Origin of the sequence: Neobacillus drentensis, assembly GCF_036965425.1 — a bacterium.
In the GTDB taxonomy this organism is placed as follows: domain Bacteria; phylum Bacillota; class Bacilli; order Bacillales; family Cytobacillaceae; genus Neobacillus; species Neobacillus drentensis_F.
In genome coordinates this window covers 1-57,671 of sequence record NZ_JBALPP010000008.1, presented here as the reverse complement: position 1 = coordinate 57,671, position 57,671 = coordinate 1, and the positions used below count along the sequence as shown (strand labels likewise).

Genomic DNA, 57,671 nt, shown 5'->3' with positions numbered 1-57,671 from the left:
TTAATTTAATTGTAAGAAAGACAGGATGAAAAGCTGGGTGAATACAAATGAAATTAAAAATGATGTATTCATTTTTGAATTCGGATATTAACATAATTGAAAAAACGCTAGAAGAGACTATCCAATCAGAGTCTATTCTTTTGAGACAAGCTTCTATGCATACATTACAAGCCGGAGGAAAAAGAATTCGTCCTGTTTTTGTTTTGCTTGCTGGTAAATTTGGTCATTACAATATAGAATTAATGAAAAATGTGGCCGTCGCTCTAGAGTTAATTCATATGGCATCACTTGTTCACGATGATGTCATAGATGACGCTGATCTTCGTCGAGGGAAGCCGACCGTTAAATCAAAATGGGATAACAAGACTGCTATGTATACGGGGGACTTTGTGTTTGCTCTCGCCCTTGAATTAATGACCAATATTAAAAGACCATTAGCTCATAAGATATTAGCAGAAACGATTGTTGAAGTAACAATCGGGGAAATTCAACAAATTAAAGATAAATACCGCTATAATCAAAATCTCCGGGATTACCTCCGAAGAATAAAGCGAAAAACTGCCTTGTTAATCGCTTCTAGCTGTCAGCTGGGTGCTATCGCAGCAGATGTTGAAGAATCCATCCATCAAAAACTATACAGATTTGGCTATTATGTAGGTATGTCCTTTCAGATAACCGATGATATTTTGGATTTCACGGCAACGGAAAAGGAATTGGGAAAGCCTGCAGGCAGTGACCTATTACAAGGGAATATTACTGCACCGGCCCTGTATGCAATGGAAAACCACAAGTTTCGCAGGGAAATAGAAAAGGTTAATGAACAAATGACTCCTTCAGACATTGCCCCAATTATTAATCTGATCAAGCAGTCTGGTGCAATTGAAAAATCTATTGCCTTAAGTGACCAATATTTAGATAAGGCATTAGCTATATTAGAAGAATTGCCAGAAAATAAAGCTAAAAAAACGCTCCGTGATATTGCAAAATTCATTGGGAGAAGGAAATTCTAGCTGGCAGGGAGCTTGCCAAATATTCGAAACAATGTTAATATTTTCGTGGATTGTTTTAAGTAACAATCATGATACATAACGAACTAGGAGTGGAATTCATGGAAAAGACATTTTTAATGGTTAAACCAGACGGCGTACAGCGTAATTTAATTGGTGAAATCGTTGCGCGTTTTGAAAAAAAGGGTTTCCAATTAGTTGGTGCAAAATTAATGAATATTCCCAACGAACTAGCTGAAGAACATTACGGTGAACACAAGGAACGTCCATTCTTTGGTGAATTAGTTGATTTCATTACATCTGGTCCTGTTTTTGCTATGGTATGGCAGGGAGAAAACGTAATTGCAACTGCCCGCCAAATGATGGGTTCTACAAATCCAAAGGATGCAGCACCTGGCACCATCCGCGGTGATTTTGGATTGACAGTTGGTAAAAATGTTATTCATGGCTCTGATTCACCTGCAAGCGCGGAGCGTGAAATCGGTTTATTCTTCAAAGAAGCTGGATTAGTTGAGTATACAAAATTAGTAAACGAATGGATTTATTAATTTAAATTTGATTGGGCACTTGTATTATTGATACAAGTGCTTTTTTGTATCCGCATACAAAAAATTTATCTCTATTTTCGGAATAGTTCCACTATGTTTATTTCGCTGTATATGTTATATTGATACATAAATCTTTAATGAGTTGAAGGGGGAAAGAGAATGGGAATGAGGTACTTAACCGCTGGAGAATCCCATGGACCACAATTAACGACAATATTAGAAGGTCTGCCTGCTGGGATGCCATTATTATCTGAAGACATTAATGATGAGCTTGCAAGAAGACAAAAAGGATATGGCCGTGGAAGAAGAATGCAGATCGAGAAAGATACCGCCGAAATCGTCTCAGGAGTTCGTCATGGACAAACCCTTGGATCACCAATTGCATTAGTCGTCAAAAACAATGACTGGAAGCATTGGACCAATATAATGGGGGCTGAACCGTTAGAAGAAGGTCAGGAAGACGAAATTAAACGAAAAGTAACTCGAGCTCGACCTGGACATGCGGATTTAAATGGTGCGATTAAATACGGTCATCGTGACATGAGGAATGTGCTGGAACGCTCATCTGCGCGCGAAACAACTGTTAGAGTTGCTGCTGGTGCTGTTGCCAAAAAACTACTATCTTTAGTTGGCGTAAATATCGTTGGACATGTAGTTGAAATTGGCGGAGTTAAAGCCCAAGCTGATGATTCCCTATCAATAGAGATGTTGAAGGAGCGGACTGAAAATTCACCTGTTCGGGTTGCCGACACAAATGTGGAGCAAAAAATGATGGATGCGATTGATGAAGCTAAGAAAAATGGCGACTCCATTGGCGGTGTGGTAGAAGTTATCGTAACAGGCATGCCTGCCGGAGTTGGCAGTTATGTTCATTATGATCGAAAATTAGATGCCAAACTAGCTGGTGCAATCGTAAGTATAAATGCTTTTAAGGGTGTCGAATTCGGTATTGGATTCGAAGCTGCCAGAAAGCCTGGAAGTGAAGTTCACGATGAGATTGGTTGGGAAGCAGGACTTGGGTATTACCGCAAAACAAATCGCCTTGGCGGCTTTGAGGGCGGGATGACAACTGGAATGCCAATTGTCGTCCGCGGAGTAATGAAGCCAATTCCAACTCTTTACAAACCGCTAATGAGTGTTGACATCGAAACGAAAGAACCGTTTGCTGCCAGCATTGAACGCTCTGACAGCTGCGCTGTCCCAGCTGCTGCAGTTGTTGCTGAGAGTGTCGTTGCATGGGAACTAGCTAATGCGCTTATTGAACAATTTTATAGTGATAGATTTGAAACCTTTGCTGAAGAAATTAAAAGGCAGCGTGAGTATGCGAGGGAATTTTAATGGAAAAGATACACATCCAAACAGAGTCTAAACAATATAATGTCTTTGTTGGAGAAGGTGTTCGAAAAGACCTGGAATCATTCATATCCAATCATTTTCCAAAATTGACAAGAATATTAATTATGACAGATGAAACTGTAGCCAAGCTTCATCTTGACAAGTTACTCACCATTCTATCATCGTGGGATCCTATTGTTTTTACCGCACCCAGCGGCGAAAAAGCCAAAACATTTGAAGTCTATTATAATGCATTGTCAGCTGCTCTTGAAAACCGACTTGACAGAAAGTCGCTTATTTTGTCATTTGGCGGCGGTGCAGTGGGGGATTTGTCAGGATTTGTGGCTGCTTCATTTATGAGAGGAATTCCTTTCATACAAATTCCGACAACTATTTTAGCCCATGATAGTGCAGTGGGCGGAAAAGTGGCCATCAATCATCCACTCGGGAAAAATATGATAGGTGCCTTTCATCAGCCAGAGGCTGTATTTTATGATTTAGAATTTCTTAAAACACTACCAGCACAGGAAATTCGCTCTGGGTTTGCTGAGGTTATTAAACATGCTTTAATTTTTGATGCGGAATTTTATGATTGGCTTCAAAGAAATGTTCATGATTTAAACTCGCTTTCGATTGAACAACTATCTGAATGTTTAATAAAAGGGATTAAAATTAAAAATGAATTTGTCAGTCAGGATGAACGTGAAACAGGGGTTCGTGCTTATTTGAATCTTGGGCACACTTTGGGACATGCTATTGAGTCCGAAATGGGTTATGGGAATTTTACTCATGGGGAATCCGTAATGATTGGGATGATTTTCGCAATTAAATTAAGCCAGCAACTGCTCGGATTTTCATTCAATTTAAAGGAATTTATTAATTGGGTAGAAAGGCTGGGGTATGAAACTAAAATCCCTAGTCATTTATCATACGATAAATTAATAAATAAGATGAAGCAGGATAAAAAATCTGTCGGCGAAACAATTCGTTTTGTTTTGCTCGAGCAATTAGGTACACCGATTCTTCGTGAGATTTCAGATAAATTATTATTACAAGAGCTTAAAAGCTTTTAAACAGGGAGGGTTTTTCATGTTCAGAGGGGTGAGAGGAGCAACGACGGTTACAGCTAATACTGAAGAGGTAATTGTTACAGCTACTGAAGAACTTTTGGCTAAAATCATTGAGGTGAATCAAATTCAACCTGATACCGTCGCATCCATATTTATTTCTACTACAGAAGACGTTACAGCAGCATTTCCTGCAAAGGCCTTGAGAAAATTTGAGGGGTGGACCTATGTACCTGTAATGTGTATGAGGGAAATCCCTGTTCCGAATTCATTAAAAATGTGCATCCGAATCATGATGCATGTCAATACAAATCAAAATCAGAAAGATATTTTCCATGTTTATTTAAATGAAGCAAAGGTTCTAAGACCTGATCTCGATAATAGTTTGGCATTATAAAAGAATAATCAATGGGGTGGATAATTATGAGATGGAAAGAGCATTTACTTACACTGACTCCTTATCAGCCTGGAAGACCAATTGAGTCAGTCAAGAAACAATACAAATTAGATAAAATTGTAAAGCTTGCATCAAATGAAAATCCGTTTGGCTGCTCTAAAAAGGTGCTTCCTGCAATGCAATCGATATCTGACAATTTAGCTATATATCCGGATGGTTATGCAGCAAATTTAAGAGCGGAACTTGCTGCATTTTTAGAAGTGGGCGAGGATGAACTGATTTTTGGAAATGGTTCAGATAATATCATTCAAATGATTTCAAGAGCCCTGCTACATCCAAATGCAAGTACGATAATGGCTACACCGACTTTTTCACAATATAAGCATAATGCAATTATAGAAGGAGCCATTATTAAAGAGATTCCTTTAAAAGATGGCGATCATGATTTAGAGGCAATGCTGGAAGCAATTGATGAACAAACAAATGTGATTTGGGTATGCAGTCCTAATAATCCAACAGGTACATATATTCCAGAAAATAAATTAATCTCGTTTTTAGATAGAGTGCCAGAGCATATTTTAGTGGTTGTTGATGAAGCTTATTTTGAATATGTTGCTGCTGATGACTATTATGAATCCATAAGTCTAACACGCAAGTATCAAAATGTTATCGTGCTTAGAACTTTTTCAAAAATTTACGGGCTTGCTGCCTTAAGGGTTGGATACGGTGTTGCACATTCATCTATAATTAAAGCACTAGAACCTGCGAGAGAGCCGTTTAACGTTAACTCTTTAGGCCAATTGGCAGCGGTAGCTTCAATCAAAGATCAAGAATTTGTTCTGGAATGTAAAGAAAAAAATAGACAAGGCCTTGCTCAATTTTATGCGTTTTGTGATGAAAATAAATTAAGTTATTATCCATCACAAACCAACTTTATATTAATCGATTTTAAAGTGGATGGTGACAAGGTTTTTCAATATTTACTGGAAAGAGGATTTATTACTCGTTCAGGCAAAGCGTTAGGGTTTCCAACCTCCGTTAGAATTACGGTGGGCCTTCCTGAACAAAATGAAGGGGTACTAAAAGCATTAAGTGATTTTCTGGCTGAGAATTAACGCTGAACGGCTTTTGGTCTAGGGGAGGAATTATTTTTGAATGGCCGTGTTTTCGTCATTGGATTGGGTCTAATAGGTGGTTCCTTGGCTCTTTGTATAAAAAAAGAGCATCCACAATCAACCATTATTGGCTTAGACATCAATAGTGAACAAGCAAGACTTGCCAAAATGCTCGGAGTAATTGATGAAATTGCTGCTGATATACAAGATGGGGCCAAAGATGCTAAATTAATTATAATTGCAGCCCCAGTTAATGATACCAAAACCATTATTCAATCACTTTCAAAGCTTCCATTAAACCCGGATGTGATAGTAACAGATACAGGAAGCACGAAAAGTAAAATTGTCGAAAACGCCTTCAGCTTAAAGGAACAAGGAATTACTTTTATTGGCGGACATCCCATGGCTGGTTCACATAAAAGTGGTGTGTCGGCAGCCAAAGAAATTTTATTTGAAAATGCTTTTTACCTATTAACACCCGGGGAGTATGTTGAAAATTCAAAGGTGATGTTACTTAAAGAGTGGTTAAAGGGGACTAATGCCAAGTTCTTAACCATTACGCCGCAAAATCACGATTACCTTACAGGGATTGTCAGTCATTTTCCACATATCATTGCTGCCTCAATCGTCCGCCAAACTGAAAAATTGTCGGAAGCAGACAGCCTGATCCCCCGCCTTGCTGCTGGAGGATTTAGAGATATCACCCGTATTGCATCAAGCAGTCCAGAGATGTGGAAAGACATCCTTTTACACAATCGTGAAAATTTAATTGAGCTGTTAAACCATTGGCAAGACGAAATGGAATGGGTTAAAACGCTATTAGAAAATGAAAATAGCACTGCTATTTATGATTATTTTTACCAAGCAAAGCAATTTCGTGATAGACTACCGATAAAAGAAAAGGGTGCAATTCCGGCCTTTTACGATTTATATGTTGACATACCGGATTACCCGGGTATCATTTCCGAAATAACAGGATTTTTAGCAAAAGAAAAGATTAGCATTACAAACATTCGAATCCTTGAAACGCGTGAAGATATAAATGGGGTTCTGGTGATTAGTTTTCAAACGGAAGAGGACCGGCATAGGGCTGAACGTTGTATTCGAGCCTATTCAAGCTACGCCACATCCATCGGTTCCTAATTTATATTAATTAAAAAGGTGATTTCATGAAATCAATAACACTTAATACGAAACTAAATCGGTTAATTGGTGAAATAACTATCCCTGGAGATAAATCTATCTCCCACCGTTCTGTTATGTTTGGTTCCATAGCTCACGGTGAGACAAAGATTACTAATTTCCTGCCTGGTGAGGATTGTTTAAGTACGATTTCTTGTTTTCGGAAGCTCGGGGTAACCATTGAGGAAGAAGACAACCAGATCCGAATCAGCGGAAATGGATTTGAGGGGTTAACAGAGCCATTAGATGTCTTAGACGTAGGGAACTCTGGTACAACCATTCGTTTATTGATGGGAATATTGGCCGGAAGACCATTTTTCTCATCGCTAGTGGGTGATTCTTCTATTGGGAAACGGCCGATGACAAGGGTTGCTGGTCCATTAGCGAAAATGGGGGCTGTGATTGATGGCCGTAAAAATGGTTCCTATACGCCATTATCCATTCGCGGAGGAAAGTTAAACCCAATTCAGTACGAACTTCCGGTTGCCAGTGCCCAGGTTAAATCTGCCCTTATTTTAGCTGGTTTACAGGCTGAAGGGATTACTAAAATAATCGAACCTTCTGAAACTAGAGATCATACTGAAAGAATGATTCGGCAATTTGGCGGAGTGATTGAAAAGGAGAATAAAATTATTACGGTTAAAGGCGATCAAAAGCTGACAGGAGCTACGATTCACGTTCCTGGAGATATTTCCTCTGCAGCGTTCTTCTTGGTCGCTGGGGCTATAGTACCAGGCAGTGAAATCATTCTGAAAAATGTGGGTTTAAACCCAACTAGAACCGGTATTATTGAGGTTCTTAAAAATATGGGTGCTGACTTAGAGATTATTTCAGATGAGAGCGATTCCTTTGAACCAGCCGGTGACCTCGTTATAAGAAGTTCAAGTTTAAAAGGAACGGTGATTGAAGGGGATTTAATTCCAAGGCTTATTGATGAAATTCCGATTATTGCCCTTTTGGCAACTCAAGCCGTAGGGAAAACCATCATAAAAGACGCGGAGGAACTTAAGGTAAAAGAGACAAATCGAATCGATACCGTTGTCAACGAACTCAAAAAATTAGGTGCATCAATAGAGGCGACAGATGATGGAATGATAATAAACGGTAATTCTAAGCTACATGGCGGAACCGTCTCCAGCCATGGTGACCACCGGATAGGTATGATGCTGGCAATTGCAGCACTAGTCAGTGATGGTGAGGTATTCCTTGAAAATCCAGAGGCTATCGCTGTTTCTTACCCTAATTTCTTTGAACATTTAAAAAGCCTGACAAACTAAAAGCTGCCATTACGGCAGTTTTTTTTTTCGTTTTTTCAACTAGTCTGTTGATTTGCGCTACAGGCGCTTCGCTTTCCGCGGGCGTGCCGGGGAGTCTCCTCGTCGCTTCGCGCCTGCGGGATATAGAGGTCACTGGAGACCCCGCAGGCGCCAAGGCGCCGAGGAGGCTACAGGACCTCCCCGCGGAAAGCGAGTGCACGGAGCGGAAATCAACAGTCCTGATAGCAGAGACAATCTGGATGCCTATCCGGCAGTTTTTTTGAATGTCATAGTTTTGTTAATTTTCGCATAGCTTGTCTTAAGAGAATATTAAAGGATGTGTGGACAATGTATATCATTGAAAATGCCAATATCCTTAAAGATAAGCAGTTAACAACCTGTTCACTCATCATTAGGGAAGACCGTATCGAATCAATTCAAAGCAGTTCCAAGCATTATCGTTTGATGAAAATGAATGCTGAACCGTATATCATGACCCCCTCTTATGTTCTGTTAAATTCTAAAATCTCACCTGATACTTCCTTCCGGGATTTGAAAACGATGTTTATCGACCAATTCTTATTAAAAGGATGCACGGCTCTAATTACATTTGTCCAAGTTAACTTTGAAAATGAATTAATTGAAAGAATCAATGAAATGAAGATGACACTACTCAGCAGCCCGCTTGACTTTGTCATTGCTGTAAAAATCCCTGTTCGCCTTTTAACCCCGTCATTTATCCGAAAATGCAAAAAAGAAAAAGTACCAGCCATTTTTGTTGAAATAAAATGTCCAGAGGAGTTAACCAATATGCCATGGGGATGGATCAGGGAAGCGTTGTTTCCATTTAATAGTCCATTAATTCCAATAATTTCTACAGTAAATAAGAAGGAAGCTGGCTTCACTTTGTCGAAATGGAAAAGTATCATGGAAAATGAAAAAATTTCAGCTTTTTACGAAGCTCTAGAAGAAGAACAACCACTTTCAATCAATGTGTTAAATCATTTAGGTCTCTATCCCCATATGGCGAGTCTTATGAATAGCACTGAATTAAGCTATAATTTATATGTAAAGGGAAGAGGAATCATGAATGTTGATGAACAGAAATTATTTCATTATCATGGTGATAGACTTGTAGTTACAGTTCACAAAGGAAAGGTTGTTCGGTCTGGGGAAGAGGTTTTATTTAAACCAGGATATGGAGAACATGTAAAAGTGCGAACCCCAGCTTATTTTTCTTTGTAAATTTAGGGGAAGAGGTAGAAGTCAATGGACAGAGTTAATAAAATTATTTCTATGTTAGAAAACGGCCAACATAATGAGGCCATAAATGAATATAATGTTTTATTACAAAGCGGAATGCCTGATGAAAAATATCTTCTAAGTGAAGAATTGTATCAGTATGGTTTTCTCGATGAAGCAAAGGCACTTGTTGAGAACCTTTTAGAAATGTACCCTGAGGAGGGTGAACTGCTTGTACTATTAGGTGAGATTCTAATTGAAGCGGGGGAAGAGGAAGAAGCCATTCTCATTTTGGAAAAAATTTCAGAACACGATGCTAATTTTGGGCAGTCATTACTTTTATTAGCGGACCTATACCAAGTTCAAGGTTTATATGAGGTCTGTGAAAATAAGCTTCTCAAGGCTAAGGAAATATTGCCTAATGAAATCATTATCGATTTTGCCCTGGGCGAGCTTTATAGTGAACAGGGTGAAATAAGGCAGGCCATGGCCGCTTATGAAAAAGTTTTAACAGAAGAAAGTGAGATTGCCGGAGTCAATATTCACCAGAGAATGGCAGACCTGTTAAGTGCTTCTGGCCTCTTTGAAGAAGCGTTAGTCTATTATGATAAAGCGCTGGATGAAAAGTTAGAAATTAACACATTATTTGGCTATGCTTTTACAGCGCTTCAGGCAGGTTATAACCGAACTGCCATTGAGAAGTTCAATGAATTAAAAGAACTTGACCCAGAGTATCATTCACTTTACCTCCATCTTGCCATGGCATATGAGCGGGAAGAAGAGCTAGAAAATAGCATACGTGCAATTAATGAAGGTATTAAACAAGACGAATTTAATAAAGAATTATTTTTCTATGGCGGCAAAATATCTATTAAGCTTGGAAAAATTGTGGAGGCAGAACAGCTTTTTCGGGAGGCAATAGCCTTAGATCCTGGCTTTACTGAGGCTGCTCTAACCTTAAATAAGCTATTATTCCAACAAGAGCGGCATGAGGATGTGCTGGATTTAATTTCAGCCCTTGATATTGCTGAGGATGAAGAACCCCAATTTTTATGGGATTCCGCCCTCGCTTTAGAGAAATTAGAGAAATTTTCATCCGCATTAGACAAATATGAAAGTGCATATACTTTTTTTAAGAACAATGAGGCATTTTTACAAGATTACGGATATTTTTTAGTTGAGGAAGGAAAATCAGACCTCGCTGCCGAAATTTTTAAACAGCTGCTAATTAAGGATCCTACCAATTTTGAATACCTTGACATGGTTGAACGTTTAACCGATTTTAAAGATTAAAAATGCTGATTTTGCAGAGGAGGGAAACTATCATGGCAACCCCTGTTTCTGTCAACGAGAAGAAGGACTTTATACGATGGTTTTTAAATCATTATCAACTTAAGAGAAGAGAATGTGTTTGGATTCTAAATTATTTAATGAGCCACGATCAACTTATGGAAAAGGTTCATTTTGTTGAGCAAGCACAGTATTGTCCAAGAGGTTTGATTATGTCTACCCATTGTGTAGATAAAGTACCATTTCGCTTTTATAAGGAAAATGTCATGACCACTGATGCTGAAAAATCCTTTCATGATATTCGGCTTAACCGGGACGAAGATATTTTTATTCAATTAAACTTCCATGCATCAAATCAAGCACACCAGTATGCAGCAGTCCTTGAAGAAAATCCATTTGTACCTAAACATCTGCAGGTTAACGAGAAAGATGGATTAATTGCTGAACAACTGCTGCAAAACAGTATTGAACGCTTTCAACGGGAAAAGCTGCTCCAATTGATTGATGAAGCACTTGATAAACAAGATCGCCAAGCGTTTAAAATGTTAACCGAAAAATTAAATAAACTAAATCAGTATGAACCAAAAGGAAGCCTGCGTTAAAGCAGGCTTCTTTTTTCTTTTGCGTCTTTATTATTTTATTGTTTTTGGAGAAAATGATAATATAGGAATAGTGAATTCTTAAAGGTTGGTGCACACTATGAAATGGATACCTCAAGAGGTAGAGACCTACTTGAATGCAAAAGAGTATGTCGATACCGCAGTTGTCCCTTTATATTCGGTTTCAGTTGGGGGGGAAATGAAGCAATCTGCTGCTGCTGCAGAATTTATCACCTTATTAACAAGTCATTTAGAAAGACAATTTACGGGAAGAATAGTCTTGTTTCCGCCATTTACATACTTAAAAGATGTTAGTACCGAAAAAGTTTTTAATGAACTGCTCAATTGGGAGTCCAGCATTTTTCAGAGTGAATTTAAACACGTATTTTATATTACCTCTGAAATTGAATGGAGAGAAAGCTCTGAAAAATTAAAAGGATCGTTAATTTGGCTTCCGGCCATCCCGCTTGAACAGATGAGTGATTCGCAAAAATTAACGATTATCGACAGTCAAGTCAAACAGCTATTAACTCTTTTTACGCAAAAATGGCATGAAAATATGTAAAACTATCCAGAATATATGTTTTTAAAATAGTATGATATTGACCTTGCATGCAGATTGATATATCATTGTTATGTCCTAGTTTTATATGTGTTTAATTTTTGTCCGCTGGACTTAAATTCGTTAATAGAGGGGGGATAAGCATGAGTAAAGAGCGCGTTTCAAGACGTCAATTCTTAAGCTATACTTTAACAGGTGTAGGCGGTTTCATGGCAGCTGGAATGTTGATGCCAATGGTAAGATTTGCAGTTGATCCAGTATTGAAGACTGAAGGTGCCGGAAATTTTATCGCAACAAAGCAAAAGGTTTCTGAAATAACCGATGAACCAGTAAGGGTTGACTTCACCTTCAAGCAAAAGGATGCATGGTATGAGTCTGAAGTAACCAATACTGCTTGGGTTTATAAGAATGGGGACAAGATTGTTGCCCTATCACCAACTTGTAAACACTTAGGCTGTACGGTTAACTGGAATACGGACAAGGAGCATCCAAACCAATTCTTCTGTCCATGCCACTATGGCCGTTACACGAAGGATGGTACAAACATAAAGGGTACACCACCACTTCACCCGCTTGATGTATATCCTTACAAAGAAAAAGACGGTTTCCTATATCTAGGAAAAGCTGAACCACGGAAGGAGGCGTAATCATTGTTAAACAAGATTTACGATTGGGTAGATGAACGTTTAGATATTACGCCACTGTGGCGCGATATCGCTGACCATGAAGTACCTGAGCATGTTAACCCGGCGCATCATTTTTCAGCGTTTGTTTATTGCTTTGGCGGTCTGACATTTTTTGTTACTGTAATTCAAATTCTCTCCGGTATGTTTTTAACTATGTATTATGTGCCGGATATTAAAAATGCATGGGAGTCCGTTTATTACCTTCAAAATGAAGTAGCATTTGGACAAATCGTACGTGGAATGCATCACTGGGGAGCCAGCTTAGTACTTGTAATGATGTTTTTACATACATTGCGCGTGTTTTTCCAAGGTGCCTATAAAAAGCCGCGTGAGCTTAACTGGGTTGTCGGAGTACTTATTTTCTTCGTCATGCTGGGCTTAGGTTTTACAGGTTACTTATTACCTTGGGATATGAAAGCGTTGTTTGCAACAAAAGTAGGTCTGCAAATTGCAGAAGCAACTCCGTTCATTGGTACCTATGTAAAGGTTCTACTAGCTGGACATGAACATATTGTTGGTGCGCAAACGTTAACTCGATTCTTTGCGATTCACGTGTTCTTCCTGCCAGGTGTTCTTTTAGGTCTAATGGGGGCCCACTTCATCATGATTCGCAGACAAGGTATCTCTGGACCTCTTTAAAACTTATTAGCTGAAATTGTAATTTTATCTTATTATTACGGAAAAAGGAGGGGATTGCTCAATGCATCGCGGTAAAGGTATGAAGTTCGTTGGTGACTCACGTGTGTTAGCACCTGAAGCCCGAAAACCGAAACTTCCAAAAGATTACTCAGAATATCCTGGTAAAACAGAAGCATTCTGGCCTAACTTCCTTTTGAAAGAATGGATGGTAGGAGCAGTATTTTTAGTTGGTTATCTATGTTTAACCGTTGCTCATCCGGCTCCGCTTGAAAGGATTGCGGATCCAACCGATACAGGTTATATTCCATTACCAGACTGGTATTTCTTATTTTTGTATCAATTGCTAAAATATACATTTGCTTCCGGACCGTACACGGTAATTGGGGCAATGATTATCCCTGGACTTGCTTTTGGAGGATTACTATTAGCTCCGTTCCTTGATCGTGGACCGGAACGCCGCCCATTGAAACGTCCGATCGCAACTGGTGCTATGCTTTTGGCGTTAGCTGCTACTGTTTATTTAACTTGGGAATCTGTTGCGACACATGACTGGGCTGCTGCAGAACGTCAAGGTAAAATTGTTGAAAAAGTGGACATTGATAAGTCTAGCGCTGGGTATAAAATCGCTAGTGCAAATACTTGTATCACTTGTCACGGCGATAGTTTTCAGGGTGGTGCTGGTGCCCCGACATTAATCGGTACCGGTTTAAAGCCTGAAGAGATTGCTAAGATTGCCAAAGAAGGTAAAGGCGGCAAAATGCCACCAGGAATTTTCAAAGGTTCTGACGAAGAGTTAAAGACACTTTCTGAATTTATCTCAGGTCTTGGTAAAAAATAATTTAAAGATTGAAAAGCTGACGATTTTCGTCAGCTTTTTTCTTAATTAGTGAAATGGGGAATCATAGTGCGCTGGATTTATCCTCTATTAGCAAATCGAAATGTATTATTACTTTTACTAGTGATTAATATTGCAGGAACGATATATGGATATTATTGGTATGGATGGCAGCTTAAAGAAACACCTGCGAAATTTCTCATTTTTGTACCGGACAGCCCAACTGCCAGCTTATTTTTTGTTTTTGTTCTTATTGCTTTTTTAATGAGGAAAAATTGGCCTTTGGTAGAATCGCTTGCCATAGTAACGCTTTTTAAATATGGAATCTGGGCTGTTGTCATGAACATCCTAGTATATTTTGTCCAGGGGGAGTTGGATTTTGTTGGCTATATGTTGATTTTCTCCCATTTTGCCATGGCGGTACAAGGACTATTATATGCTCCGTTTTATCGGATAAAATGGTGGCACCTGATTGTAACTGCGATTTGGACCTTACATAATGACGTAATTGACTATGTCTTCTTCATGCTGCCAAGCTACCATATGCTTGATCAATATACCCCGCAAATAGGCTATTTTACTTTTTGGCTGTCGGTGTTGTCAATTGGTATTGCCTATTATTTAGGCATCCGGGCAAATCGTTTTCAACTCGATATAAAATAGTTTGGTGTCACAGGTCTAACCTTGTCCAACCCTTCATACATTTTAATTAGTAACGAAAGGGGGGACAAGAATTGAAAATAAAATGGTTCATCATTTTAGCAATTATCATGATGCTCACTCCCATATCAGTTCAAGCAAACCAACAATCGCCAATGGAGAAGCTTGATGATATTTCCGATGAAGCTCTCCAAATGGTGAAGTTTCATAGATACGAAGATGCTAAGAAATTGCTTGATTATTTTTCAGATCAGTTCACTAGTATTACTGGTAATGAGCAGCCCTTAACCATGGATGAGGTTAGAATTGTTCACACCTCCCATGACGAGGCAATGGAAGCTGCTGTAAGCCCAAATATGAAATATGAAGAAAGAATAAATAAACTAACGAAATTCCGTCTTGTCATTGATGCGATTGCCACTAGTCATCAGCCATTATGGACAGAAATGGAAGACCAAATTATGACCGCTTTTCATCAGGCAAAGGATGCGGCCCTAAATGGTGATTCTGCTCATTTCCATTCAAGCTTTAATTCGTTTTTATCCTTGTATAATGTTATCTATCCAAGTATGAAAATTGATGTACCAGTAGAAAATATTCAAAGATTAGATGCACGAATAAATTTTATTGATGAATACAGGTCGCAGGTTGTAAAGGATCAAAAAAGCAGGCAGGAACTGGATGCCCTCGATACGGATTTAAAGAACCTTTTTGCCAATTTAGAAGAGGATGAGGCAGATCCGTCATTATGGTGGGTGATCATCTCAACCGGCAGTATTATTATCATGACTTTATCGTATGTGGGCTGGAGAAAGTATCAAGGTGAAAAAGGGATGAAAAAAGACCGTTCTAGAGATTTAAAGGATTGATGCGTCTAATCGGCAACTTTGATTACAAGACAGGCACCAAGAGCTGATTTGGAGGTTCTATAATGTCATTTCTTTTATATTTTATTATCATTGCACTAATCCCCTTATGGGCCCAGATGAGGGTTAAAAGTACCTTTGCTAAATATTCTCGAGTGGCGTCCTCTTCCTATCGTCGAGGAGCCGAGGTTGCAAGGGAAATTTTGAATGCCAATGGGCTTTATAATGTTGCTGTTGAAGAAGGGAGAGGGTTTTTAAGTGATCACTATGACCCCAGGACGAAAACAGTCCGCCTTTCTCCTGATAACTATCATGGTCATTCAATTGCTGCGGCTGCAGTGGCTGCCCATGAATGTGGTCATGCGATACAGGATGCAAAAGGATATGCGTTCCTGCGTTTTCGCCATGCATTGGTTCCTGTTGCCAATCTTGGTTCAAATGCTTCATGGATCCTCATTATGATTGGGATACTCTTTCATTTTAGCGGTATGCTGCTATTGGGGATTATTTTCATGGGAGCAGCCGTCCTTTTTCAACTTATCACATTGCCTGTTGAATTCAATGCTTCTAATCGCGCGCTGGACCAAATTGCTGCGCTCAGGCTAATTGGTCATGGAGAAGAGAGAGAAGCTAGAAAGGTTTTAAATGCAGCAGCCTTGACATATGTAGCAGCCGCAGCCGTAGCTGTTTTGGAATTACTAAGATTGGTTTTTATTTTTACAGGTATGAATAGAAACGACGATTAAAAGAAGCAATGTCCTTGGCAGGGACATTGCTTTTATGTTTGAATGGGTTTTTTATTTTCGTCTAGTGTAAACCCTTCACCTAGGACATCATGAACAATGGAAATGGATACAAAGGCATGGGGATCTACTGTAGTAACCAAATTTTTCAAACGAATCAGTTCACTTTTCGCTACCACACAATACAATACGTCACGCTCACTTTTTGTATACGATCCATAGCCTCTTAGAGCAGTGACTCCACGCTCCATTTCATCCATTATTTTTTTGGCGATATCCTCATTTTTTTCCGAAATTATCATCGCTCCCCTTGCGGAATAGGCGCCTTCTACGATAAAGTCAATTACTCTTGCCCCAACAAAAACGGCTACAAGTGTATACATGGCCTGCTTGTAATTTAAATATGTAAGCAGGGATAAGCCAATGACACAGGCATCAAACATAAACATCGTCTTCCCCATATTCCAGCCGGCATATTTTTGAACAAGTCTTGCAATAATATCCACGCCGCCAGTCGTACCTCCAAAGCGAAAGATAATTCCCAATCCAATACCAGCAAAAACTCCTGCAAATAAAGCTGCCAAGGTTAAATCACTTTTCAATGGCATTTCTAGGGGATAGCGTTGAAAAATCCAAAGAAATATGGAAACCCCAACTGTTCCTATAATCGTATATAAAAAAACATTTCGACCCAGCAGCTTCCATCCAATAATAAATAAAGGAATATTTAACAGCAGGTTTGTTATTGACGGGTCTAATTTCCACAGGAAATAAAGAAGCAGGGTTATCCCTGTGAATCCGCCTTCTGCCAGCTTATTTTGCATATTAAAATTTACAAGTCCAAATGAAAAAATGGCTGCACCTAATAGAATAAACAATATATTTTTAATTTTAAGACCTAATACCACAAACATTCCTCCTCTTCCATAATTTTCTCTATCATCGCGGTTTTTATTATAGCGAATAAAATATACTGGAGCAATCTAAACAGTAAAGTGAGCACATTAAACGAAAACATTTGTAAAACAGTCTTTTTTTAGCTAACATGAAAAATATGATAGCAATGAGGTGAAGAAAATGGACAAAGGGAAATCGATGAAAGACCTTCAACATGAGGTCGATACATACATTGGACAATTTAAAGAAGGTTATTTCAGTCCTCTCGCCATGCTTGCAAGACTAACGGAGGAACTTGGCGAGTTAGCTAGGGAAATAAACCATACTTTCGGTGAGAAACCAAAGAAAACAACAGAAGCAGAAAAAGCAATTGAAGAAGAGCTTGGCGATCTGTTGTTTGTTATTATTTGTCTTGCGAATTCTTTAAATATTGATCTAGAAGCGGCCCACGATTATGTTATGAATAAATTTAATACGAGGGATAAAAACAGATGGACAAGAATAGATGAGGAAATGGGGAATGAGTCTGATGAATAATATCCGAATTGTTATCGCCGGTCCGCGCGGCCGTATGGGCAGTGAGGCTGTCAATCTAGTATCCACAACGGAACACTTTACATTAGTTGCTGTTGTTGACCATAAATACGATGGGATCATGCTAAGTGATATTGATGGGTTTCAATCGATACATAGTGTGCCTGTTTATCGGGACATTGAAAATTGTTTGAAAAATGTAGATGCAGACGTGTTAATAGATTTAACAACACCGGAAGTAGGTATGCACCACACAACAACAGCTCTATCATATAATGTTCGTCCAGTTGTTGGGACAACAGGTTTTACAAAAAATGATTTAGAAGAGCTGGAACGCATTTGTAAGGAAAAAGAATTGGGTTGTATTATTGCCCCAAATTTTGCGATTGGCGCTATTCTGATGATGAAATTTTCACAAATGGCTGCAAAATATTTTAACGACATTGAAATTATTGAATTGCATCATGATAAGAAACTTGATGCTCCGTCTGGTACGGCAGTTAAAACAGCGGAAATGATATCTTCTGTTAGAGAAAAGAAACAGCAAGGTCATCCAAATGAAAAAGAAACCATTAATGGTGCAAGAGGTGCTGACTATGACGGTATGCATATCCATTCCGTCCGATTGCCAGGCTTAATTGCCCATCAACAGGTTTTATTTGGTGCAGATGGACAAACCTTGACAATTCGTCATGATTCATATAATAGAGCTTCCTTTATGTCAGGAGTGAAGGTGGCTGTCGAAACAGTCATGAAACAAAATCATTTTGTTTATGGACTAGAAAATATTTTAGATTAGGGGGTAAATTATGAATATTGCTTTAATTGCTCATGATAAAAAAAAGAATGACTTGGTACAATTTGCCACTGCCTATCAGACTATTTTTGCCAAACACACATTGTTTGCGACCGGAACGACAGGTTCAAGAATCAGTGAAGCTACAGGACTGCCAATTACCCGGTTCCAATCAGGACCACTGGGAGGCGATCAGGAAATTGGGGCGATGATTGCAAAGAATCAAATGGATGCTGTGTTCTTTTTCCGCGATCCGCTGACATCACAACCTCATGAACCAGATGTTACCGCACTTGTTCGTTTATGTGATGTATATTCTATACCTCTTGCTACCAATATGGGCACGGCTGAGCTATTAATTAGAGGGTTAGAGGAAGGTTTAATGGATTGGAGAAATATCATCAAAGAAAATGGTGGAAGCAATGGAAAATAAGAAGCTTCATGTTTTGGCATTTGGAGCACATGCTGATGATGTTGAAATCGGCATGGGGGGTACGATAGCTAAATTGGCATCTGAAGGGAAAAGAATAGGCATATGTGATTTAACAGATGCAGATCTTTCATCCAACGGGAACGTAACCCTAAGAAAAGAGGAGGCAGCCCAAGCGGCAGAAATACTTAACGTAGAGGTCCGAACTTCATTGGGATTTCCGGATCGCGGTTTATTCCAGAAGGAACAATACATACGTGAAATTGCAGCGTTAATCAGAGCATACGAGCCTCAACTTGTCTTTGCGCCTTATTTTGAAGACCGGCACCCCGATCACGGGAATTGCGCCCGCCTTGTAGAAGAAGCAGTTTTTTCAGCGGGGATTAAAAAATTTCAGACAGATGGAGAAAAAATGCCCCACCGAGTGGAAAGGGTTTATTTTTATATGATTAACGGTTTCCATAATCCGGAATTTACGATTGATATTTCAACCTTTATAGATAAAAAGCTTTCTGCTTTACGAGCTTATAAAAGTCAATTTGAAAAAACGGATGATAGCGTCGATACACCTTTAGTGAACGGTTATATTGAAACAGTAGAGGCTAGAGAAAGAATGTTTGGCAAGCTGGTGGGTGTAACTTATGCCGAAGGCTTTAAAACGAAAGTTCCTATCCTTATGAATCGTGATTTGATAGGAGAATAAGCGATGAAGAAACTAAAAATTGGGATAACCTGCTATCCAACTGTTGGCGGATCAGGTGTTGTTGCAACGGAACTTGGGAAAATGCTTGCGGAAAAAGGGCATGAAATTCATTTTATCTCATCGAGTATCCCCTTTCGATTAAATAAAATGTACCACAATATATACTATCATCAAGTAGAAGTGAACCAATATTCCGTTTTCCAATACCCGCCATATGATATTGCACTTGCAAGCAAGATGGCTGAAGTAGCAAATCGTGAAAAATTGGATATTTTACATGTTCATTACGCGATTCCTCACGCTGTTTGTGCTATTTTAGCCAAACAAATGGCCGGAAGAGATCTTAAAATTGTGACAACTTTACATGGAACGGATATTACGGTTTTAGGATATGACCCTTCACTTGCAGATGCAATTAAATTTGGTATTGAAAAATCAGACTCGGTCACTGCTGTTTCAAAAGCCCTTGTAAATCAAACATTTGAACTTATTAATCCAGATAAACAAATTGAAACGGTTTATAATTTTATTGACGAGCGAATCTATCAAAAAAGCAATGCTGACTTTTTAAAGTGTGAATTTGAGATTAAGCAAGAAGAAAAGGTTATTATTCATGTTTCGAATTTCCGTGCTGTTAAAAGGGTGCAGGATGTCATTAAGACCTTTGCAAAAATTTCAGAGTCAATGCCTGCAAAATTATTGCTGGTCGGAGATGGTCCGGAAATGACAATCGTTTGCAAGCTAGTCAGGAAGTTAGGAATAGAGGACAAAGTTATTTACCTTGGTAAGCAAGAGAATCTTGAGGAATTGTACTCGATTAGTGATTTAATGCTTCTTTTATCAGAAAAGGAAAGCTTTGGCCTTGTTGCTTTAGAGGCGATGGCGTGTGGTGTGCCTTGTATTGGAACAAATGTGGGCGGATTACCGGAAGTTATTAATCATGGTGAAACTGGGTATATTTGTGAAGTAGGAGACATTGAAGATATTGCAGCAAAAGCGATTGCTTTATTAATGGATAGCACACTCCATCATCAATTATCTAAACGGTCAGTTGAAACTGCAACAACTAAATTTAAAGCGGACAACATCGTAGAACAATATGAACAAATATACTTTAAGCTGCTGAATTAAGGTGAAAGAAATGATTGAACCATTCTTATCTGCCGTTCCAGTACTAATGAAACTAGAAGAGGCGGGCTATGAAGCTTATTTTGTTGGGGGATCAGTTAGGGATTTTCTTTTAAATAAACAAATAAGTGATGTCGATATCGCCACATCCGCAACGCCGGAAGAAGTGAAAAGGGTCTTCTCAAGAACTGTGGATGTTGGAATTGAGCATGGAACTGTCCTTGTTATATATAATAATGAATCATATGAAATTACCACCTTCAGAACAGAAGCTGAATATTTGGATTTTCGAAGGCCAAAAGAGGTTGCGTTTATTCGGAGCCTTAAAGAAGATCTGCAGAGAAGAGATTTTACGATGAATGCTATAGCGATGGACAGGCAGGGTAATTTAATTGACCCTTTTAATGGCCGTCTGGCAATAGACGAAAAGGTCATTAAAACCGTCGGTTCAGCTTTGGAGCGGTTCCAGGAAGACGCATTAAGGATGATGAGAGCTGTCCGCTTTGTCAGCCAGCTCTCTTTCGTGATGGAAAGTCAAACCGTTACGGCGTTAACAAAATTAATTCCCTTACTAGACAACATTGCTGTAGAACGAAAAAGAACAGAATTTGAAAAACTTCTAGCCGGCCAAAATCGAAAAAAAGCAATCAGCATCCTGATTGATACTGATTTATTTTCTTATTTGCCGGGCCTTAAAAATCAAAAGAAGTTTTTAGAGCTATTATTAACCTATCATTGTGAAAAGCTGAATATAAAAGAAATGTGGTCGTTACTTCTTTTCTGTTTGGAATTAAAAAATAGAGACGCAGATTCTTTTTTAAGAGGCTGGCGACTGCCGGTTAAAGAGGTAAGGGATATTCAAAATACCTTAGCATACCTAGCCAAAAGACTTGAACATGAATGGACGGTTTATGATTTGTATACTGCCGGGCCGGATACCATTCAATCAGTAGAGAAGCTTTATCTAGTTTTAAAAGGAATAGAAGAAATGGAATCTATTCATTATTGGAAGAAGGTTTTTCAAGAGCTGCCGATAAGAGAGCGGTCAGAAATAAATGTAACAGGTAATGACCTAATGCAGTGGTTCAATAAAAGTGGAGGACCTTGGTTGAAGGAAACCCTTTTTGAAATTGAACATGCAATTTTAATAGGAAAAGTAGCGAATAATTATCAAGATATTAAGGAGTGGCTAGTAGAGTGCAGTCGGAATTAAGAAAGGAACTGCTTGATGCTTTTACAAATGCTGGGGAAGATTACTTATCAGGGCAGCATCTAGCTGATTTAATTGGCTGTTCCAGAACGGCAGTCTGGAAGCATATTGAGGAATTAAGGAAAGAGGGCTTCGAATTAGAAGCTGTCAGAAAGAAAGGCTATCGGATTGTAAAAACACCGGAAAAAATAACGGCTAATGAAATTAGACTTGGTTTAACAACGGATTTTATTGGACGGAACATTCATTATGAGGAAAGTGTAGAATCGACACAAAAGATTGCCCATCGATTTGCCTCTGAGGAAGTACCTGAGGGTACGGTTATAATTGCTGAAGAGCAAAGGTCTGGAAAGGGAAGAATGAACCGTAAATGGTATTCACCAAAATATACCGGTATTTGGATGAGCCTCATTCTTCGTCCGAATATCCCTTTAACAAAAGCACCGCAGTTAACCCTTTTAACGGCGGTTGCAGTTGTTCAGGCTATTGAAGAATTTACCGGACTCACCCCTGAAATAAAGTGGCCGAACGATATTTTAATCAAAGGGAAAAAAGTGACTGGTATCTTAACTGAATTACAGGCCGAAGCCGACAGGGTTCATTCGATCATCGTTGGTATCGGGATTAATGTAAACCAAAAGAAAGAAGATTTCCCAGCTGAACTGCTTGAAATAGCCAGTTCTCTTTATATTGAAAAAGGCGAACCAATCTCTAGAGCAGGTTTAATCAGAAGCATCTTTAAACAATTCGAGACATTATATTTACTTTATTTAGAACAAGGCTTCCTTCCAATCAAGCTATTGTGGGAAAGCTATGCGATAAGCATTGGGAAAGTACTTAAGGCTAGAACCTTGACAAATGTAATAGAAGGAAAGGCTTTAGGAATTACTGATGAGGGAGTATTAATGCTCGAAGATAACATAGGTACGATACATCATATATACTCAGCCGATATTGAGCTTTAAACAGTTCTATTAATTTATAAAGAACCTTGTACACTTTTAAAGAAATTTGTTATAATTTCATTGGGCAGTATCCTAAGGAACTGCACCTTTAATGTCGTACTAAAAATTAAAAAAGGTATCTGCCTAGATCCGTAATACGGACCGGGACAGAGGGATGGAACAGTAATAAGAGTAACGGAGATCCTCTGCCTTCAGAAGGATCTTTTTATTTGCTCTTCAACTGCGTTTTATCACCTCTCCCAATTAAAAGGAGGGAATAAGGATGAAGCAAACAACAGATTTCTTAAAAATGAAAGAAAATCACGAAAAGATTGTTATGTTAACGGCTTATGATTACCCGTCTGCCAAACAAGCAGAACAGGGTGATGTTGACCTAATTTTAGTTGGTGATTCACTTGGGATGGTGGTGTTGGGTTATGATTCCACTGTCCCAGTAACACTCGAAGACATGATTCATCACACAAAGGCGGTTAAACGTGGAGCAAAAGATACGTTTATTGTGGCGGATATGCCTTTTCTAACTTACCATTTATCGGTTCGAGATACATTAATAAATGCCGGACGGCTCATTCAGGAAACGGGAGCCAATGCTGTTAAACTCGAAGGGGCTGACGATGTTCTGGAGAAAATCTCCGCACTAACTAATGCAGGGATACCTGTCTGTGCTCACTTGGGCCTAACTCCGCAATCGGTCGGTGTTTTAGGCGGGTATAAGGTTCAAGGTAAGGATGCCGAGGCGGCTAAAAAATTACTGGATGATGCTATCAAATGCGAAGAAGCAGGCGCTTTTGCTATAGTGCTTGAATGTGTTCCTAAGCAGCTGGCAGAGGAAGTAACAAGGTCGTTATCCATTCCTGTTATTGGCATAGGAGCGGGTATTGATGTTGATGGCCAAGTTCTAGTCTATCATGATATTTTAGGATATGGTGTTGAGCGTGTTCCAAAATTTGTGAAACAATACCATTCAGTCAATCCTTTTATGCTTGAATCCATTCAGGCATACGTTTCCGATGTGAAAAACAAACAATTTCCCGAAGATAAACACTCTTTTACCATGAAGGAAACGGAGCTAAAGGCTTTATATGGAGGTAAAGAATGAAGGTCATAACAACCATCCAGGAAATGCAATCAGAAATCCGGCAACAGAAGGAAAAAGGACTTTCAATTGGCTTTGTTCCAACAATGGGATTTCTCCATGAAGGACATTTAACCTTGTTAAAAAAGGCACGTCAAGAAAATGATATCGTTGTATTAAGTATTTTTGTCAATCCCTTGCAGTTTGGCCCAAAAGAGGATTTCTCTACCTATCCGCGTGATTTTGAGCGTGACTGTGCATTAGCTGATGGCGAGAAAGTAAATTATGTCTTTTTTCCTTCTGTAAAGGAAATGTATCCAGGTTCACCTTCAGTTAAAGTGGTCGTTCAGGAACGTACGGATGTATTATGTGGAAAGTCGCGTCCCGGCCATTTTGACGGAGTAGCCACGGTTATTACGAAACTATTTAATATCATGATGCCGACACGGGCGTATTTTGGCATAAAAGATGCTCAGCAGGTGGCTGTCATTCATGGATTAATCTCTGATTTTAATTTTCCAATTGAATTGGTTCCAGTTGATATTGTCCGTGAACAAGACGGTCTTGCAAAAAGTTCCCGCAATGTTAATCTACTCCCTGAAGATAGACTTCAGGCAACCGTCTTATATAAAAGCCTGCAGGCTGCAAAGGAAGCCATTTTTCACGGTGAACGTAATCCTGTCACTTTAGTCAGCTTAATAAAAGAAATGATAGCAAGTGAATCAAAAGGGGAGATCGATTATGTCGATATCTTCTCTTATCCAGAGCTAAAGCCACTGGAAGAATTAAACGGTAGGATTATCATTGCTCTTGCAGTAAAATTTACGAAGGTTCGATTGATAGATAATTTGATTATTGATATAGATTAATAACCAGGGGGAGGAAAATAAATCAATGTTTCGCACCATGATGAACGGAAAAATCCACCGCGCAACAGTTACAGAGGCTAATTTAAACTATGTTGGCAGTATAACGATAGACGAAGATATTCTAGATGCTGTTGGCATGATTGCCAATGAAAAGGTGCAAATTGTTAACAATAACAATGGTGCCCGTTTAGAAACCTATATTATTCCAGGAGAAAGAGGCAGTGGTGTGGTTTGTTTAAACGGTGCAGCTGCCCGCCTTGTACAGCCTGGTGATATCGTCATTATTATATCTTATGCCTTTGTGGCTGAGGAGAGAGTATCGGCTCACAAACCCAAAGTGGCGATAATGGATGAGAATAACCGCATTAAAGAACTGCTCCATGCAGAACCTGCACTTACAGTTATGTAGTAATCCCCGATTTTTTCGGGGATTTTTCTTTTTTACTTTTTAGTCTTTTTATGATACCGTTTAATGAACAGAAGTTCGGGGTGTTTATCAGATGTCAAATAAATTTGTTGTTATCGATTTAGAAACTACAGGGAACATTCCCAAAAAAGGCGATAAAATCATCCAATTCGCTGCTGTAGTCATCGAAAACGGAATAATCAAAAATACATACTCATCACTTGTCAATCCGCAAAAATCCATTCCAGTATTTATCGAAGAGCTAACTGGAATTAATGACGATATGGTTAAGGATGCTCCTTTATTTTCTGAAATTGCCGGGCAAGTATCGGAACTTTTAGAAGGGGCCTATTTTGTTGCGCACAATGTTTTGTTTGATCTTTCCTTTCTGCAAGAGGAATTAATTCAGGCAGGCTTCGAGGGGTTTTATGGCCCTGTTCTGGATACGGTCGAAATGGCCAGGATCTTATATCCAACCGCAGATGGCTATAAGCTTACCGATTTAGCAGAAAGAGAAAATCTTAATCATGACCGTCCGCATCAAGCCGACAGTGATGCCCAGGTCACTGCAGAACTCTTTCTAATTTTTATAAGAAAGTTATCGCAGTTGCCTTTAATCACAATGGACCAGCTTACGCAGCTTTCTGGCGGGTTGAAAAGCGATCTGCAGCTGCTTCTTGATGACCTCCTCGAATATAAAAAGATGGTGCCAGAGGAGCTTCCGGAAGCCATCGAGATATTTAATAATCTTGCCTTAAAAAAGGATTTAAAGAATGATCCAGAAGAAAACGTAAGAAGAATCGATTTCAAGTTTCCTTTTAATGTTAATGAGAAAATGGAACTGATTAAACATGGTTTTGATAATTTTGAGTATAGATCTGGCCAATTTACGATGATGGATGAGGTCCATGAGACTTTATTCAATATGCACCATACTTTAATTGAAGCTGGAACTGGTGTAGGCAAATCACTAGGTTATCTCTTGCCAAGTGCTTATTTTGCAAAACAGAAAAATCTCCCAATTGTAATTAGTACACATACCATTCAGTTGCAAGAGCAGATTTTAAAGAAAGAAATTCCAATTTTAGAAAAAATACTTCCCTTTAAGATTGATTCGGTTTTGCTTAAAGGGAGAAACCATTATATTAGTTTGGAAAAATTCTCTCAAACTCTTATGGATGAAAACGATAATTACGATACAACGTTAACCAAAATGCAAATACTTGTTTGGTTGACAGAAACAGAAACTGGAGATAAAGACGAGCTTAATATTTCGAGCGGCGGGCTTATTTACTGGAATAAGATAAAGAATGAACCTACAGTATTCTCCCAAAACCGCGAATGGCAAGAGAAAGACTATTACCAAAAAGCAAAAAGAGCGGCCTCTTCAGCTGATATCATCATAACCAATCATTCTTTACTATTAAGTGACATAAAGGGAGATGGCTCCATCTTACCGGAATATGACTATGTGATTATTGATGAGGGACATCATCTTGAAAAAGTCGCATCTCAGTTTTTCGGGGCAACGCTAGATTATTTATCAACAAGACTGTTATTGGGCCAATTTGGACTTTATGAGCAAAAACAGCTTTTTTATGAGCTAGAAGGCCTATTATCTTCAATTCGTGTTACAAATGAGAAACTTACTTCCCGGCATGAGCTGAATCAGCTAATAGTGGACCTTACCTATGAAATGGATGAATTCTTTAAGTTAATCGGTCTTTACACGAAAAAGAAGCTGTCTAACAAAAAAGGTTTTTATCGTGCCAAAGTCCGCTTTTCTAAATCTTCTGAAGGGAAAGAGACAAAGGGAATCATTCACAGTGCTGAAAGGTTTTCCTTTTTACTTAAAGACCTGCAAGGTTCTATTAAGGAACGGCTTCAATTGTTAGAAAAACATACAAATTTATTATCAAATTTACAGAAGAGTAAAATGGAAGAAATCTTACTGTTTTCAAATGATTTAGTTATGCTAAGGGAAACGGTCATAAAGTGCTTTATTAAGGATTCTCACGATGTAAAATGGATTGAGATGGATATCCGCTCTCCACAAAACGTAACAACCTTTTTGGTGCAGCCTGCATTCGTGGCGAATGCTCTTAAAGAGCAATTATTTCAAGTTAAAAAAGGGGTAATCATCACCTCTGCCACCTTAACGGTAAATAACTCTTTTAACTATATAATTAAAGAAATTGGATTAGATCCAGTCTCGACGAAACAAATTACGATTCCTTCGCCTTTTGAATATAGGCATCAAGTCAATCTTTTGATTCCTGAGGACTTGCCAGAAATCAATGCGGTTACTTTAGATGAATATGTAATCGCTATAACTGAGCATATTATTACTCTTGCAGAAGCGACAAATGGAAGAATGATGCTTCTTTTCACTGCGTATGACATGTTAAAGAAAACCTATGAATTAATTAAAGAAAGTGGTTTTCTCAATGATTACGTTATGATTGCCCAAGGCATAACGAGCGGCAGCCGTACGAGATTAACACGGAATTTCCAGCGGTATGACAAAGCTATTTTATTAGGAACTAGCAGTTTTTGGGAAGGGGTAGACATTCCTGGGGAGGATTTAACCTGTCTTGTGATGGTGAGACTTCCTTTTAGCCCGCCTGACGAACCGCTTACGGAAGCAAAATGCCAAGTGATCAAAGACCAAGGCGGTAATGCTTTTTCCGAATACTCACTTCCGGAAGCTATTTTAAAATTTAAGCAGGGCTTTGGCCGATTGATCCGGACCAAGAACGATCGGGGAATTTTAGTTGTATTTGATAGAAGAATTGTAACGACAAAATATGGAATGGCTTTTTTGAAATCAATTCCTTCGGTGCCAGTTAAAAAAGGTCCAATGGATAAACTTGTAGAATTTATTCATGCTTGGTTATGATAAAAAATGGTAAAATTGTACATTCTATAAGTATCAATGGGAGGAATGTGCATGAGAATTTTATTGCTTTTAATAACGATCATATTTCAAGCCACCTCAACAGTTTTTGCGACAAGTAATATTGAAAATATTGATTTGAAACTGAAGGACCATGAGTTTGCCCTTACCTTTTTAGGATTGTCTGCTGGAGAAGCAACCCTTATTCAAGGACCAAATGGCGGGAATATTTTAGTGAATATCGGGAGAGAAGAGAGCAAAGCAGAATTGGAAAAATGGCTGAGCCTGTATGATGTCAAGGAAATTTCTACGCTCATCCTTACCAATGATGAACCTGAAACCCATATTAATCTGATCAATCAGTTTCTTTTAAAATATAAAACCCAAGAGATAATTACTACACCTAAAATGGCAGCATTGCTATCGAAAAGTTTAAACCCTGCAAATCAGCTATCAATTGTGGCATGGGGAGAGGGCACGAAAAAAGAAATTCTCCCTGAGTTGACAGCTGAAGTACAATTTTTAGGAAGTATGGAAAATGAAGGTTTAGATTTTACTTTGGAGTTTTTTAAGCATCGAATTTTCATGATGAATTCTTTTAGCAAACGCGCTGAACAAAAGCTTTTAACTCGGAACCTCGAGAATCTAAACGTTTTTAAATCTCCCCTTTTCGCTAAAGAAGACGCAATTACAGAAAAATTAATCGAATTTTTTAATCCGCAAATTTCGATTCTATTTGCTGATGAAGGTGATCTCTTTGATACTGAAATCATACACAATTTACATGATATTTGGTCGGAGATATATTTTACAAAAAAACACGGTACAGTGACAATTAAATTTACAGATTCAAACTATGAAGTAATTCCCTTGCCCGCTGCAGCAGAGGAATAAAAATATTCATTTAATTATTCTAGCATTTCAAGTACGTTTCTCGCTTTAACCTGTTATAATAATTGAGAAGAAATTTTTATCGATTTTGTTTTATGGAGGAATTGAATGGAAAGTAAAATTGAAGTTATATCAACTGTAAAAATCCAGCATAGTGTGGATTTATATAAAGTAGTTGATGCGCTGAATCGTACTTTGAAAGAAAAAGACCTTATGTTTGGATTGGCCCTTGATCAAGAAGATAAAAATAAAGCGATTTTTACTATATATCGTACATAAAGAAGTGAATTAAAGTGAAAAAGTGGTTATTTTTTCTAGCATTATTTGTTCTTGGTATTTTTGGTGTCTTGATTAAGGTATATTTCTCTGCAGAAGAACCTGTAAAAGCGGCTGAAGAAAAAGCGTTACAGCTTGCTAATAAAAGGGTTCAAATTAGTAAAGTAGAGGACTTTCATATTTACAATGGTTTAGAAACAGTAAATGTAATCGAGGGAAAAAATAACAAAGGTGAGAATATCATTGTGTGGATTCCCGAAAAAAGTAAAAAAGTTATGGTGAAAAAAGCAAAAAATGGTCTCACGAAAAATGAGGCTATAAAAAAATTGTTACAAGAAAAAAACCCTAAAAAAATTATTTCAGTACGGTTAGGTATNNAAAAATATTCCATTATGGGAAATTTATTATCGTTCTGAAAATAATTTAATAAATTATTATTATGTACACTTTGAAACAGGCGAATGGTTGAAAAAAATTGAAAATCTTTAGAATGGATGGAGAATGGAGGAACAGGCATGGTAGTGGAGCTGGCGAATAGAGTTTTGGCACTTACACCTTCTACTACTTTAGCAATCACCGCTAAAGCGAAGGAATTAAAAGAAAAGGGTGAGGATGTAATTGGTTTAGGAGCAGGGGAGCCTGACTTTAATACACCTCAACATATTTTAGATGCTGCAGTAGAATCGATGAATGAAGGTTATACAAAATACACACCTTCAGCTGGATTACCGGCATTAAAAAAAGCGATTATCAAGAAATTTGAACAAGAACAGGGATTAACTTATAAACCAAATGAAATAATTGTAGCCAATGGAGCCAAGCATGCTCTTTATACATTATTTCAGGTGATTCTTAATGATGGTGATGAGGTTATCGTTCCTACTCCTTATTGGGTAAGCTATCCCGAACAAGTTAAATTAGCAGGCGGTGTCCCCGTTTATATTGAGGGTTCTGAAGAAAATCAATTTAAGATTACACCGGAACAACTTATAAAGGCTATTACGAATAAAACTAAAGCGGTGATTATCAATTCTCCAAGCAATCCAACTGGCGTTCTTTATACAGCTGAAGAACTTTTAGAATTAGGTAAAATTTGTTTGAAAGAAAATATTCTCATCGTTTCAGATGAGATTTATGAAAAGCTTGTATATGGCGGCGTCAAGCATATATCGATTGCCGAGCTATCACATGAGCTTAAGGAACAAACAATTGTCATTAACGGTGTTTCCAAATCACATTCCATGACTGGATGGAGAATTGGTTATGCTGCCGGAAATAAAGAAATCATTGAAGCAATGACAAATCTTGCCAGCCATAGTACATCGAATCCCACTACAACTGCGCAATATGCTTCTATTGCAGCTTACAACGGTCCGCAAGAACCAGTAGAAGAAATGCGTCAGGCATTTGAAAAAAGATTAGAAATCATTTATGATAAGTTAGTTGCAATTCCTGGCTTTACTTGTGTAAAACCACAAGGTGCTTTTTACTTATATCCAAATGTGAAAGCTGCTGCTGAAATGACTGGTTTTGACCAAGTAGATGACTTTGTAGAAGCATTGCTTGTAGAGGCAAAAGTGGCTGTCGTTCCTGGTTCAGGGTTTGGAACGCCAGATAATATTCGTCTTTCCTACGCAACTTCTCTCGAGCAATTAGAAAAAGCAGTAGCAAGGATTCACCAGTTTGTACTAGAGAAAGCGAACGTTAAAAACTAAAATAGCTACAACTATTGATATTTCCAAAAAGTCTGCTTTCTGCAGGCTTTTTGATTTCCTTTCCAATGCTGGATACCTAATACTCTTACTCGGATAAAATGTTCATGGTATACTTATCAGGAGGTGTCCAAAGATGAAAACAACTTTATTAGCATGGCTCCAAGAAGGTAATATTTCGATACCAACACTATTATTTTCTGAATACCGCAATCTTAATTTAAACGAAACTGAGCTCGTTCTTTTACTAAATATACTTACTTTTTTAGAAAAAGGGAATGAATTTCCAACCCCAGAAGAACTGTCTGCAAGAATGACCATTTCTATTTCAGAATGCAATGAAATGCTCAGAAGGCTAATCCAAAGAGGTTTCATTGAAATCATGGATGAATATTCGCATGAAGGTATCCGATTTGAAAAGTATTCCTTAAAGCCTTTTTGGGAGAGACTCGTCGATCAATTTATGATTCAAAATCAAAATATGAACAAAATGGAAAAGAAGGCAGAGGAAACGGATTTATATACATGTTTTGAAAAGGAGTTTGGCAGGCCTTTATCACCATTTGAATGCGAAACCCTTGGGATGTGGATGGATGATGATCACCATGACCCAGTAATTATTAAAGCTGGATTAAAAGAAGCTGTAATGTCAGGAAAATTAAATTTTCGCTATATTGATAGGATCCTGTTTGAGTGGAAGAAAAACGGTATAAAAACAATAGAACAAGCTAAAAACCAGGGACGAAAGTTTCGTCAAAAACAATCTCTGAAACCAAATGTTAAAGATGAATCCCAGCATTCATCGATTCCTTTTTACAACTGGTTAGAACAATAATAGTTTTACGTACAAGCAGGTGAAAATGTTATGCTGAATAATACTCAAATCCGATATTGTTTAGATCAAATGGGAGAGATGTTCCCAGACGCCCATTGTGAATTAACACATTCAAATCCCTTTGAACTTATTATTGCTGTCTCATTATCGGCACAATGTACAGATGCGCTCGTAAATAAGGTCACAAAGGATTTATTTAAAAAGTATAAAACACCGGAAGACTATTTAAGAGTTCCGCTTGAGGAATTACAAAATGACATACGTTCGATTGGGCTTTTCAGGAATAAAGCGAAAAATATTCAAAGTCTCTGCAGAATGATCTTAGGTGAATATAACGGAGAACTTCCAAAGGATAGGGACGAGTTAACTAAACTGCCGGGTGTGGGAAGAAAAACAGCCAATGTCGTGGTTTCTGTTGCCTTTTATGTCCCTGCCATCGCCGTTGATACGCATGTTGAAAGAGTTAGTAAGCGTCTGGGAATATGCCGGTGGAAGGATTCCGTACTGGAAGTGGAAAAGACTTTAATGAAGCGAATTCCAAAAGATGAATGGTCGGTTACCCACCATCGCTTAATCTTTTTTGGAAGGTATCATTGTAAAGCTCAAAATCCCCAGTGCCCATCATGCCCGTTATTAGAAATTTGCCGTGAAGGTAAAAAAAGAATGAAGGGCAGTGCCGTTTCCCATGGATAATAAAGATCAAGAAGTGATGAACATCCTAAAGGAATGGAAGCTAGTAAAAGAAAGACTGGATGAATCTTTTCGCAGCCGCAGCCTTAAAAATATCAAGGAATGGATGGAGAAAGGGATCGAGTTATTTATTCAATTTATATTGAAGACCAATGATAGGTCCTTTTTTAAAGGGACTCTGCTATTTGACCAATTGGAGACAAAACCGGTTAATCTTGAAGAACGATTGGCATTTATTAAAGCAAGGCCCAATTTATATCATTCATACCGGCAGCTCTCAGAGCTTATGGATGAACAGGAAAAACATTTTGTGAAGAAAACAATCAAAAATAAATCGTCTAAGCCAAAGGCCTAGACGATTTATTTTTGATCTTATAAATTTTATGTTCCACTTCGTGGTTCTGTACTTTGACCGCTCGAAGGAGTACCTGGAATGGTTACTGGCGGAAGTGTTCCACCTGTATCGCCTGTATCACCTTGGCCTCCGCCATTTCCGTTTCCATTTCCGTTGTCATTCCCATTCCCATTCCCATTCCCATTTCCGTTTCCATTGCCATTGTCATTTCCACCTTCATTTCCATTACCATTGCCTGAGTCATTTTCATTGGCTGGCTTTTGAATTTCAATGGAGGCTGTTACTGGATCACTCTTTTTATTTCCGCTGATGGCAACAATAGCAAACGTATATTTCGTGCCAGGTGTAGCAGGAATACTCAAAGTGTTCGTTTGAACAGGGATATGGTTCACTCCGGTTCCGTTATCAACGGATACATCGAAAGTAACATTTTCGGTCGCATTTTTATAGTCCCATGTCAATACAATATTTTGACCAGTTTCATCTAATTTGGCAACAGGATTCGTTGGAGCTTCAAGTTTATTATATTTCTGAGATACTTTTTTAGGCGCATGCCCTTTAAGAGCATATTCGGTCGTAATTTCACTATCAGGGGTGAATTCACTAGCTAAGACTGGCGGCATTGAGCCTTTTTCAATCCTAACCTTTTGAACACTATTTGGCATCTCAAAATCAGGAGTATCAATATCCTTTGATACATAGGCCATTAAATTTTTAAAGATTAATTGAGCTAATCTTTGATTATTTCCAACAGCTGTAATTGGCGTGGTTCGATCTTTATACCCGGTCCATATAGAAGCCGTATAATTGGTTGTATATCCTGTAAACCAGGCATCCGGTACTGAACTGCTATTAATATTATATTTATTCATTTCATCAGTTGTATAGTTTGTCGTTCCTGTCTTACCGGCAATTGGAAGTCCTGGTACTTTCGCTCTTACTCCAGTTCCAGGTGATACCAATACACTTTTTAACATATCCGTAATCATGAAAGCTGTTGAGTCCTTCATTACCACTTTTGGTTCTGGAGCTGTATTAATCATTGTCCCGTCACGGAGCTTGATTTTAGTAATCGCATGCGGTTTTGTGTAAATGCCTTTATTACCAAAGGCGCTATAGGCTCCCGCCATTTCTAGCGGCGAAACCCCAACCGTTTTCCCGCCAAAGCCGCCGATTGCATAGGACTCATATATTTCTTTCAATGGAATTCCCAAATTTAACGCAAAGTCTTTTGCTTTATCTAAGCCAACCTGCTGAAGTGCTTGAACGGCAGGAGTATTGCGTGATAACTGTAAGGCAGTTCTAATCGTCATGGGACCTTTGTATTTTTGATCCCAATTTCCGAATTTTTTCCCGGTTGAATAGGTAATCGGTTTATCCTCAATCATTTCATAGGTGCCCCAATTTAAGTATTCAATAGCAGGACCATAATCGAGAACTGGCTTAATGGTCGAGCCTGGCTGGCGCTTTGTATCGATTGCATAGTTAAATCCGCGTTTTACCTTTGGATTTCGGCCACCGCCAATTGCCCGAATTTCACCTGTTTTCGTATCAAGGAGAGCGATCCCAGCTTGAATATCTTCATCAGGGTATGGGATGATATCTTTTGAGTTTAAGATTTTATCAACATAGGTTTGGGCATTCGGGTCTAAGGTTGTATAAATGGTTAAACCTTCTGTATTGATATCAAGATCCGTTGTTTCTTTTACTTCATCAATAACTGCATCGACAAAAGATTCAAACGGCTTTTCATCAATTTTCCGTTGTTCTTCTTTCAAAACAGTAGAAGCAACAGACACCTTTTCCGCATCTTCCATTTGTTGCTTTGTAATATATCCATGCTGATGCATTAATGATAAAACGATGTTACGTCTTTTCTCGGCTAAATCCGGATGTTCAAACGGATTATAATTATTAGGACTTTGCGGCATTCCAGCAATTTGCGCAGCTTCTCCCAGAGTTAAATCTTTTAATTCTTTTCCATAATAGATTTTTGCTGCCGTGGCAATACCGTGGCTGTTTTCGGAAACATACACTTTATTAACATACATTTCGAAAATTTGGTGTTTCGTGTATTGCTGCTCTAGCTGGTAGGAGAGCCAGGCTTCTTCAACTTTTCGTTTTAATGTTTTTTCAGGGGTCAAAAATGAATTTTTTACAACTTGTTGTGTAATTGTACTAGCCCCTTCAGAGCCAAATCCATGGCGTATATTAGCCAATACGGCACCACCTAGGCGAATGGGATCGATACCATGGTGCTTGTAAAAACGATAATCTTCTGTGGCTAAAATGGCATTCTCAACTTGCTTAGGAATGTCCTTATAGTTTACATATTCACGATTTACCGCTCCTACTTCAGATATTAGTTTTCCATCTTTATCTAAAACCTTAGAGGGGATTGGATCTTTTAATAATTTAGGATCAAGTTTGGGAGCATCCTTCACTAAATAGGCGAAAGTACCAACTCCAGCCAGAATGCCAACGATACCAAGGACAACGAGAGATAGAAATATTTTTTTAAATAGTCCGCCTGGTTTTTTCTTGGCTTTTACTTTTTGTTTTCCTTTAGCTTGGAGATTCTTTCGGCGCTCCTCTCGTGATTGATATTGATCTGCCATAATGAAATTCCATCCTTTCAAACCTTTCCAAAAAAGGTTAAAGTGTATCTATTATTTTAATATAGTCAATTCTTGGATGATATCCAAGCGGTATGTAATGCCCTAGCTGTTTGATTTCTTCCATTGTAATCGATTTTCTGCCTCCATTAGCCATCCTATCCCAAAAAGAAAGGAGATGCTCAGCTTCAAGCAAATAAACTTTCTCATTTTTTGTAAAACGAAGGATGACGAAACAAATTCCTCCTTGGTTCATGACTTCTTCCATATGAGTTATTTGATGCTGATGGAAATTTTTTAATGGAAAAGAAGTTGAATTTTGTGTTTCCTTCGCTTCAAAATCAATATATTTTCCTTTATAAACGCCATTATAGTCGGTAGTAGAGGCTAGTTTAAAATAAGCCTCTTTTATAACAGCAGCACTTCTTTTTGGGTAATCCACCTGTACAATTTGCACTGGTGTTGGCTTTTTATGGATAACAGCTATTTTTCTTTCCCGATAATAATCATTTGTTTCATTCAGATCTTCCTCCAGTGTCATTCCTCTATTACTGTAGGAGCCGTTTTTTTTATTGCCTGCTGTCTTTTCTGATGGCAGCTCCTTAGTGATATACTTCTTCCCATTTGGATAGTTAAAATTCATACTAAACACACCTCACAAGCTAAACATATCATATCAAATTTGGAGAAAATGGGGTGAATAAAATGAATTTACATGCACAATCTAATAACAATTGTACCTTGATTGTCAAACAAAAGAACGAACCCATTTACAGTTCGATTCAAGGCTTATAATCTATTAAAACTCGTTAAGGGAAGATGAGTATGAATCATCTTACAATACAGGAAGAAACCATCATTCGTCAAATTCGAAGTGAAACATACAAGCGAAATATCGATAATATATCCAGAACTAATGCCTACTTTTCTTTTTTTAATAAAAATACGGATATTATATGGTCCTTCCTTGCCAGTATGGTTTCTCGGAATGGAGGATGGAACATGTGTGACCTGGAGGGGTCAGTCCTCCCTCATTTACTCACTCCGCAGGTTAGGAAACAGCTTTTTTTTACGTATGAAATGGCCAATTGGCTTATTTTCAATGACGTATTCCCACAGTTATTGCTCTATGAATATTCGACGAAAATCAACAAGCCCATGTTTCATTTACTTCCTAATTTTAATGTATCCACATTTATTCAAAAGGAATGGAATCGTTATTGGAAAGAAAGAGACAGAAAGAGGCTGACCACGGCTTTGATTATTAACGAGCAAAATGTCATCCAAAAGCCTGTCATTGAGCACCCAGTGTATAAGAAAAAGGTTTTTCGTTCGCTTATCTTTTCCTTTCAGGACTGGCTTCATTTTAGTTGTGTATTGTTCCCGACATGCGGAGGTGAGGTTTATGGGGCTAGTGTGTACGGATTTACTTCCCTTTCTAAGCGGATTGATTTAGGAAAGAGGCTTGCCAGCATTCTGTTTCATCCGCGTTTATTTCCTTATTTCTATGAATTCGCTGCAAAAACGGCGCATACAGGCTCAAGATATGACTATGAACAGTATTTTAAAGTTAAAACGAAACGAAATACCCCTTTATTAAGGGCAGTCTTTCCCGTAATTGAGCATGATCAGCATACCTGCACTGATTGGAGTCAGCATCGAAGGATTTCTCCAGCCTGGATGTATTTTCCTGCTCGCCATCGCCATCCCATACATCTAACTGATTGGTATTTCGTTAAATCAAATCAACTTCAATTATTGCTATCTCTCCAAAAAGTCCTCAACTTAAAAAAATTTGAATAAAAAAGCAAGGTGTAATTCCTTGCTTTTTCTTTGAAAATCTTATGTAGAAGGACGATCTGGACCCTCTAGCTTTTTATCACCGTAGCCAACATTTTTTCCTGATGCTGCTTGCTTCTGCTTGTTGGTTGGTTTATTCTTTTTTGGCATCTTAACACCTCCATGCTTAGCTTGTGCCGTTTTTTATTTTTCATTCGAACTTAGGAATGTGTCGAAATAATCTAAGTAAATTGCTATTTTGACACTTTCTTTGACGAATAGCTTCTAGTTTTGTCAAGGGGGAAGGAAGCCAAACAAAGAAAGAGAATTATACCTTATAGATTAAGCGAGGAGGGTTTTTTAATATGAATAAGCCAATGTCTGAAAAAGAAAAGCTGGTATTGATGCTGACTGAAATATACGATCAATTGGAAGAATTGGATTCTGTTCTTGAGGCATCTTTCTCCGACCTTCGCATTAGTTTAAACAAGGAAGAGCAAAGTAAAATAAATGATTCTGCATTGAAACTCTCATTCATAGAGAATAAAATCGATCAGGTAAACTTAGCATTTTTCGAAAACAGTCTTGAGTCAAGCAAAAACCCTGCTGCAAAACGGTTAGAACTTGAATTAGGTTTTTAATTACCGTTAAAATGAAAATAATGTGATAAAGTAGCAGCGAAAATCCATGCTGCTTTTTTATTTGTAGAAAAGGCTGTGTTAAGGTTATTGTTTATTTTGAAACTCTGTTGATTGGAGCGGAAGGCGCGAGACTCCTGCGGGAGGCTCCCCGCTCCGCCCGCGAACCGCTCGCGCCTGAAGCGTAAATCAACAGCCAAGTTTAACACAGTCGTAGAATATATAAGGGGTATTAGCAAAATGAAGACAGAAATTATCGACTTAACAGAAAAACTTTTACACTATAACCGCCTATTTCTAAAATACTATCAGGAAGGAAGAGAAAATGGCATTAGCTATGATTTTCATGAAACTGTTAAACCATTTTCAAATGAGGTAAGAGAAGTTAACGATCAGTGGAAAGATGCCATGAACGCATGGCTGAAAAATGAGTCGGTTAAACATATCCATCTTAAGCAAATTGATACGACGAGAGAGCATATTTCACAACTCTCAATACAATGTTTTTTTCCAGAAACTAGCAAGACAAGGTTTTTAAATACCCACCGAACAATTGAATATTTTCTTTTGGAAATTTTAAAAGTGAACAAATAGAAAAGAGATGCATTTTGCATCTCTTAAGTTTATAGATTAGGAATGTTCGATGAGGGAGTTTTCCTTATCAATTTCAGGAATAACCGCGCCTTGACTTTCAAGTTCGCGGACAAGAAGGCGATATTCTTTAATGCTAATTTCGTTATGAATATAGGCTTTCTTAGCAAAATCCATTAGTGCATTAACGTCATCTGTGGTGTAATCCCGACTTTGTATAAATCTGCTTTTTAATTCACGAATGTTCATATAAAGCTCCTCCTTCACCATTTTTTATATCGTATCACGAAAAAAAGAGATTTCTAGTTTTTAAAATATTTAAACTTTAGACAAAATTCACGGGATTTTGACATAGGTTGTCCCTTTGCATTTAATCACCTTTCACCCATATCCTTCATAAATTGTAGGAGAGATAAATGCGGAGGAGATGTTTGCCCATGTTTGGTAAAAGGCGGCCAAACCAATACTTTCATAATGGATATTCGGGGCAAATGATGCACCAGAGCCCGATTGGTCAGCAATGGAATCAGCCATATAATGTACGTACTCAACCCTTTCCATATCAGACTCCACCTGGAAATTATAATTGGAACGGATATCCAGAACCAAATCCTTATAACCCACAAGTTTTTCAGCAAATGGCCCAAAACTATCAACCTGGATTTGCCCCACAAAATATCCCATATCCGAACCAAAATTATTCACAAAAAGATTCACAATTCTTGTTCCAGAATCCATTGCAGCCACAGGAAGAAATGTATCACCAATACCAACCCAACCAATTTCAAGCCATGAATGGGTATCCAATGATGAACCCCTATCCTAAACAAAATGTCATACCTAAACAACCTGGCGGAATGAAATCCTTTATGAATTCCTTTAAATCACAGGATGGATCCGTTGATTTTAATAAGATGGTGAATACAGCAGGTCAGATGATGAATGCAGTCAACCAAGTTTCCTCGCTTGTCAAAGGATTTGGAGGAATATTTAAAGCGTAATAAAAGAGACGGNNCCGTCTCTTTTATTACGCTGTTAATTTAATCTTCAATCTCAATAACCTTGCCTTTTTCTTGTGGAATGCGAATTTGTAATAAACCATCTCGATACGATGCTTTAACCTTTTTTTCATTGATAGTCTGGGGCAGGGAAACCGTTCTTGAGGATTGCTGCCTAAACATTTTACGTGAATAAATTTGGTTAAGATCATCTTCCTGGGTTTCAATCTGGTTATTTTCCACAGAGATAGTTATATAGTTTTCCGTCATATTTAAATGAATCTGCTCTCTTTTTACACCAGGAAGTTCTGCAGTGATAATATATTCACTGTCGGTTTCTAAAGTTTCAACATGAAAGCCTGCCGTTGAAGGAAATGGATGTTTAAAAAACTCATCGATGGATTGTAAAAACCCCCTAATCGGCTTTTCAGTGAATAAGTCGTTCATTGATTTCACCAATTCACGAAAAGGTTCAGGTACGGGCTTTTTGGAGTTATTATTTTTATCACTCGGAAGCTTTGATGACATTTTGATACCCTCACTTTCGAAATTTCACATGATATCATATGAAATTGAGCCTGGGTGGGTGCAGTAAAAAAAAGCCGCAGCATTCTATTTTTGCTGCGGGCTGTTTTTTAGATTAAATTTATTTCTTTCATGAGAATTTCGATGTCTAAAATCATATTTCCGTCGTCGTCGACTTCAATTAATTCCTCTTTTTTCATTTTTGTCAGTGTCCGGCTTATGGTTTCTCTTGTTGTCCCAATCATATTGGCGAGATCTTTATTTGTGAATTCAGACCTTAGCAGAATCGTTCCATCCTCCAGTTCCTTTCCATGCTTCTGGGCAAGCCGAATTAGCAGTTTGACAATTTGTTCATATGTATTATTAAGAATTTGCTCTTCAAGCCGATTTTGCAGGTCAACGATCTTCTCACCAAGCACTTTAAAGACCTTAATGCAAAGTTCCGGATTTTCAATCAAAACGGATTCGAATTTGGATATGGGAACAGCAATAAGGGTCGACGGCTCAAGAACCTCTGCATAAGCAGGATAATCCCCTTTTCTAAAAAAACCGACATGGGGGAACATTTCCCCCTTCTTCGCAATGGCAACTATTTGTTCCCTCCCATTGACATCACTTTTGTAAATTTTGATTTTTCCATCATTAATAAAATAAACATTTTCCAGCGGGTCCCCCTGAAGAAAAACATGGCTTTGCCTTTTCCACTCTCTGGCAATGGCAATATCGGCAATTTTGTTTAATTCGAAATCATTTAACTCACGGAAAAGAGAGAAATCAGAAAGAACTCGTTTTATTTCATCTACTTTCATTTAATCACCTTCAAATTAAATTCAATTACTATTATTTTATCAAATTAAGGATTCAAAGTAATCTCTTTCTATATAAGGAAAAAGATTCAGACCAGGACGAAGAAAAAATTTTGTATATAATCTTTTGCAGCGAACGTTTATTCGCTAAAATAGAAGTAATGAGGTGAGAGTCATGTTGTTGAAAAAAAGCCTGCAAGATATTCTATCAGAATTAAAAATAAATGATGACTTTAAAGAGAATATTGTCAAATGGCATACCCTTGATGAAAAGCCTGCCCAAACAGTTTCGCTTCCCCAAGATTTACACCCTGTCTTAATACAATCGCTTCAAAGTAAAGGGATTGAGAAGCTTTATACGCATCAAAAAGCCGCCTATGAAAAGATTATGGAAGGTAACAGTATCGTAGCCGTTACACCGACTGCTTCAGGAAAAACCCTTTGCTATAATCTTCCAGTGTTGCAAACGATTCTTTCAAATCCAAATGCAAGGGCCTTATATATGTTCCCTACAAAAGCGCTTGCACAGGATCAAAAAAGTGAAATTAATGAATTTATTCAAGCGGCAGGTGTTGACATCAACAGCTATACGTATGATGGTGATACACCGGCAAATATTCGTCAAAGGGTAAGACAAGCTGGGCATGTCGTTATTACAAATCCTGATATGCTCCATTCAGCCATCTTGCCGCACCATACGAAATGGGTGTCTTTGTTCGAAAATCTTAAATTTGTCGTGATTGACGAACTCCATACCTATCGGGGCGTGTTCGGCAGCCATGTAGCCAATGTCATTCGACGGTTAAAACGGATTTGCCGTTATTACGGAAGTAATCCAGTATTTATTTGTACATCCGCAACGATTGCCAATCCACTTGATCTCGCGGAAAAATTAACAGAAGAAATCATGCACTTAATCGATAATAATGGGGCTCCGAGCGGCAGAAAGCATTTTCTCTTTTATAATCCGCCAATTGTGAACAAGCCCTTAAATATAAGAAGAAGTGCAACACTTGAAGTTCGAAAACTAGCTGGTCAACTGTTAAAAAATAAAATTCAAACAATAGTTTTCGCAAGAAGCAGGGTTAGGGTGGAAATTATTCTGACCTACTTGCAAGAATTAGTGAAAAATCAATTAGGCCCCAAATCGATTATGGGCTATCGAGGCGGCTATCTGCCTACAGAAAGAAGAAGGATTGAAAAAGGTCTTCGCTCCGGTGAAATTTACGGTGTTGTTAGCACAAATGCGCTTGAATTAGGAGTTGATATTGGCCAACTTCAGGTTTGTATTATGACTGGCTACCCAGGCACAATATCAAGTGCTTGGCAGCAGGCAGGCAGAGCTGGAAGACGGCATGGTGAGGCCCTGGTAATAATGGTAGCCAGCTCAAGTCCATTGGATCAGTATATCATCCAGAACCCAGACTATTTCTTTAATAAGAGTCCAGAAACGGCAAGGATTAATCCAGATAATTTGATCATTTTAATCGATCATATGAAATGTGCGGCTTATGAGCTTCCGTTTAAAGCCGATGAGCAGTTTGGCAGTGTTGGTACAGAGGAATTACTGGAGTATTTGACAGAAGAACGCGTTCTTTATCGAAATGGCGACAAATGGTATTGGATGAATGATTCATTCCCAGCCCATAATATTAGCTTGCGCTCGGCTTCGCAGGAAAATGTAATCATCGTCGATCAATCTGATGTGGCGAATGTGAAGGTTATTGGTGAAATGGACCGTTTCTCCGCGATGACCTTACTACATGATGAAGCTATTTATTTACACCAAGGGACTCAATTCCAGGTTGAAAAATTGGATTGGGAAGAGAAAAAGGCGTTTGTGAGAGAAGTAGACGTAGATTATTTTACCGATGCAAATTTAGCTGTTCAATTAAAGGTCTTAGAGGTAGATAAACTTAAAACAATGGACGATGCTGAAATTGGTTATGGTGATGTCAGTGTCAGGGCAATGGCAACGATTTTTAAGAAAATCAAGTTTGAAACCCACGAAAATATTGGCTCTGGTCCCATTCACCTCCCTGAGGAGGAACTTCATACGAATGCAGCCTGGATATCAATAAATAAACCTTTAGCAGAAATGGGCCATGATAGACTTGAGCAAGGTCTTGTGGGAACTGCCCATGCACTTGGGTCCATCGCTCCTTTATTTGTTATGTCCGATCCACAGGACATCCATGTGGTTCCGCAAGTCAAGGCTGACCATAATGAAAAACCGACCATCTTTTTTTATGATCGCTACCCAGGCGGGATAGGGTTAAGTGAAAAAATCCACAGCGGGATGGAAGTGGTTTTTGCAGAAACAAAAGAGATGATTAATCGGTGTCAATGTGAATCCGGTTGTCCGTCATGTATTGGTACGGAAACCGTTAGTGAATCCGCCAAAAAGGACGCCTTAAAAATTATTGATTCTTTTTTGCAGTCTTCTATTAGTGACAAGGAAGTGTGACAATGTCATTAAAAAATAAATTAAATCGGTTAAAGCCGCACCTTGCTAGCGGAAATCAGCCGAAAAAAATAGAAAAGCCGCCGATAGTTCCTACAATTGATGTGCCATTCAGGGAAAAATGGGCGGGCGAAAACATATTTCCATATTATATGGATCAGGATTATTGCTTAATCAGGGAAGTGAAATATCCAATTTCCGAGAAGCATGGGATTTATTATTTTCATGACTTTCTGACTGCAGTGGAACTATGGAACAAGCAGCCAGTTAATCATCCGTTATCCGCACAAGGCCATCAGCCTGAGGATTTATTCTTCTTTGATACCGAAACAACTGGACTAGGGGGAGGAACCGGAAATACTATTTTCCTATTAGGGTATGCAAGTTTCGTCGGGGAAGAACTAATCTTAAGACAGCATATTTTACCGCACCCAGGGGCGGAAGTTCCTTTATACCAAAGTTTTTTAGAAAAAGTGAATTATAAAACGCTTGTCACGTATAATGGGAAATCCTTCGATTGGCCGCAGGTAAAGACGCGTCATACTCTTGTAAGAGAACATGTCCCAAAACTTCCGGCTTTTGGACATTTTGATTTATTCCATGCTGCCAGAAGGCTATGGAAGCACAAAATAGAAAAGATGAAGCTGACTGTCGTGGAGAAAGAGATTCTAGGGGTTGAACGGGTAGACGATATCCCTGGATTTTTGGCTCCAATGATTTATTTCGATTTTGTTGAAAGTAAACAGCCAGAAGGGATGCTAGGAATATTAAAACATAATGAAATCGATATTTTGTCATTGATCACATTATATACTCATCTAACTTTTCAAATCTGCGGAATTGACGAGAAGCAAACGAGATCAGAATCCTTTGAAATTGGTCGATGGTTTGCGGGCTTAGGGGAGAAAAGGGAAGCGGAAAAGGTATTAAAAAAGCTTGTTGAAGGCAGTGATTTCCCTTCATATCAAGCAAAACTTGCTCTCGCTTTGCAGCATAAAAAAGACCAGAATTGGGAAATGGCTCGGAAATTGTTTGCCGATGTTGTCGATTCCAAGGATGAAAAATTAACGCTTGAGGCATGCTTAGAGCTTGCTAAAATTTATGAGCATAAAGTCAAAGATTATAAGAGTGCTATTTTTTATTGTCATGAAGCGATTTTAATCGTTACTCAAACTTCCAAGCTTCCTAAATTAACTGGTGAGTATTCCTATGAACAGCTTAAAAAAAGAAGTGAACGGTTAGAACGAAAATTAGCAAAATTTCCTGGGTAAGCGCAATTTTCGCCAAAAAATGTAATAACTCTCCTCTTTTCGTCATGCTTCGATATGCTGTCGCAAAATCTTAAAAATTTATTTTTAAAAAATCATTTTTCCATATTGTTAATCATAGTTGAAAAGGGTAAAATGTTAAATTGTGTTGAGTTAAAACATGATAGAAACAATATGGAGTGGTAATATGTATAAAGCAATTTTGTTTGCCTTTTTTGTAGTTGTTTGTTTAACTGCCTTTGTTTTTACGAATTTAAAAGATAGCTTTTATTCGTTTTTATAAGATTTGCAAAAATAGGTATTTTCCTTAGTACAAGAGTAATCCCTTTTACATAGGCTGTTAATGTAAACACAATATTCGAAGGGAGATTACAAAATGTATTTAGGAACTAATTTTACGCCGCCAGTCATTCATCCGACTCAGAACTTTGTGAACCATACGTTCTCAACTACAGTGGTACCGCACATTCATCCAGTACACACTACAACTATAAATCATCATATGTTCCAACATAAACATTACTGTCCGCAGACTGCATCATGTGCTGAAGAGGTATGTAACCAGCACATTAATTGCTGCAACCCATGTGCACCAGTAATGCCAGCAACATTGCCAGCATCGAATGCACTACCGAATGTTGTACCGGGAGCAGGTGCTCCAGGATTTGGCCCAGGAGGTCCAGGATTTGGCCCAGGAGGTCCAGGATTCGGCCCAGGAGGTCCAGGGTTCGCTCCAGGACCGTTTATGGGACCTAGACCTTAGGGGTCATTGCTAATTACAGGGGCTTTTAAGCCCTTGTTTTTTTTATTGTTTACTATATGTTATGCTTTGTTTAAAAAAATGTTTGTCCATTTTTAAATTTTTTAATGAGGAGAACTTCCTTGAATAAAGTATTGGCAATTTCAGGTTATAAGCCCTTTGAATTAGGTATTTTTAAAAATGACCACCCGTCAGTTTTCTATATAAAAGTGGCCATTAAAAAGGCCTTAATGCCAATGGCAGAAGAAGGGTTAGAATGGGTGCTCATTAGCGGCCAGCTTGGAGTGGAATTGTGGGCAGCCGAAGTTGTGTTTGAAATGCAATCAGAATTTCCTGAATTAAAGCTTGCAGTCATAACACCATTTTTGGACCAACAAGTATCCTGGAATGAAACTAATAAGGAATGGTATGAATCTATACTCGCTCAAGCTGATTTTATTGATTCGGTTACAAAAAAAGGCTATGAAAAACCTTGGCAATTCCGGCTAAAGAATCAATTTTTTATTGAAAAAAGCGATGGTATGCTTCTCCTTTACGACCATGAAAAGGAAGGAAGTCCCAAATATTTATATGAATTAGCGCAGCAATATCAAAATAATCAATTGTATTCAATTAACCTGATTACCTTTTATGATTTGCAAATGATTGTGGAGGAAGAGCAATTAAAGCGAACGGATTATGAATAGATTGACAAAAACACTAATTTTTGAAAAAATAATAGGTAATGATTGGCTAAACTTGAGGTGATTTGAATGCTGTCAGATAAAGTGAAATTAACAGCTAAGGATATTTTAGAAAAAGAGTTTAAGACTGGAGTACGTGGTTACAAACAAGAAGATGTTGATAAATTTTTAGATTTAATTATTAAGGATTATGCAACGTTTCATCAGGAAATTGAAGATCTTCAACAAGAGAATTTGCGTTTACGCAAACAGCTTGAGGATACGTCTAAAAGACAGCCTGTTGCCCAACCTGCAGGGACAACCAATTTTGATATTCTAAAACGTCTGTCCAATCTTGAAAAGCATGTTTTTGGCAACAAACTTTACGATTAACAGATTTTACGACATTTCCTAATAAAAACCATTGAATAAACATCATGAAATACATATAATAAGAAATGTCATCATTAATGACGTTCGGGTAATCGCTGCAAGGAGCTATTGCAACTTGTAGAGGAAAGTCCATGCTCGCACGGGCTGAGATGTCCGTAGTGTTCGTGCCTAGTGAAATCATAAGCTAGGGCAGCAGGGCGAAACGCCTTGTTGACGGCCGGAAAAATACCTAAGTCCAATTGGATATGGTATGAGTACCTATAAAAGTGCCACAGTGACGATGCCTTTCTAGAAATGGAAAGGGTGGAACGGGTAAACCCCACGAGCGAGAAACCCAAATAATGGTAGGGGCACTTTCTCTTAGGAACTGAACAAGGAGAAGGACAGATTCATCCGAATCTGTAGATAGATGATTACCACCTCAGTACGAGACATAACGGTCGTTTGAAGTACTTTGGTACAGAACATGGCTTACAGAACGTTATTAATGGGAATGTAAAGAGCATATATAACGGCCTTCCTTTTAAGGAGGGCTTTTTATATGTTTCGATAGACTCTGAATTTTTCAGCGATTTTAGCCAATAATGGATACTGTATAATTATGTGAGAGAGTTAAGGGTGAAAAAATGGGTAAATATCAACTAATAGCAACTGCTGCTATGGGGCTCGAAGCATTAGTAGCGAAAGAAGTGCGAGCTCTTGGCTATGAATGTCAAGTAGAGAATGGGAAAGTTACATACACGGGGGACGAATCTGCTATAGTCAGAAGCAACTTATGGCTTAGAACCGCTGACCGGATTAAGATTAAGGTTGGTGAATTTAAAGCCTTTACCTTTGATGAATTATTTGAAAAGACTAAGGCCCTGCCATGGGAACAATTCCTGCCAGAGGATGCGGAATTTCCAGTCATTGGGAAGTCGGTTAAATCAAAGCTCTTTAGTGTTTCAGATTGTCAGGCGATTGTAAAAAAAGCTATTGTTGAGCGGATGAAAAAACATTATAAAAGGAATTCCTGGTTTGAGGAAAGCGGGGCATTGTATCGGATTGAAGTAGCGTTATTAAAGGATGTCGCAACGATCACAATTGATTCCAGCGGTCAGGGGCTGCATAAACGCGGCTACCGTACGGATCAAGGGGAGGCACCACTTAAAGAAACTCTAGCAGCAGCACTGGTTATGTTGACGAATTGGCGGCCTGAACGGCCCTTTATTGACCCGTTCTGCGGTTCAGGCACGATTCCAATCGAAGCAGCAATGATTGGTCAAAATATCGCACCGGGTTTTAATCGAGAGTTTGTTTCAGAAGGGTGGAAATGGATTCCAGCCAAAGTTTGGGATAATGCCCGAAATGAAGCAGAAGATCTTGCCAAATACGATCAGCCTCTCGACATTACCGGATCAGATATTGATCATCGGTTGGTTAAAATTGCTCAAGAGAATGCTTTTGAGGCTGGGTTTGCTGACTTAATTCAATTTAAGCAAATGCAAGTTAAGGATATATCTACAAATAAAGAATATGGTACGATCGTCGGCAACCCTCCATATGGTGAAAGACTTGGTGAGAAAAAAGCAGTCGAGCATATGTACAAAGAAATGGGACAGGCGTTTCAAAAACTTGATACGTGGTCCATTTATATCCTTACTTCTAATGAAGAGTTTGAACAGTCTTATGGTAAGCCGGCAACAAAGAAAAGAAAATTGTTTAACGGTTTTATCCGAACAGACCTTTATCAATATTGGGGGAAAAAGCCTCCGCGTCTAAGTGAGTCTTAAATTTAACAAACAACTTTTATAAGCGTCGTCTAGGGCGCTTTTCTTTTTGGAGGGTTAACATGCAACAAGGACTACCGTTTGAAGTTTCGAAATCGGAATCATTTTATGATAAGTTGAGTGAATGGATTGGCGATTTATTTTATGATATTTTGCCGGAAGCCGGCTTTGAGCTACGTGATGAACAAATTTATATGGCTTTCCAGCTTGAAAAAGCTTTCAAGGATAAAAAGGTGATGTTTGCGGAAGCGGGTGTAGGAACAGGAAAAACGATCGTTTATTTACTTTACGCCATTATGTATGCGCGTTATACAAATCGTCCTGCCATTATTGCCTGTGCGGATGAGACTTTAATTGAACAGCTTGTCAAAAAAGAAGGTGATATTGCTAAATTAGAAAAGGTACTAGGTCTGGAGGTTGATGTGCGCCTGGCAAAATCCCGGGACCAATATTTATGTCTAAAGAAGCTGGACCTTGCAAGGGGTGACGATTACTCAGAAGGTATTGCCAATATTTATGAACAATTGCCTGATTTTGTTCATGCCAGTGGTACCATGCAGAATTTTGAGAAGTACGGTGACCGGAGGGATTATCCGGCATTGTCAGATGAGCATTGGGGGAAAGTCAATTGGGATGCCCTTCAGGATTGTTTTTCATGTGAAAAACGCCATCGCTGCGGCCTGACATTACACCGGGAATTTTACCGGCATGCTAAGGATTTAATTATCTGCTCACACGATTTTTATATGGAGCATATATGGACAAAAGAATCACGAAAGCGTGAAGGACAATTGGCCCTCCTGCCAGAACATTCGGCTGTCGTCTTTGATGAAGGTCATCTACTCGAATATGCTGCACAAAAAGCCTTGAGCTACCGTTTTACTGATTATACATTAGAGACGTTGCTTACCCGGTTAATGGAAAATGAAGTTCGAGAAAAAACCTTATATACGATTGAAGAAGCATTACTAGAAAACGAAGCATTTTTTGATGCGATATCAAGCTTCTCCTCCTATTCGCAAGGATCCGAAAAACAGATAATTACTAAACATGCATTAGTATTAAAAACCTGCCGGAAATTACTTTCTACCCTTCAAACATTAGAAGAAGAGCTGGTGTTTGAGAGTGAATTATATGTAATAAATGAATATGACTTAAAAATTGTTGAGGAATATTTAGAGCAAATTACTCATTCATTATCGCTTTTTCTCCAAGAAGTAAATGGAATTACTTGGTTTGAAGAAAATGCAGGGGAACGGACGCTTGTCATTATGCCTAAAATGGTTGAAACGGTAATGAAGGAGGAGGTTTTCTCGCAGAAAAAACCATTTATTTTTTCATCGGCAACCTTGGCTAATCAAAAATCGTTCGATTATATAGCTGCAAGCCTTGGAGTTCAAGATTATTTATCCTTTTCAGTCGCTTCGCCGTTCGATTATGAGGAGAAAATGAAGGCATATCTTCCAAACTTCAAGAATGAAACAATCAATGGAAAAATAGATTATCTAATCACTCAAATTATGGAATCACAAGGACGAGCACTGGTTCTTCTTAATACAAAGGAAGAAATGATGCTGCTAAAACAAAGATTAAAAGGCACAATTCCGTATCCCGTTTATTTCGAAGGGGATGAAGAGATCAGCACCCTTGTTTCAAAATTTCAAAATGACGAACATGCGGTCCTTTGTTCTATTCATTTATGGGAAGGACTTGACATTCCAGGCAGATCACTTGAAAATGTATTGATTTTTTCACTGCCTTTTCCTCCTCATGATCCTGTCTTTACGGCAAAAAGAGAGGGAGTTGTGGATCCTTTTTCAGAGGTAGATTTACCATATATGCTGCTTCGCTTGCGGCAGGGAATTGGGCGATTAATTAGAAGTGAACAGGATAAGGGAACAGTTCATATTTTATTAGATGAAAACATGGACAACAACGTTTTAACAAAAATAAAAGAGGTTTTACCAACTAAGGTAATAGAGGAATAAGAAAACGGAAGCACCCAATTAACGGTGCTTCTGTTTTAATTACGTCCGAGTAATCTAAGTCCTTTTTAATAGAAAAAATCCGCAAAGTTTAGCTTTGCGGATTTTTTTCCTTATTAGCAGTTTGATCATAACAATCAAAACAATAAATCTTTTTTTTCTCGGTTACAACTCCGTTTAAAAATCCATCCAAACAATAAATCTCTTTTTCACAGCCAATACAGGTGCCAACCAGTTCTGTCATCGTTCCCCTCCTTAAAATTATTTTACAACAGAATTCGATTCTGTTGTTTTTTTTATAACTTTATTGGCAACTATTTTTCAGAAAAATATGATAAAATTTAAACTGATGGAAAGGGGGAAGTACCATGACTGCACATTTAGAAAAAGAATTTTTAGAGCATGTAAAAAAAATGTCTGCCTACAATGAAGCAATTGGTTTAATTTATTGGGATTTACGTACTGGTGCTCCGAAGCAAGGGGTGGAACAAAGATCAGAAGTAATTGGAATGTTATCATCCGAAGTCTTTAAAATGTCCACTTCCGAAGAAATGGCCGCCTACATAGCAAGTTTAACAAATGCAGAGATACCTGAATCGACTAGAAAAATTCTTGAAGAATGTAAAAAGGAATATGAACGCAACAAAAAAATTCCTGCTGAAGAGTATAAAGAGTTTGTTATCCTTCAATCAAAAGCAGAAAGCATTTGGGAAGAGGCAAAAGAAAAGGCAGACTTTGATTTATTTAGACCTTATTTAGAGAAATTAGTGGACATGACAAAACGATTCATTTCCTATTGGGGATATGAAGGCAACAAATATAATGTGTTACTAGATATGTTTGAACCGGGGATTACAACAGATGTATTGGACAATGTATTTGGTGAACTAAGGGAAAAAATTGTCCCCCTGGTCAAAGCAATTTCAGAAGCTGCCAATAAACCTAAAACCGATTTTATATTAAAAGACTTTAAGAAAGAAAAACAACGTGAATTCAGCTTGGATATCCTTGAAAAAATGGGTTATAACTTTAATGCAGGAAGGCTGGACGAAACTGTACATCCTTTTGCCATTGGTCTTAATCCTGGGGATGTCCGTGTAACAACAAAATATGATGAAAAGGATTTCCGGACTGCGGTTTTTGGAACGATTCATGAAGGCGGCCATGCTTTGTACGAACAAAATATTTCAAAAGACTTGGTAGGCACTCCGTTATGTTCTGGAACGTCCATGGGAATTCATGAATCGCAATCTCTTTTCTATGAAAATATCGTAGGTCGGAGCTTTTCTTTTTGGAAACATAATTACGAACTGTTAAAGAAATATGCAAGTGGTCAGTTTAATCATGTTGAAATAGAAGAGTTTTATCGTGCGATAAATGAGTCAAAGCCTTCATTCATACGAATTGAAGCGGATGAATTAACCTACCCGCTGCATATCATCATCCGGTATGAGATTGAAAAAAGGCTATTTAATGACGAAATCGAAGTCTGTGACTTGCCGAAGGTTTGGAATGACTTGTATGAGGAATACTTAGGAATCCGTCCCATAAATGATGCCGTTGGAGTTCTTCAAGATGTTCATTGGGCAGGAGGCAGCTTTGGATATTTTCCCTCCTATGCATTAGGATATATGTATGCGGCTCAATTTAAGCATAAAATGCTCGAGGATCTCCCAAATTTTGATCAATTGCTGGAAGAGGGAAATTTGCTTCCGATTAAAGAGTGGCTGACAAGAAATATCCACCAATATGGGAAAATGAAAAAACCTTTAGAAATTTTACATGACGTGACTGGTGAAGGGCTGAACGCTAAATACTTAATCGAATATCTCTATGAGAAGTATGGAAAGGTTTATCAGTTACATTGAAGAAGTCGATTCCGATTGTACTGATTTCCACTAGTGCAGCCTTGTGGGGAATTATTGCAATTTTCATTAGAAAACTCTCTAATTTTGGCTTTTCCCCAATGGAAATTGTGACATTGCGGGTTATCACTGCTGCGTCATTACTAGGATTACTTGGGGTATTTCAATATCGCAGCCAATTAAGAATCGCGTATAAGGATCTCTCGCTATTTATTGGCACAGGGCTTTGCAGCATTGTCTTATTTAATTGGTGTTACTTCTCTGCTATTAATCAAATGAATTTATCGATTGCTGTAATTTTACTGTATACAGCTCCTGCCTTTGTCACAGTATTATCCTACTTTTTTCTAAAAGAAAAAATGAATTCGATCAAGCTCATTTCAGTTACAGGAACGATAGTAGGTTGTATATTGATAGCAGGGCTTAATTTAAATGATACGGCATCCATTAGTGGTGCGGGACTCTTGACGGGACTGGGAGCAGGTTTCGGCTATGCGCTTTATAGTATTTTTGGGAAGTTTGCTCTGAAGAAATATCCACCCTTTACTGTTACGTTTTATACCTTTGTTGTTGCTGCTATTAGTTTGCTGCCTTTAACTGGATTATGGACTAAGGTGGATATCCTTATGAATGGTGATGTTGTCTTTTATGCTATTGGGTTGGGCGTGTTTCCAACCGTTCTTGCTTATTTACTTTATACTAAAGGCCTTGAGGATATCGAAACAAGTAAAGCGGCCATTATTGCCACAGTCGAGCCAGTTGTTGCGACCCTTTTAAGTGTTTTTGTATATAATGAAAATTTTGGTGCCATTCAAGGCATAGGCTCTACCATCATTCTTTTATCTGTTTTATTCATTAATCTTCCAGTTGGCTTCGAACGAAGGATTCAAAAAGGAAAGGCTTCAATCAAATGATTGAAGCCTTTTTTTCTTATTTTTACCACGTTTTGAACCCTTTTGATCCAGGCGGTGCATTTTGAATAATATCAATAAATGGTATCGTGTAAGCGAAAAGGATTAGGGCTGCAGTGATGCCAAGCCATAACTTCCAGTTTTCGAATACCATTGGAGCTGCTTCCTGTGGATTTTCTGCTTCACCAACAGGGAATTCTTCCTCACCTTTTGGAGCAAAGAATGCTAGATTAATGAAGATAATTAAAACTAGGATAATCCCTAAGAATAAAATCGATCCGCCAACTGCTTGGGCAATTTGATAAGGAATCCATTCAGCCGCCTGCTTTGCTCCTCCATAAGTGGAGAAGGCAGAACGTCTAGGCCCGCCAAGCAAGCCTTCGAAGTGCATAGCGCCGGACATGAAGACCATACCAATAAACCAAACCCAGCCCTGGATAATACCTAATTTATTCATCGCTTTTGTTAATTTGCGTCCTGTTAAATGAGGAATTAGCCAATAGGAAATTCCAAAGAACGTTAATATCACAGAGGTTGCTGCTGTTAAATGAAAGTGCCCAGTAATCCAAATCGTATTGTGAACGACTTGGTCCATTTGGTTTGAAGCATTGATAATACCGCCTGCACCCGCAGGGATGAAGGAAGACATTCCAATGAATGGAACTGTAAAACGTGCATCTCCCCAAGGAAGAACTCTAAACCAGCCAAAAAGCCCTGTTGCCCCTTTAGAACGGCCATACCTCTCAAACGTCGCAAACAATGAGAAAGCTGTCATTAAGGAAGGAATAACAACCATAAAGGTTAATACTACTTGGAAAAACTTCCAAGCTGGATCAATTCCCGGTTCTGTTAATTGGTGATGGAAACCAACCGGAATAGAGAAGAGCAGGAACAAGATAAACGATAATCTAGCTAATGAATCTGAGAAAATTTTTCCGCCAATAATTTTTGGAATAATAGTATACCAGCACATATACGCAGGCAATAACCAAAAATAAACCAACGGATGTCCGAAATACCAGAACAAAGTACGGCTGACTAAAACATCAACTGTATCAACTAATCCAAGAGACCATGGAAGCAATTGGAATAAAACGGTTGCCGCTACCCCTAAAGTAGCAACGATCCAAAGGACGGTATTAATAACGGCCATAAAGCTTAATAAAGGGCTTGGTTTTCCAGGATTATTTTTCCGCCATTTGGCATAGGTCATTATTTGTGCGGCACCATCGATCCAGCTGCCGACCACAACAAGAGTCAATCCTAAGTAAAAAATCCAATGTGCCTGAAGCGGAGCGTAGAAAGTATATAGGACACTTGCTTTATTAAGCAAAACCATGGTCGCAGCCAGTGCTGTTCCAGCAGTCATGGTCCAAAAGCCAATCCAGCCGGTGCGTCTAGCCGCATTGGAATGGGTTCCGGCTGTTCGGCTTACTGCCGCATATTGGAATCCCATAATAAAGAATGTTGTTAAAACCAGTCCCATCATGACACCGTGAACGGTTAGAATTTGATAATAACCGATTCCGCCAGGAAGTTCATATTTACCAGAACGGACTAGCGTTTGCAGCAACCCCATTAGTCCTCCAAGAGCTAGGGCAATAAATGCCACATAAAAATGCGCCATTGAAAGCTTTGCATCACGCGGGTCAACTTTTATTTTTGAAACTGCTGAGTTAACCATTATTCTACCACCTCAATCTTCGAGCTCATTAAATGGTGACCTGCACCACAATATTCATTACATACAATTAAATACTCGCCAGCTTTATCAAAAGTTGTCGTATATTCGCTGACATAACCAGGTTCAAGCATCATGTTTATATTGGTTCCAGCCACTTCGAAGCCGTGAACCACATCTTTAGTAGTAGCGATTACTCGTACCTTCGCTCCAAGCGGCACTTTAACTTGAGCAGGATTATAAGAGAAAGCTTGTGCTACATAGACTAATTCATAATCCCAATCTTTTCCCTCTACTTTATGTAATCCTGGTTTGTCAAACGGTTTTGTTTTATCCACCTTTTCTGAATTAACAGTTGTCAAACAGCTAGGCGGCTTATTCCCTAAATAGAAGGCGCTTACCCCCACGACTGATAAGAAAAAAATAAGACAAGTAATACCGAAAATCAGCCAAATTTTTTCAAATTTATGCATATGCATAATTGTTTCCTCCTTAAATTTTAAAAACGTTCAACGAATAAATAGTAGACACTGACCCAAGTGATAATAATAAAGAATCCCAAAAAGAAAACAGATGCGAGTGTCCCCTTGAGAGAAGAGCTGTCTTCTATTTCAGTCTTATGTTTTGTTTTTAGTTCCGCCTTCGCCATCCCCTTGCACTCCCTTCAGATAATGAAATGATAAATTTATTAGTTCTCCTTCATAATACAAAACAATTTTGAAAGTAAAATATGAAATTTCGAAATTCACAAATTGTTCATTCCTTAGATATCTACTATGTTAATGTTATAAACTTGATGTAACAGTGATTTATGTCACAAAAGCCCGCTTGTAATTGTGACTAAAATGTGAATAATCACATCTAACCTGTGATAAAAGTAATTGATTAATAGCTTATTTGTGAAAAAATGAACAAATTTAAAAGGTAGTCACAAAATGGAAAATAGAAAATAAGATAAAATCAAATACCTAATTTTCCTTCAGAAAAGAGCGTGTTTTTTGTGGAAAAGTATTATTGTGAGAATTGCCGCCTTCTTTACGATGAGGTCGAAATTTGCAAGATTTGCGGATCTATAGCCAATAAAAAAATTAAAATTGAAGTTCAAAAGCAGCCAGATAAACAGTAAATTGGAAATGTTTATGCAATGTACGAAAACCATTTCCGAGTTATAATAAGAGAGCACAACAACAACCTTCAAAACGTTTGCTTCTCCTAATTGGGGAAGCTTTTTTTTTATCATTTTTTCTCATCGCATAATTTTCTTGTCTGCTGGAAAAAATACCCTTACATATGTCGAAGGAGAATGATAATGCCTACGATTATTTCCATTGCAGAGGCAATTCCCCCATTTGAAATCAAACAAGAACAAGCATCGAAATTCGCGCGTCAGCTCTTTAGCGATTCATTTAGGGATATTGAACGATTATTAAAAGCGTTTCAAAATGGTCAAATTGAAAAAAGACATTTTGTAAACGATATTGTATGGTTCCAAGAGAATCATTCTTTTGAGGAAAAGAATAATGCTTATATCGAGTCTGCCACTACACTTGGTATCGAAGCTATCGAAAAGTGTTTAAAAAATAGTGTTTTTCTAAAGGAAAATATTCCTTATGAAGAAATTGACGCTATTTTTTATATTTCTACAACTGGTATCGCCACACCAAGCGTTGAAGCAAGAATCATGAATTCCTTGCCATTTCGTTCCCAAACGAAGAGGGTGCCAATATGGGGATTGGGCTGTGCTGGAGGGGCTGCAGGTTTATCTAGGGCATTTGAATACTGTTTGGCCTTTCCAAACGCAAAAGTTCTTGTTCTTTCTGTTGAGTTATGCAGCCTGACCTTCCAGCGTAATGACCTATCCAAAAGCAACTTAATTGGGACTTCTCTATTTGCTGATGGCGTTGCTTGTGCATTGATTTGTGGTGATAACGTGAACATGGCGGGTATTAAGAAAAAGGCGGCATCACCGATGATCCTCACCACACAATCCATGTTGATGCCTAATTCTTTGGATGTGATGGGCTGGGACGTTAAAAATTCTGGATTGTATGTCGTATTCTCACGTGATATCCCCCATATCATTGAAGATTGGCTAAAGCCTAATGTTAGTGGATTCTTGGAGGAGAACGATTTGACCATTGAGCAAATTGACTATTTTATCGCCCATCCTGGTGGAAAAAAAGTTATTGATGCCTATGTTAGGTCATTAGAAATTCCCTCAAAAATGACGGAAGTATCACTTGAAGTATTAAAACAGTATGGGAATATGTCCTCGGCAACCGTTTTATATGTTTTAAAGCGTTATATGGAAATGGATATTTCTGAAGGATCAATTGGGCTCTGCACCGCCCTTGGTCCAGGATTTAGCTCAGAATTACTTCTATTGAGGTGGAATTAAATGAAGGATTTCCTTCCTTTTACACTGTTTTTTAGCTTCATCATACTTCAACGGATTGTGGAAGTCCTGGTTGCGAAAAATAATGAATCTTGGATGAAGCAGCGAGGAGCCATTGAATTTGGTGAAAAACATTACCGATTTATGGTGCTGATGCACAGCTTGTTTTTTATCAGTTTATTATTGGAAAAGCTGTTATTCAATCGAGGATTCTCTACTGTGTGGCCTTGGGTTCTCATGATATTTGTTCTTGCCCAGTTTTTTAGAATTTGGGTAATCGCTTCATTAGGGAGATTTTGGAATACAAAAATAATTGTCTTACCAGATGCTCCAGCCATTCGCAAAGGTCCTTACCGTTATATGAGGCATCCGAATTATTTTGTTGTGACAATCGAATTTTTAGTTATTCCAACCTTATTTTCTGCCTATTTGACAGCCTGCTTTTTTACGATTTTTAATGCTATTATGCTGGCTATCCGAATTCGCGAGGAAGAAAATGCTCTAAAAAATTTAACAGAATATGAAGGAACATTTAAGGACTGCCATCGTTTTATTCCAAAGTTTGTTAAATAATTGTGACAATTCATAAGAGATATTGAAAATCATTATCAGCTATGTTACTATTTAATTAACGATGAAAATCATTCTCAGCTGAGAGTCTGATAAGGAAGGTGTTACATATGACTTTTGCTTTTGTGGGCGGGACCGTTTTAATTTATGCATTTGTCATGAAGCACGTTTTAAAAAATGTTACACATTAATAGAATTTTTAAAAAAACCAAGCTGAATGCCTTGGTTTTTTATTTTGTCTGAATCTAAAATAACTATGGTTAGTTAATTGACTGTGTCAGCTAACTGGCCTGTTGATT

The 57,671-nt window shown here is 38.2% G+C and carries 63 protein-coding genes and 1 other RNA gene (1 of these 64 running past the window's edge); 53 read left to right on the top strand and 11 right to left on the bottom strand.

Features of this window, described 5'->3' with window-relative positions:
• The 19 genes from V7161_RS01830 to V7161_RS01740 all read left to right on the top strand — a co-directional run.
• Positions 1 to 4, top strand: partial view of a demethylmenaquinone methyltransferase gene (locus tag V7161_RS01830; protein WP_335442018.1) — the 3' end only. Its footprint begins 701 nt before the window's first position; 4 of the gene's 705 nt are visible here — the last part of the coding sequence; the start codon falls outside the window, past its left edge; its stop codon occupies positions 2 to 4.
• Between the two features lie 43 nt (positions 5 to 47).
• Positions 48 to 1,010, top strand: coding sequence for a heptaprenyl diphosphate synthase component II (gene hepT / locus V7161_RS01825; RefSeq protein ID WP_335442017.1), 963 nt, complete (start codon positions 48 to 50; stop codon positions 1,008 to 1,010).
• A 98-nt stretch (positions 1,011 to 1,108) separates the two neighbouring features.
• Positions 1,109 to 1,555 (top strand): nucleoside-diphosphate kinase, encoded by a 447-nt coding sequence (gene ndk / locus V7161_RS01820; protein WP_335442016.1) that lies wholly within the window; start codon positions 1,109 to 1,111, stop codon positions 1,553 to 1,555.
• A gap of 165 nt (positions 1,556 to 1,720) precedes the next feature.
• On the top strand, positions 1,721 to 2,893 hold the full coding sequence (gene aroC, locus V7161_RS01815; protein ID WP_335442032.1) for a chorismate synthase: 1,173 nt from the start codon (positions 1,721 to 1,723) through the stop codon (positions 2,891 to 2,893).
• Positions 2,893 to 3,963, top strand: a complete 1,071-nt coding sequence (aroB, locus tag V7161_RS01810; protein ID WP_335442015.1) for a 3-dehydroquinate synthase — start codon at positions 2,893 to 2,895, stop codon at positions 3,961 to 3,963. The genes aroC and aroB overlap by 1 nt, the downstream gene beginning before the upstream one ends.
• Positions 3,964 to 3,979: 16 nt before the next feature.
• Positions 3,980 to 4,354: a chorismate mutase gene (gene aroH / locus V7161_RS01805; protein ID WP_335442014.1), complete on the top strand. Its 375-nt coding sequence runs from the start codon at positions 3,980 to 3,982 to the stop codon at positions 4,352 to 4,354.
• A gap of 26 nt (positions 4,355 to 4,380) precedes the next feature.
• Positions 4,381 to 5,469, top strand: coding sequence for a histidinol-phosphate transaminase (hisC, locus tag V7161_RS01800; protein WP_335442013.1), 1,089 nt, complete (start codon positions 4,381 to 4,383; stop codon positions 5,467 to 5,469).
• A gap of 36 nt (positions 5,470 to 5,505) precedes the next feature.
• Positions 5,506 to 6,612: a prephenate dehydrogenase gene (locus V7161_RS01795; RefSeq protein ID WP_335442012.1), complete on the top strand. Its 1,107-nt coding sequence runs from the start codon at positions 5,506 to 5,508 to the stop codon at positions 6,610 to 6,612.
• Between the two features lie 26 nt (positions 6,613 to 6,638).
• The gene (aroA, locus tag V7161_RS01790; protein WP_335442011.1) at positions 6,639 to 7,928 is read left to right on the top strand and encodes a 3-phosphoshikimate 1-carboxyvinyltransferase; all 1,290 of its coding nucleotides are present in this window, start codon (positions 6,639 to 6,641) and stop codon (positions 7,926 to 7,928) included.
• A gap of 327 nt (positions 7,929 to 8,255) precedes the next feature.
• The gene (locus V7161_RS01785; RefSeq protein WP_335442010.1) at positions 8,256 to 9,152 is read left to right on the top strand and encodes a hypothetical protein; all 897 of its coding nucleotides are present in this window, start codon (positions 8,256 to 8,258) and stop codon (positions 9,150 to 9,152) included.
• Positions 9,153 to 9,176: 24 nt separating this feature from the next.
• Positions 9,177 to 10,442 (top strand): tetratricopeptide repeat protein, encoded by a 1,266-nt coding sequence (locus V7161_RS01780; RefSeq protein WP_335442009.1) that lies wholly within the window; start codon positions 9,177 to 9,179, stop codon positions 10,440 to 10,442.
• 32 nt (positions 10,443 to 10,474) lie between these two features.
• Positions 10,475 to 11,041 (top strand): ReoY family proteolytic degradation factor, encoded by a 567-nt coding sequence (locus V7161_RS01775; RefSeq protein ID WP_335442008.1) that lies wholly within the window; start codon positions 10,475 to 10,477, stop codon positions 11,039 to 11,041.
• 97 nt (positions 11,042 to 11,138) lie between these two features.
• Positions 11,139 to 11,603: a YpiF family protein gene (locus V7161_RS01770; RefSeq protein ID WP_335442007.1), complete on the top strand. Its 465-nt coding sequence runs from the start codon at positions 11,139 to 11,141 to the stop codon at positions 11,601 to 11,603.
• A gap of 140 nt (positions 11,604 to 11,743) precedes the next feature.
• Positions 11,744 to 12,247, top strand: coding sequence for a ubiquinol-cytochrome c reductase iron-sulfur subunit (locus tag V7161_RS01765; protein ID WP_289985321.1), 504 nt, complete (start codon positions 11,744 to 11,746; stop codon positions 12,245 to 12,247).
• A 3-nt stretch (positions 12,248 to 12,250) separates the two neighbouring features.
• A complete protein-coding gene (gene qcrB / locus V7161_RS01760) occupies positions 12,251 to 12,925 on the top strand; it encodes a menaquinol-cytochrome c reductase cytochrome b subunit (RefSeq protein WP_223593471.1) in 675 nt (224 codons plus the stop codon).
• Between the two features lie 61 nt (positions 12,926 to 12,986).
• Positions 12,987 to 13,763 carry a menaquinol-cytochrome c reductase cytochrome b/c subunit gene (locus tag V7161_RS01755; RefSeq protein ID WP_335442006.1) on the top strand — a complete coding sequence of 259 codons (777 nt, stop codon included), beginning with the start codon at positions 12,987 to 12,989 and terminating at the stop codon, positions 13,761 to 13,763.
• Positions 13,764 to 13,829: 66 nt separating this feature from the next.
• Positions 13,830 to 14,423 carry a DUF1405 domain-containing protein gene (locus V7161_RS01750; RefSeq protein ID WP_335442005.1) on the top strand — a complete coding sequence of 198 codons (594 nt, stop codon included), beginning with the start codon at positions 13,830 to 13,832 and terminating at the stop codon, positions 14,421 to 14,423.
• Positions 14,424 to 14,494: 71 nt separating this feature from the next.
• Positions 14,495 to 15,289 (top strand): sporulation protein YpjB, encoded by a 795-nt coding sequence (gene ypjB / locus V7161_RS01745; protein WP_335442004.1) that lies wholly within the window; start codon positions 14,495 to 14,497, stop codon positions 15,287 to 15,289.
• Positions 15,290 to 15,351: 62 nt separating this feature from the next.
• Entirely contained in the window at positions 15,352 to 16,032 is a 681-nt protein-coding gene (locus tag V7161_RS01740) for a zinc metallopeptidase (RefSeq protein WP_335442003.1), read from the top strand.
• A gap of 32 nt (positions 16,033 to 16,064) precedes the next feature.
• On the opposite strand, the gene V7161_RS01735 is transcribed toward V7161_RS01740, so the two are convergent.
• On the bottom strand, positions 16,065 to 16,937 hold the full coding sequence (locus V7161_RS01735; protein ID WP_335442002.1) for a YitT family protein: 873 nt from the start codon (positions 16,935 to 16,937) through the stop codon (positions 16,065 to 16,067).
• A gap of 169 nt (positions 16,938 to 17,106) precedes the next feature.
• Here V7161_RS01735 and V7161_RS01730 point away from each other — a divergent pair, with 169 nt between their 5' ends.
• The 18 genes from V7161_RS01730 to V7161_RS01645 all read left to right on the top strand — a co-directional run bounded on the left by V7161_RS01730 (position 17,107) and on the right by V7161_RS01645 (position 32,697).
• Entirely contained in the window at positions 17,107 to 17,463 is a 357-nt protein-coding gene (locus V7161_RS01730) for a nucleotide pyrophosphohydrolase (protein WP_335442001.1), read from the top strand.
• Positions 17,456 to 18,259, top strand: a complete 804-nt coding sequence (gene dapB, locus V7161_RS01725; protein ID WP_335442031.1) for a 4-hydroxy-tetrahydrodipicolinate reductase — start codon at positions 17,456 to 17,458, stop codon at positions 18,257 to 18,259. The genes V7161_RS01730 and dapB overlap by 8 nt, the downstream gene beginning before the upstream one ends.
• A 10-nt stretch (positions 18,260 to 18,269) precedes the next feature.
• Entirely contained in the window at positions 18,270 to 18,689 is a 420-nt protein-coding gene (gene mgsA, locus V7161_RS01720) for a methylglyoxal synthase (protein ID WP_335442000.1), read from the top strand.
• Positions 18,679 to 19,389 carry a bacillithiol biosynthesis deacetylase BshB1 gene (gene bshB1 / locus V7161_RS01715; RefSeq protein WP_335441999.1) on the top strand — a complete coding sequence of 237 codons (711 nt, stop codon included), beginning with the start codon at positions 18,679 to 18,681 and terminating at the stop codon, positions 19,387 to 19,389. Before mgsA ends, bshB1 begins: the two co-directional genes overlap by 11 nt.
• A 3-nt stretch (positions 19,390 to 19,392) precedes the next feature.
• Positions 19,393 to 20,520: an N-acetyl-alpha-D-glucosaminyl L-malate synthase BshA gene (gene bshA / locus V7161_RS01710; RefSeq protein ID WP_335441998.1), complete on the top strand. Its 1,128-nt coding sequence runs from the start codon at positions 19,393 to 19,395 to the stop codon at positions 20,518 to 20,520.
• Positions 20,521 to 20,530: 10 nt separating this feature from the next.
• On the top strand, positions 20,531 to 21,730 hold the full coding sequence (locus V7161_RS01705; RefSeq protein ID WP_335441997.1) for a CCA tRNA nucleotidyltransferase: 1,200 nt from the start codon (positions 20,531 to 20,533) through the stop codon (positions 21,728 to 21,730).
• The gene (locus tag V7161_RS01700; RefSeq protein WP_335441996.1) at positions 21,715 to 22,692 is read left to right on the top strand and encodes a biotin--[acetyl-CoA-carboxylase] ligase; all 978 of its coding nucleotides are present in this window, start codon (positions 21,715 to 21,717) and stop codon (positions 22,690 to 22,692) included. The genes V7161_RS01705 and V7161_RS01700 overlap by 16 nt, the downstream gene beginning before the upstream one ends.
• A 262-nt stretch (positions 22,693 to 22,954) precedes the next feature.
• Entirely contained in the window at positions 22,955 to 23,791 is an 837-nt protein-coding gene (gene panB, locus V7161_RS01695) for a 3-methyl-2-oxobutanoate hydroxymethyltransferase (RefSeq protein WP_335441995.1), read from the top strand.
• Complete coding sequence (gene panC / locus V7161_RS01690) at positions 23,788 to 24,636, top strand: pantoate--beta-alanine ligase (RefSeq protein ID WP_335441994.1); 849 nt, start codon at positions 23,788 to 23,790, stop codon at positions 24,634 to 24,636. The genes panB and panC overlap by 4 nt, the downstream gene beginning before the upstream one ends.
• Positions 24,637 to 24,661: 25 nt before the next feature.
• Positions 24,662 to 25,045, top strand: coding sequence for an aspartate 1-decarboxylase (gene panD / locus V7161_RS01685; RefSeq protein ID WP_335441993.1), 384 nt, complete (start codon positions 24,662 to 24,664; stop codon positions 25,043 to 25,045).
• A gap of 91 nt (positions 25,046 to 25,136) precedes the next feature.
• A complete protein-coding gene (dinG, locus tag V7161_RS01680; RefSeq protein ID WP_335441992.1) occupies positions 25,137 to 27,941 on the top strand; it encodes an ATP-dependent DNA helicase DinG in 2,805 nt (934 codons plus the stop codon).
• 51 nt (positions 27,942 to 27,992) lie between these two features.
• Positions 27,993 to 28,832: a hypothetical protein gene (locus V7161_RS01675; protein ID WP_335441991.1), complete on the top strand. Its 840-nt coding sequence runs from the start codon at positions 27,993 to 27,995 to the stop codon at positions 28,830 to 28,832.
• Positions 28,833 to 28,937: 105 nt separating this feature from the next.
• Positions 28,938 to 29,108 (top strand): YpmA family protein, encoded by a 171-nt coding sequence (locus V7161_RS01670; protein WP_335441990.1) that lies wholly within the window; start codon positions 28,938 to 28,940, stop codon positions 29,106 to 29,108.
• A gap of 14 nt (positions 29,109 to 29,122) precedes the next feature.
• Positions 29,123 to 29,521: a cell wall elongation regulator TseB-like domain-containing protein gene (locus V7161_RS01665; protein WP_335441989.1), complete on the top strand. Its 399-nt coding sequence runs from the start codon at positions 29,123 to 29,125 to the stop codon at positions 29,519 to 29,521.
• A gap of 105 nt (positions 29,522 to 29,626) precedes the next feature.
• Entirely contained in the window at positions 29,627 to 30,820 is a 1,194-nt protein-coding gene (locus tag V7161_RS01660; protein WP_335442030.1) for a pyridoxal phosphate-dependent aminotransferase, read from the top strand.
• A gap of 133 nt (positions 30,821 to 30,953) precedes the next feature.
• Entirely contained in the window at positions 30,954 to 31,652 is a 699-nt protein-coding gene (locus V7161_RS01655) for a DnaD domain-containing protein (protein WP_335441988.1), read from the top strand.
• Positions 31,653 to 31,682: 30 nt separating this feature from the next.
• Entirely contained in the window at positions 31,683 to 32,345 is a 663-nt protein-coding gene (gene nth, locus V7161_RS01650; protein ID WP_335441987.1) for an endonuclease III, read from the top strand.
• Positions 32,338 to 32,697, top strand: a complete 360-nt coding sequence (locus V7161_RS01645) for a YpoC family protein (RefSeq protein WP_335441986.1) — start codon at positions 32,338 to 32,340, stop codon at positions 32,695 to 32,697. Before nth ends, V7161_RS01645 begins: the two co-directional genes overlap by 8 nt.
• Positions 32,698 to 32,723: 26 nt before the next feature.
• On the opposite strand, the gene V7161_RS01640 is transcribed toward V7161_RS01645, so the two are convergent.
• Both V7161_RS01640 and recU read right to left on the bottom strand, forming a co-directional pair.
• Positions 32,724 to 35,315, bottom strand: coding sequence for a transglycosylase domain-containing protein (locus V7161_RS01640; RefSeq protein ID WP_335441985.1), 2,592 nt, complete (start codon positions 35,313 to 35,315; stop codon positions 32,724 to 32,726).
• A gap of 37 nt (positions 35,316 to 35,352) precedes the next feature.
• On the bottom strand, positions 35,353 to 35,955 hold the full coding sequence (gene recU / locus V7161_RS01635; protein WP_335441984.1) for a Holliday junction resolvase RecU: 603 nt from the start codon (positions 35,953 to 35,955) through the stop codon (positions 35,353 to 35,355).
• A gap of 182 nt (positions 35,956 to 36,137) precedes the next feature.
• On the opposite strand from recU, the gene V7161_RS01630 reads away from it, so the two are divergent.
• From V7161_RS01630 to V7161_RS01620, 3 genes are all read left to right on the top strand, one after another.
• The gene (locus V7161_RS01630; RefSeq protein ID WP_335441983.1) at positions 36,138 to 37,115 is read left to right on the top strand and encodes a DUF2515 domain-containing protein; all 978 of its coding nucleotides are present in this window, start codon (positions 36,138 to 36,140) and stop codon (positions 37,113 to 37,115) included.
• 341 nt (positions 37,116 to 37,456) lie between these two features.
• Positions 37,457 to 37,732, top strand: a complete 276-nt coding sequence (locus V7161_RS01625) for a hypothetical protein (RefSeq protein WP_335441982.1) — start codon at positions 37,457 to 37,459, stop codon at positions 37,730 to 37,732.
• Positions 37,733 to 37,969: 237 nt separating this feature from the next.
• On the top strand, positions 37,970 to 38,323 hold the full coding sequence (locus tag V7161_RS01620; RefSeq protein WP_335441981.1) for a YppE family protein: 354 nt from the start codon (positions 37,970 to 37,972) through the stop codon (positions 38,321 to 38,323).
• A 36-nt stretch (positions 38,324 to 38,359) separates the two neighbouring features.
• On the opposite strand, the gene V7161_RS01615 is transcribed toward V7161_RS01620, so the two are convergent.
• On the bottom strand, positions 38,360 to 38,569 hold the full coding sequence (locus tag V7161_RS01615; protein WP_289985360.1) for a YppF family protein: 210 nt from the start codon (positions 38,567 to 38,569) through the stop codon (positions 38,360 to 38,362).
• 132 nt (positions 38,570 to 38,701) lie between these two features.
• Positions 38,702 to 39,127 (bottom strand): hypothetical protein, encoded by a 426-nt coding sequence (locus V7161_RS01610; protein WP_335442033.1) that lies wholly within the window; start codon positions 39,125 to 39,127, stop codon positions 38,702 to 38,704.
• Between V7161_RS01610 and V7161_RS01605 the strand changes: the two genes are divergently transcribed.
• A complete protein-coding gene (locus V7161_RS01605) occupies positions 39,043 to 39,321 on the top strand; it encodes a YppG family protein (protein ID WP_335442029.1) in 279 nt (92 codons plus the stop codon). The genes V7161_RS01610 and V7161_RS01605 overlap by 85 nt on opposite strands.
• Positions 39,322 to 39,360: 39 nt before the next feature.
• Here V7161_RS01605 and V7161_RS01600 read toward each other — a convergent pair whose 3' ends face one another.
• Positions 39,361 to 39,846 (bottom strand): Hsp20/alpha crystallin family protein, encoded by a 486-nt coding sequence (locus V7161_RS01600; protein ID WP_335441980.1) that lies wholly within the window; start codon positions 39,844 to 39,846, stop codon positions 39,361 to 39,363.
• 107 nt (positions 39,847 to 39,953) lie between these two features.
• Positions 39,954 to 40,652 carry a Crp/Fnr family transcriptional regulator gene (locus V7161_RS01595; protein ID WP_335441979.1) on the bottom strand — a complete coding sequence of 233 codons (699 nt, stop codon included), beginning with the start codon at positions 40,650 to 40,652 and terminating at the stop codon, positions 39,954 to 39,956.
• A gap of 172 nt (positions 40,653 to 40,824) precedes the next feature.
• Between V7161_RS01595 and V7161_RS01590 the strand changes: the two genes are divergently transcribed.
• The 8 genes from V7161_RS01590 to V7161_RS01550 all read left to right on the top strand — a co-directional run bounded on the left by V7161_RS01590 (position 40,825) and on the right by V7161_RS01550 (position 49,953).
• Positions 40,825 to 43,116: a DEAD/DEAH box helicase gene (locus V7161_RS01590; RefSeq protein ID WP_335441978.1), complete on the top strand. Its 2,292-nt coding sequence runs from the start codon at positions 40,825 to 40,827 to the stop codon at positions 43,114 to 43,116.
• 2 nt (positions 43,117 to 43,118) lie between these two features.
• The gene (locus V7161_RS01585; protein ID WP_335441977.1) at positions 43,119 to 44,384 is read left to right on the top strand and encodes a ribonuclease H-like domain-containing protein; all 1,266 of its coding nucleotides are present in this window, start codon (positions 43,119 to 43,121) and stop codon (positions 44,382 to 44,384) included.
• A gap of 373 nt (positions 44,385 to 44,757) precedes the next feature.
• Entirely contained in the window at positions 44,758 to 45,144 is a 387-nt protein-coding gene (locus V7161_RS01575) for a CotD family spore coat protein (RefSeq protein ID WP_335441976.1), read from the top strand.
• 119 nt (positions 45,145 to 45,263) lie between these two features.
• On the top strand, positions 45,264 to 45,827 hold the full coding sequence (locus tag V7161_RS01570; RefSeq protein ID WP_335441975.1) for a DUF1273 domain-containing protein: 564 nt from the start codon (positions 45,264 to 45,266) through the stop codon (positions 45,825 to 45,827).
• Between the two features lie 66 nt (positions 45,828 to 45,893).
• Complete coding sequence (gene gpsB, locus V7161_RS01565; RefSeq protein ID WP_223593414.1) at positions 45,894 to 46,196, top strand: cell division regulator GpsB; 303 nt, start codon at positions 45,894 to 45,896, stop codon at positions 46,194 to 46,196.
• Between the two features lie 80 nt (positions 46,197 to 46,276).
• Positions 46,277 to 46,675: RNase P RNA component class B (gene rnpB / locus V7161_RS01560), an RNA gene on the top strand.
• 147 nt (positions 46,676 to 46,822) lie between these two features.
• Positions 46,823 to 47,968 (top strand): THUMP domain-containing class I SAM-dependent RNA methyltransferase, encoded by a 1,146-nt coding sequence (locus tag V7161_RS01555; protein ID WP_335441974.1) that lies wholly within the window; start codon positions 46,823 to 46,825, stop codon positions 47,966 to 47,968.
• 59 nt (positions 47,969 to 48,027) lie between these two features.
• The gene (locus tag V7161_RS01550) at positions 48,028 to 49,953 is read left to right on the top strand and encodes an ATP-dependent DNA helicase (protein ID WP_335441973.1); all 1,926 of its coding nucleotides are present in this window, start codon (positions 48,028 to 48,030) and stop codon (positions 49,951 to 49,953) included.
• 88 nt (positions 49,954 to 50,041) lie between these two features.
• On the opposite strand, the gene V7161_RS01545 is transcribed toward V7161_RS01550, so the two are convergent.
• A complete protein-coding gene (locus tag V7161_RS01545) occupies positions 50,042 to 50,194 on the bottom strand; it encodes a hypothetical protein (RefSeq protein ID WP_335441972.1) in 153 nt (50 codons plus the stop codon).
• A gap of 124 nt (positions 50,195 to 50,318) precedes the next feature.
• On the opposite strand from V7161_RS01545, the gene V7161_RS01540 reads away from it, so the two are divergent.
• Positions 50,319 to 51,818 carry a carboxypeptidase M32 gene (locus V7161_RS01540; protein WP_335441971.1) on the top strand — a complete coding sequence of 500 codons (1,500 nt, stop codon included), beginning with the start codon at positions 50,319 to 50,321 and terminating at the stop codon, positions 51,816 to 51,818.
• Positions 51,815 to 52,729, top strand: a complete 915-nt coding sequence (locus V7161_RS01535; RefSeq protein WP_335441970.1) for a DMT family transporter — start codon at positions 51,815 to 51,817, stop codon at positions 52,727 to 52,729. Before V7161_RS01540 ends, V7161_RS01535 begins: the two co-directional genes overlap by 4 nt.
• A 22-nt stretch (positions 52,730 to 52,751) precedes the next feature.
• On the opposite strand, the gene V7161_RS01530 is transcribed toward V7161_RS01535, so the two are convergent.
• From V7161_RS01530 to V7161_RS01520, 3 genes are read right to left on the bottom strand one after another with little or no spacing between them, the layout of a single operon-like run.
• Complete coding sequence (locus V7161_RS01530; protein ID WP_335441969.1) at positions 52,752 to 54,410, bottom strand: b(o/a)3-type cytochrome-c oxidase subunit 1; 1,659 nt, start codon at positions 54,408 to 54,410, stop codon at positions 52,752 to 52,754.
• Positions 54,410 to 54,886 carry a cytochrome c oxidase subunit II gene (locus V7161_RS01525; protein ID WP_335441968.1) on the bottom strand — a complete coding sequence of 159 codons (477 nt, stop codon included), beginning with the start codon at positions 54,884 to 54,886 and terminating at the stop codon, positions 54,410 to 54,412. Before V7161_RS01525 ends, V7161_RS01530 begins: the two co-directional genes overlap by 1 nt.
• Before the next feature lie 20 nt (positions 54,887 to 54,906).
• Positions 54,907 to 55,056, bottom strand: coding sequence for a cytochrome c oxidase subunit 2A (locus tag V7161_RS01520; RefSeq protein ID WP_223593390.1), 150 nt, complete (start codon positions 55,054 to 55,056; stop codon positions 54,907 to 54,909).
• Positions 55,057 to 55,716: 660 nt separating this feature from the next.
• On the opposite strand from V7161_RS01520, the gene V7161_RS01515 reads away from it, so the two are divergent.
• Together V7161_RS01515 and V7161_RS01510 are read left to right on the top strand one after the other, a co-directional pair.
• Positions 55,717 to 56,805: a type III polyketide synthase gene (locus V7161_RS01515; RefSeq protein ID WP_335441967.1), complete on the top strand. Its 1,089-nt coding sequence runs from the start codon at positions 55,717 to 55,719 to the stop codon at positions 56,803 to 56,805.
• A complete protein-coding gene (locus V7161_RS01510) occupies positions 56,806 to 57,375 on the top strand; it encodes an isoprenylcysteine carboxyl methyltransferase family protein (protein WP_335441966.1) in 570 nt (189 codons plus the stop codon).
• Positions 57,376 to 57,671 lie beyond the last annotated feature (296 nt).

Bases quoted from the DNA above. Each gene is read 5' to 3' on its own strand.
- hepT (WP_335442017.1), top strand. From the start codon at position 48: ATGAAATTAAAAATGATGTATTCATTTTTGAATTCGGATATTAACATA.
- ndk (WP_335442016.1), top strand. From the start codon at position 1,109: ATGGAAAAGACATTTTTAATGGTTAAACCAGACGGCGTACAGCGTAAT.
- aroC (WP_335442032.1), top strand. From the start codon at position 1,721: ATGAGGTACTTAACCGCTGGAGAATCCCATGGACCACAATTAACGACA.
- aroB (WP_335442015.1), top strand. From the start codon at position 2,893: ATGGAAAAGATACACATCCAAACAGAGTCTAAACAATATAATGTCTTT.
- aroH (WP_335442014.1), top strand. From the start codon at position 3,980: ATGTTCAGAGGGGTGAGAGGAGCAACGACGGTTACAGCTAATACTGAA.
- hisC (WP_335442013.1), top strand. From the start codon at position 4,381: ATGAGATGGAAAGAGCATTTACTTACACTGACTCCTTATCAGCCTGGA.
- aroA (WP_335442011.1), top strand. From the start codon at position 6,639: ATGAAATCAATAACACTTAATACGAAACTAAATCGGTTAATTGGTGAA.
- V7161_RS01785 (WP_335442010.1), top strand. From the start codon at position 8,256: ATGTATATCATTGAAAATGCCAATATCCTTAAAGATAAGCAGTTAACA.
- V7161_RS01780 (WP_335442009.1), top strand. From the start codon at position 9,177: ATGGACAGAGTTAATAAAATTATTTCTATGTTAGAAAACGGCCAACAT.
- V7161_RS01775 (WP_335442008.1), top strand. From the start codon at position 10,475: ATGGCAACCCCTGTTTCTGTCAACGAGAAGAAGGACTTTATACGATGG.
- V7161_RS01770 (WP_335442007.1), top strand. From the start codon at position 11,139: ATGAAATGGATACCTCAAGAGGTAGAGACCTACTTGAATGCAAAAGAG.
- V7161_RS01765 (WP_289985321.1), top strand. From the start codon at position 11,744: ATGAGTAAAGAGCGCGTTTCAAGACGTCAATTCTTAAGCTATACTTTA.
- V7161_RS01755 (WP_335442006.1), top strand. From the start codon at position 12,987: ATGCATCGCGGTAAAGGTATGAAGTTCGTTGGTGACTCACGTGTGTTA.
- V7161_RS01740 (WP_335442003.1), top strand. From the start codon at position 15,352: ATGTCATTTCTTTTATATTTTATTATCATTGCACTAATCCCCTTATGG.
- V7161_RS01730 (WP_335442001.1), top strand. From the start codon at position 17,107: ATGGACAAAGGGAAATCGATGAAAGACCTTCAACATGAGGTCGATACA.
- dapB (WP_335442031.1), top strand. From the start codon at position 17,456: ATGAATAATATCCGAATTGTTATCGCCGGTCCGCGCGGCCGTATGGGC.
- mgsA (WP_335442000.1), top strand. From the start codon at position 18,270: ATGAATATTGCTTTAATTGCTCATGATAAAAAAAAGAATGACTTGGTA.
- bshB1 (WP_335441999.1), top strand. From the start codon at position 18,679: ATGGAAAATAAGAAGCTTCATGTTTTGGCATTTGGAGCACATGCTGAT.
- bshA (WP_335441998.1), top strand. From the start codon at position 19,393: ATGAAGAAACTAAAAATTGGGATAACCTGCTATCCAACTGTTGGCGGA.
- V7161_RS01705 (WP_335441997.1), top strand. From the start codon at position 20,531: ATGATTGAACCATTCTTATCTGCCGTTCCAGTACTAATGAAACTAGAA.
- panB (WP_335441995.1), top strand. From the start codon at position 22,955: ATGAAGCAAACAACAGATTTCTTAAAAATGAAAGAAAATCACGAAAAG.
- panC (WP_335441994.1), top strand. From the start codon at position 23,788: ATGAAGGTCATAACAACCATCCAGGAAATGCAATCAGAAATCCGGCAA.
- panD (WP_335441993.1), top strand. From the start codon at position 24,662: ATGTTTCGCACCATGATGAACGGAAAAATCCACCGCGCAACAGTTACA.
- dinG (WP_335441992.1), top strand. From the start codon at position 25,137: ATGTCAAATAAATTTGTTGTTATCGATTTAGAAACTACAGGGAACATT.
- V7161_RS01675 (WP_335441991.1), top strand. From the start codon at position 27,993: ATGAGAATTTTATTGCTTTTAATAACGATCATATTTCAAGCCACCTCA.
- V7161_RS01670 (WP_335441990.1), top strand. From the start codon at position 28,938: ATGGAAAGTAAAATTGAAGTTATATCAACTGTAAAAATCCAGCATAGT.
- V7161_RS01655 (WP_335441988.1), top strand. From the start codon at position 30,954: ATGAAAACAACTTTATTAGCATGGCTCCAAGAAGGTAATATTTCGATA.
- nth (WP_335441987.1), top strand. From the start codon at position 31,683: ATGCTGAATAATACTCAAATCCGATATTGTTTAGATCAAATGGGAGAG.
- V7161_RS01645 (WP_335441986.1), top strand. From the start codon at position 32,338: ATGGATAATAAAGATCAAGAAGTGATGAACATCCTAAAGGAATGGAAG.
- V7161_RS01640 (WP_335441985.1), bottom strand. From the start codon at position 35,315: ATGGCAGATCAATATCAATCACGAGAGGAGCGCCGAAAGAATCTCCAA.
- recU (WP_335441984.1), bottom strand. From the start codon at position 35,955: ATGAATTTTAACTATCCAAATGGGAAGAAGTATATCACTAAGGAGCTG.
- V7161_RS01630 (WP_335441983.1), top strand. From the start codon at position 36,138: ATGAATCATCTTACAATACAGGAAGAAACCATCATTCGTCAAATTCGA.
- V7161_RS01625 (WP_335441982.1), top strand. From the start codon at position 37,457: ATGAATAAGCCAATGTCTGAAAAAGAAAAGCTGGTATTGATGCTGACT.
- V7161_RS01620 (WP_335441981.1), top strand. From the start codon at position 37,970: ATGAAGACAGAAATTATCGACTTAACAGAAAAACTTTTACACTATAAC.
- V7161_RS01615 (WP_289985360.1), bottom strand. From the start codon at position 38,569: ATGAACATTCGTGAATTAAAAAGCAGATTTATACAAAGTCGGGATTAC.
- V7161_RS01600 (WP_335441980.1), bottom strand. From the start codon at position 39,846: ATGTCATCAAAGCTTCCGAGTGATAAAAATAATAACTCCAAAAAGCCC.
- V7161_RS01595 (WP_335441979.1), bottom strand. From the start codon at position 40,652: ATGAAAGTAGATGAAATAAAACGAGTTCTTTCTGATTTCTCTCTTTTC.
- V7161_RS01590 (WP_335441978.1), top strand. From the start codon at position 40,825: ATGTTGTTGAAAAAAAGCCTGCAAGATATTCTATCAGAATTAAAAATA.
- V7161_RS01585 (WP_335441977.1), top strand. From the start codon at position 43,119: ATGTCATTAAAAAATAAATTAAATCGGTTAAAGCCGCACCTTGCTAGC.
- V7161_RS01575 (WP_335441976.1), top strand. From the start codon at position 44,758: ATGTATTTAGGAACTAATTTTACGCCGCCAGTCATTCATCCGACTCAG.
- gpsB (WP_223593414.1), top strand. From the start codon at position 45,894: ATGCTGTCAGATAAAGTGAAATTAACAGCTAAGGATATTTTAGAAAAA.
- V7161_RS01555 (WP_335441974.1), top strand. From the start codon at position 46,823: ATGGGTAAATATCAACTAATAGCAACTGCTGCTATGGGGCTCGAAGCA.
- V7161_RS01550 (WP_335441973.1), top strand. From the start codon at position 48,028: ATGCAACAAGGACTACCGTTTGAAGTTTCGAAATCGGAATCATTTTAT.
- V7161_RS01545 (WP_335441972.1), bottom strand. From the start codon at position 50,194: ATGACAGAACTGGTTGGCACCTGTATTGGCTGTGAAAAAGAGATTTAT.
- V7161_RS01540 (WP_335441971.1), top strand. From the start codon at position 50,319: ATGACTGCACATTTAGAAAAAGAATTTTTAGAGCATGTAAAAAAAATG.
- V7161_RS01530 (WP_335441969.1), bottom strand. From the start codon at position 54,410: ATGGTTAACTCAGCAGTTTCAAAAATAAAAGTTGACCCGCGTGATGCA.
- V7161_RS01525 (WP_335441968.1), bottom strand. From the start codon at position 54,886: ATGCATATGCATAAATTTGAAAAAATTTGGCTGATTTTCGGTATTACT.
- V7161_RS01520 (WP_223593390.1), bottom strand. From the start codon at position 55,056: ATGGCGAAGGCGGAACTAAAAACAAAACATAAGACTGAAATAGAAGAC.
- V7161_RS01515 (WP_335441967.1), top strand. From the start codon at position 55,717: ATGCCTACGATTATTTCCATTGCAGAGGCAATTCCCCCATTTGAAATC.
- V7161_RS01510 (WP_335441966.1), top strand. From the start codon at position 56,806: ATGAAGGATTTCCTTCCTTTTACACTGTTTTTTAGCTTCATCATACTT.